Source organism: Komagataeibacter melaceti, from assembly GCF_003403295.1.
GTDB classification, from domain to species: Bacteria; Pseudomonadota; Alphaproteobacteria; order Acetobacterales; family Acetobacteraceae; genus Komagataeibacter; species Komagataeibacter melaceti.
On record NZ_QUWV01000059.1, the window covers coordinates 1 to 42,742 of the forward strand.

The window sequence follows — 42,742 nt, forward strand, 5'->3', positions numbered from 1 at the left end:
CGCCCAATCCTGCCTCCACCCCCGCTGGCGCGCGCCCCGGCGTGCCCGGCGCACAGGCCGCGAAGAAGGAATCCGACCGCCGCACACTGGTGGTGGGCCGTGGCATAAGCGTGCAGGGCACCATCCAGGACGCCGAGCGGCTGGTTGTTGAGGGCACGGTCGAATCCTCCCTCATCAACGCCTCCGAGCTCCAGATCGCGCAGGGCGGCGTGTTCAAAGGTGAAGTCGAGGTTGAGGATGCGGAACTGGCCGGCACCATCGACGGCACGCTGACGGTGCGCGGCAGCCTGACCATCCGCGCGACGGGCCGCCTGCTGGGCAAGGCCAAGTGCCGCCGACTGAAGGTGGAAGATGGCGGCCAGATCACCGGCCAGCTTGAAATGATCACCACCCCGGCCGCGTCGGACGCCCCGGCCGCACAGTCCGCCGCTGAATAAGCGCCGGATCAGGCCATGTGATCCGCCCATCCTGCGGGCGGATACAAAAAACGCCAGTGGCCGCGAGGCCCTGGCGTTTTTTTACATAATGAATGTTCCGCGAACGCGAAAAGGCAGCCTTCAGGCCACGTTGTCGCGCCGGTCACGCAGCTTGACATAGGCAAGCTGGGCATGTTCGGCGCAGTACGGCTTGCCCGGCAGCGGTGTGGCACCACAGAAATGAAAGCCCGGCGTGCCCGGGTCACCCAGCGGCCAGCAGCAGGACTGGCTGCTGCGGCGGCGCGGCTCACTGACGGGACGCAGCGCCGCGCGCGTGGCACGCGGCTGCGCACGGGTGGCGCGCGGGGCGGGTGCAGGCTCCGACTCGGCTGCGGGCGGTGCTGCGGGTTCCGGCTTTGCCTCGGTCACGGCGGTTGCGGGCGCGGGGGGCGCTTCCGGTTCCGGCGTGGCTATGGGGGCGGCTGCAGGCACGGCCTGCGCTACCGGCGGCTCGGCTACGGCGGGAGCCGCTGTTTCCGGGCTGGTGGTGGCTGGTGCGGCCTGCGCTGCCGGTTCGGCCGGGGCCGCAGCCTTGGCGCGACGGATGGGCGACGGACGGGGCTTGAGACCCAGACGATGTGCCTTACCCACCACCGCGTTCTTGGTAACGGATAACTGACGCCCGATTTCTGCGGTCGACAGGCCCTGCTGCCACAGATCACGCAGGCGCGCGATCGTCTCCTCGGTCCATTCCATCGCCATCGTTCTGCACTCCTTACGCGGAATGGAGCGAAACTAGGCGTATCCCGTGTCCGGCTCAACCGCCGGGGCACAGAATCTTGTGGACAGTTCTGCGCATAACCTGTTCGCAACCCCGGTAAAACCATACCGGAACAGTAAACGGCTCAGTCGTGGATCAGTTTTATCTTGCCCCCATCAACGCCCATTATCAGCCTGCCCGCCTTGAGTTCCCGCGCCAGCTTGCCAAACACCGTATTGCGCCAGCCGTGAAAAGCGGGGATGTCCGCCGTGTCATCCAGCGCGAAACGGTCAAGATCCTCGGATGAGGCGACCAGCTTGGGGGCCACGCGATGGGTCTCGCAACAGGCCGCGAGCAGGACCTTGAGCAGTGCAATCAGCGCAGGGGATGGGCGCTGCGCCTCCTTGCTCCGACCTTTGGGCAGGCGGGGCAGGTCCGCTTCCGGCTCGGCCATGGCCGCGGCCACGGTTTCCAGCAGGGACTGGCCGCTGCGCCCTTCGGCAAAACCGCGTGAGACGCCACGCACCCGGGCCAGGGTCTCGGTCGTGGTGGGTGTGGTCGCCGCGATTTCCATCAGGCTCTCATCCTTGAGCAGACGCTGGCGCGGCACGTTCACCCGCTGCGCCTCCCCTTCCCGCCATGCCGTTATGGCCCGCAGGATGCCCAGCATGCGCCGGTTGTTCGTGCGGGGGCGCATCTTCTCCCACAGGGTCAGCGGATCGGGGCGGAAGGTGGCGGGCGTGTTCAGGATGTCCAGCTCGGCCGCCACCCAGTCCAGACGGCCTTCCGCCTCAAGCTGCTGCAACAGCTTCTGATAGACAAGGCGCAGATAGGTGACATCAGCCGCCGCATACCCGATCTGGGCAGGGGAAAGCGGGCGGGCCGACCAGTCGGAAAAACGATGTGACTTGTCGATCTGCACGCCAAGCAGGGATGAGACGAGGTTGTCATACCCGACCTGATCGCCATACCCCGCCACCATGGCCGCAACCTGCGTATCGAACAGGGCCGCGGGCAGGCGGTCGAACAGGTGCAGGAAAATTTCCAGGTCCTGCCGTGCGGCATGGAAGACCTTGACCACGGTGGCGTCATCCAGCAGCGCGCCAAGGGATGACAGGTCGATACCCGGCGCGATCGTGTCAATCACCACGACCTCGTTCTCACCGGCAAGCTGCACCAGGCACAGCTCGGGCCAGTACGTGCGCTCACGCACGAACTCGGTGTCGATTGTCACAAACGGCTCACTGCGCAGTCGCGCGGTTACAGCCTCAAGCTCCGCCGTGGTGGTCACCAGTACGGGCGCAGGGAATTCAGGTCGGGATACACGTGCCATGCCATGCAGTTATCATGCCTGCCCCCGGTTGCGAAAGCAGTGAAAACCGCATGCCGGTTGCCTGCATTTCCATTGACGCTGGCGCGGCGCTTACGGCATCACCACATATCCCATTTCCATTCCTGACGGACCCCGCATGAACACCCGCCCCACATCCGATGACGGCAGCCAGTTCCTGACCCAGCTTGGCCAGCACACCGCCCAGCCCGCCAGCCCGGAGGAAGCCCGGCTGGAACGTGTTCCCGCCCCCGAGCGCGGGCGCAATTATGTCGTGCGCTTTACCGCGCCCGAGTTCACATCGCTCTGCCCCGTGACCGGCCAGCCGGATTTTGCCCATATCGTCATCGACTACATTCCCGATGAATGGATTGTGGAGAGCAAGTCCCTCAAGCTGTTCCTGACCAGCTTCCGCAACCATGGCGCCTTTCACGAAAAATGCTCCGTGCAGATCGCCACCACGCTGGTGGACCTGCTGAAGCCGGTCTGGCTGCGGATCGGGGCCTACTGGTACCCCCGTGGCGGCATGCCGATTGATGTTTTCTGGCAGACCGGCGCACCGCCGGAAGGCGTATGGATACCCGCGCAGGACGTGCCAGGCTATCGCGGCCGTGGCTGAATGGCAGGCAGGAAACCGCCTGAAGAACATTCCATAAGTCAGCAGGAAGTTGCCGGGGAGGCTCTACTCAAAAAGCTGCCCAAAACGCCGCCTGTTTTCAAACAGGCGGCCCCCGGAAACATCTCCTGAACACAAAAAAAGCGCCCCGTTACAGGGCGCTTTTTTTATAAGCCAGCCAGCCCACCCCATTGGCGGGGTGGAACAGAAAGCGTCAGAGCGACATGGCCGGAATGGCCGACTGCGCCGCATCAATCTCGGCACGGGCCGACTGGATCTTGTTCATGAGGATATCAAGCGCGGGCACGTTCATCTTGTCCGCATCCTCATAGGATTTTTCCAGCCCCGCCAGACGTTCTTCCGCCGCATCAACCGACAGCTCGGCCACCGGTGTCGCCCGGTCGGCAAGGATGGTGCAGTGGGTCGGCGCGATATCGGCAAACCCACCCGCCACGAAGAAGCGATGCGTCACCACACCGCCTTCATAGACATCGGCCACGCCACCGCGCAGTGTCAGCATGAGCGGTGCATGGTCCGGCATGGCCGCGATGTCACCTTCCGATCCCGGCATGACCAGCATATCGGCGTCATGCGCGAACAGCACCTTCTCCGGACTGACAATCTTGACCTTAATGGACATGGTCTATCTTCCTTGCGTCAGGGGTCGGATCAGGCCGCTTCCTTCATTTTCTCGGCCTTGGCCACCGCTTCCTCGATCGCACCAACCATGTAGAAGGCACCTTCGGGCAGGTGATCGTATTCGCCAGCCACAATCGCCTTGAACGAACGGACCGTATCTTCCAGCGAGACCAGCTTGCCCGGTGCGCCGGTGAACACTTCGGCCACGTGGAACGGCTGGGACAGGAAGCGCTGGATACGACGCGCGCGGGCCACGACCAGCTTGTCGTCTTCCGACAGTTCGTCCATGCCGAGAATGGCGATGATGTCCTGCAGGGACTTGTAGGTCTGCAGGATGCGCTGCACGTCACGCGCCACCTGGTAGTGCTCTTCACCCACGATCTTCGGATCGAGCGAACGCGACGTGGAATCCAGCGGGTCAACAGCCGGGTAGATGCCCATTTCCGCGATGGAGCGGTTCAGCACCGTGGTGGCGTCCAGATGGGCGAAGGTCGCAGCAGGCGCCGGGTCGGTCAGGTCATCGGCCGGGACGTACACGGCCTGGACGGACGTGATCGAGCCCTTCTTGGTCGAGGTGATGCGTTCCTGCAGGGCACCCATTTCGGTCGCCAGTGTCGGCTGATAGCCCACGGCGGACGGGATGCGGCCCAGCAGGGCGGAGACTTCGGCGCCAGCCTGCGTGAAGCGGAAGATGTTGTCCACGAAGAACAGCACGTCCTGACCTTCGACATCACGGAAGTATTCCGCAACCGTCACACCGGACAGGGCGACACGGGCACGCGCGCCCGGCGGCTCGTTCATCTGGCCATAGACCAGCGCCACCTTCGAGCCTTCGGTCGAGTCACCGTTGATCTTGATGACGCCCGCGTCCTGCATTTCGTAATACAGGTCGTTACCTTCACGGGTACGTTCACCAACACCGGCGAAGACGGACACGCCGCCATGGGCCTTGGCGATGTTGTTGATCAGTTCCTGAATGATGACGGTCTTGCCCACGCCGGCACCACCGAACAGGCCGACCTTACCACCCTTGAGGTACGGGCAGAGCAGATCGACCACCTTGATGCCGGTGGGCAGGATTTCGGTTGCGGCGGCCTGCTCGTCAAAAGCGGGGGCAGCGCGGTGGATGGGCGCGCGGCCAGCGGCCTGCACCGGGCCACGGTCATCAATCGGCTCACCGATCACGTTCAGGATACGGCCCAGCGTGCCCGGGCCGACCGGCACGGTGATCTGGTTGCCCGTGGCGGTCACTTCCGCGCCACGGCTCAGGCCATCGGTCGTATCCATGGCAATGCAGCGGACTTCATGTTCGCCGATTTCCTGCGCCACTTCCAGCACCAGGGTCTGGCCGTTGAGCTCGACATGCAGGGATTCAAGGATATGCGGCAGCACACCCTCGAACTGCACGTCAACAACGGCGCCGCGGATCTGCGTTACGCGACCAACGACATTGCTTTTCTGCGCCTGCGTGGAGACAGGAGCCTCTTGAGTTGTGGTTTCCGACATGGGACAGCTCCTGTGAGCGTGAAGATTGGTCCTCAGACAGCCTGGGCGCCCGAGATGATTTCAATCAGTTCATTGGTAATATTGGTCTGACGCGTCCGGTTGTAAGTCAGCGTCAGGCGATCAATGGCCTTGCCGGCATTGCGGGTCGCGTTGTCCATGGCCGTCATCCGCGCGCCATTCTCGCCCGCCGCCGTTTCCAGCATGGTGGCATAGAGCTGCACCTGCAGGTTGCGCGGCAGGAGGCTGGACAGGAGCGTGCCCTCGTCCGGCTCGAATTCATAGGTGGCAAGATCGGTCGACGCCGTATTGTCATTATCCGGCAGCGCCAGCGGAATAAGCTGCATTTCCGTGGGCGTCTGGGTCATGACGTTGCGGAACTGGTTGTACACCAGCGTGCAGACATCGAACTCGCCCTTGTCCAGCAGGGACGAAATCTGCTCACCCAGTTCAGCCGCGGCGGAAAACGGAATTTCCTTGCTGGCCGCCAGATGGCGATGACCGATGATGAGGTCCGCAAACTCCCGCGACAGGAAATCATGCGTCTTGCGCCCGACCGGCAACAGCTTGACCGTCTTGCCTTCCGCCTGGAGCTTGAGCACCAGGTTACGGGTCGTACGGTTGATGTTGGAGTTGAACGCACCCGCCAGGCCACGGTCACTGGACATGGGGATCAGCAGATGCACCTTGTCCTGACCCGTTCCGGTCAGCAGTGCGGGCTGGCCGCCCTCGTTCGCCACGCTGCGCGCGACCTCAGCCAGCATGCGACGCATCGCATCGGCGTATGGGCGCGCAGCGGCCGCGCGGGCTTCCGCCCGGCGCAGCTTGGCGGCGGCGACCATTTTCATTGCGCTGGTGATCTTGCGCGTCGATTTGACGCTGCCAATCCGCGCGCGTAGTTCCTTCAGGGAAGCCATGGTTGCCCGATCTTCCTCAGTTGACGAACTGACGGCCGAATGTCGTCAGGAAATCATTCAGACGGCTTTCGATATCCTTCGTCAGCTGGCGCTGGGTCCGGATCGATTCAAGGATGTCCTTGCCCGACGTGCGGACATCAGCCAGCAGGCGCTTTTCGTATTCCGTCACCTGATCGACCGACACGGCGTCGATGTAGCCACGGGTGCCGGCGAACAGGACCACCACCTGCTCCTCAACGGAGAGGGGCGAGGTCTCGGGCTGCTTCAGCAGCTCGACCAGACGCGCGCCACGGGCAAGCTGCTTCTGCGTGGCCGGGTCCAGGTCGGACGCGAACTGCGAGAAGGCGGCCATTTCACGATACTGCGCCAGTTCCAGCTTGATCTTGCCGGCAACCTGCTTCATCGCCTTGATCTGCGCGGCGGAGCCAACGCGCGACACGGAACCACCCACGTTCACCGCCGGGCGGATGCCACGGTAGAACAGGTCGGTTTCAAGGAAGACCTGACCGTCGGTGATGGAGATCACGTTGGTCGGGATGTAGGCCGACACGTCACCAGCCTGCGTCTCGATAACCGGCAGGGCGGTCAGCGAACCGGCGCCGAACTTGTCGGACATCTTCGCCGCGCGTTCCAGCAGGCGGGAATGCAGGTAGAACACGTCACCCGGATAGGCTTCACGTCCCGGCGGACGACGCAGCAGCAGCGACATCTGGCGGTAGGCGACGGCCTGCTTGGACAGATCATCATACACGATCAGCGCATGCATGCCGTTATCGCGGAAATACTCGCCCATAGAGCAGGCGGCGTACGGCGCGAGGTACTGCATGGGGGCCGGGTCGGACGCGGTGGCGGCCACGACGATGGAGTATTCCATCGCGCCGGTTTCCTCCAGCGTGCGCACCAGCTGCGCCACGGTCGAGCGCTTCTGCCCGATCGCAACATAGATGCAGTAAAGCGACTTGCTTTCGTCACCCAGCGCGTTGACGCCCTTCTGGTTGACGATGGTGTCGATCAGGATCGCGGTCTTGCCGGTCTGACGGTCACCGATGATCAGCTCACGCTGGCCACGCCCGATGGGCACCAGCGCGTCGATCGCCTTGATGCCGGTCTGCATCGGCTCGCTGACGGACTGGCGCGGCATGATGCCGGGGGCCTTGATTTCAGCGCGCTTGGGAATGACTTCACCCACCAGCGGGCCCTTGCCGTCGATCGGATTGCCCAGACCGTCAACCACGCGGCCCAGCAGGGCCTTGCCGGTCGGCACTTCCACCACCTTGCCGGTGCGGGCGACGGTGTCGCCTTCACGCATGCTGGTGTCATCACCGAAAATGACAACACCGACGTTGTCATTCTCAAGGTTCAGCGCCATGCCCTTCTGGCCACTGGCGGGGAAGTCCAGCATTTCACCGGCTTCGACGTTCTGCAGGCCGTACACGCGGGCAATGCCGTCACCCACGGACAGGACGATCCCTGTCTCGGCAACATCAGTGGCCTTGTCGAACGTAGCGATCTGCTGCTTGAGGATATCCGAAATCTCGGAGGGGCGGATTTCCATCACGCGGCTCCCTTCATGGCATGGTGCAGGCGGGTAAGGCGGGATCTGAGACTGGTATCGTACAGGCGGGCGCCAACGCGCACGACCAGACCGCCCAGCAGGCCCGCGTCAACACGCTCCTGGATATTGACTTTGGAATAGCCGGCCTCGGCAAGGCGGCTGCGAAGCTGGACACGCTGCAGGTCGGTCAGGGGATGGGCGGACACGACATCGGCCACCACTTCCCCGCGCCTTCCGGCAGCGATAGCCGCCAGCGCGGCAAGAATGTCACGCAGGCGCGGGAGGCGGCGGTTGTTCGCCACCACGCCAACAAAATCACGCATAAGGGGACTGAAGCCTTCGGCGGCCAGCACGGCATCCACCGCGCGGCCGCTGGCGCGGATGTCCAGCGTCCGGTCCGTCAGCACGGTCTGCAGGTCAGCACTGCCGTCGATCATCTCGACAAGGCGGGCAGCCTGCTCCAGAACGGGGTCAAGCTCCCGGCGTTCCGCCGCAAGCTCATAAAGCGCCGTCGCATAACGACCGGGAAGGCCATTGGCAATGGAGGCGATCGGTATTGAGGTCGTTCCACCCGAATCCACTGTCCGCTTTTCCAATCCAGAATCTTGATTCAAAACAACAAGCCGCCTGCCCGGAAACCCTGGTTCCGTGCGCTGCTGGCGCGGCTCTAGCACGCGGCGGGAGCGCACGCAACAGACCACGTGCCCGGCCAGCCCCGACCGGCGGGGCCGCACCGCCGGTTTTGATCCACATACAATCCGCCCCCTTGGGGGCCAGCGGCATCATACATGGGCAATGCCAATTCGGAAAAGGGTTAAAGCCCGGTTTTTGCTGCGTGTCGGAATTATAGCCGGACCGGAATGATACAGATTATTGATATGCATTATTCGCATATCGTTTATGCATCAATTCGGATCAAGCAGCGCCGCGACCGCCCTTGCGCTCTGCCGCGCCCGGGCACCGGTTGAAACAAACCCGAGAATCGCAATCGCGATCGCCGCCACGACCATGCTCCACCACACCGCATGGGTCGCCTGTGAAAAACCTGCCCACTGCACCACACCCGTATGGATGCAGGTGGCGGTCAGCGCGCCGCCCAGCGCGATGCCCAGCAGCGCCCCCACCTGCCGGCTGGCCGAGGCAATGGCCGCGGCCACGCCAGCCTGCGCGCGCGGCATGCCCGCAATGGCCGAATTGGTGATGGGCGCGTTGCACAGGCCAAACCCGCAGCCGCACAGCCCATAGGACACCAGCAGCAGGGAAAGCGGCGTGGTGGCGTCCAGCCCGGTCAGCATTACGGCGCTCAACCCGAATCCGACCGCCGAGAGCAAAAGCGGCAGCCGCGCGCCATACCACCCGGTCAGCCGCCCCGAGATGGGGGCGCACAGCATGCTGCCAAAGGCGAAGGGCAGCGTGCACAGCCCGGCCTGCAGGGCAGGCAGGCCACGCACATCCTGCAGATAAAGCGTGTTGAGGAACAGGAAGGCGCTGAAAATGGCAAAGGCCAGAACGGCGGTCACGATCGCGCCGGAAAATGGCCAGGCACGGAAAAACCGCAGGTCGATCAGGGGGGAGGCCGCGCGCTGCTCGACAATGATGAACCCCGCGATGGACAGCAGCCCGAAGCCGAGGAACCCGGAAATGGTGGGGGAGGACCAGCCGTAATTATGCGCCTCGATCAGGCCGGATGTAATCATGGCCAGCGCCACGATGGCCAGTAGCTGCCCCGGCGCATCAATGCTGCGCCCCTGCCCGCCACTGGATTCGGGCACGAAGCGCAGCGTCAGCGCGATGGCGATCATCCCGATGGGCACATTGACCCAGAACACGGCCTGCCAGCCCACCCAGTGCACCAGAATACCGCCGACAACCGGCCCCAGCGCCAGCGCCACGCCGGAGGTCGCACCCCACAGGCCGATCGCCTGGGCGCGGGCACGGGGTTCGACATACACATTGGTCAGGATGGACAGGGCGACCGGGTTGAGCATGGAGCCGCCGATTCCCTGCACCGCACGGGCAAGGACCAGCATGTTCACGCTCCACGCCAGCCCGCACAGCGCAGACCCCGCGCAGAAAAGGGAGATGCCCAGCAGGAACATCCGCCGCCGCCCGAAACGGTCCGCCAGCGAACCGACCAGCAGCATGAGGCTGGCCACCATGAGGGTATAGGCATCCACCACCCACTGCAGGGTGGAGAAACTGCCATGAAGCTGCGCCCGAATGGAGGGGAGGACCACATTGACAACCGTCACGTCCATCATGACCAACAGCAGACTGAGGCAGCACGTGCCCAGCACGATACGCGGATGAACCGATGAAGGAGTGGCTGTTACCATGCGAGATCGCCCCTGACCGTGCCGGACCACCGCACCGATACGGGGAATCCGAAATTCCAGTTACGCCTGGAAAAGTTTTTGATGAAGGGCGATATGGAGCGGGCGAAGGGAATCGAACCCTCCTCAGAAGCTTGGAAGGCTACTGCATTACCACTATGCTACGCCCGCCCATAAGGTAGCCCGACCTATACCGTTTCAGCCCGGCGTGTTGCAAGCCCATAAACCGTGGCCTGCGATCAAACGTGTAAAACTTGCATTTTTATGTCCTGCCCCCTTGACTTTGGACGCGAGTCATACTTTTTTCCGCTTCCTGTGCCGGGTTCGCATGGAGGCCCCGAAACGGCGTGACACTGTTCACGCCATGGGTTTCGGGTATTCGCAGGCGGCTTTGCAGGGGTGTAGCTCAATTGGCTAGAGCGCCGGTCTCCAAAACCGGAGGTTGCGGGTTCGAGACCCTCCACCCCTGCCATTCTCCGGTCGGGCATTCCCCTTCCGGCCTGGCACCCGATGGGTCGGGCCACAATGGTCCGCACCGGTTCTAAGGCCCCGCGCCGGCTGGATTTTCCGGTTGGCGCGCCGCGGCGTTGCAGGAAGGGTATTTCGTGTCGGTCGGTCCCGCGAAATTTGTTGAAGATGTCCGTGCAGAGGCCAGAAAGATTACCTGGCCAACGCGACGCGCCACCCTCATGACAACGGGTGCGGTGCTGGCCATGGCCGGTTTTGCCTCGATTTTCTTCTTCCTCGTCGACGAGGTGATCGGCCTTGGCGTACGGAAACTCTTCGGACTGGGAGGCTGAGTTCAGCCATGGCCAAGCGGTGGTATGTCATCCACGTCTATTCGGGCTTCGAGAAAAAGATAGCCCAGCACATCAAGGAACAGGCGGCCCAGAAGGGGCTGGCCGACCATTTTGGTGAAATCCTCGTCCCTTCGGAAGAAGTGACGGAAGTGCGACGGGGCCAGAAGGTCAATTCCGAGCGCAAGTTCTTCCCCGGCTACGTGCTGGTCAACATGGAACTGACGGACGAAGCCTGGCATCTGGTCAAGGATACGCCCAAGGTCACCGGCTTCCTGGGCACCAAGACCCGTCCTTCCCCCATCCCCAAGGTGGAAGCCGAACGGATCATGAAGCAGGCGCAGGAAGGCGTGGAACGGGTCCGTCCCTCCGTCACCTTCGAGGTCGGCGAGCAGATCCGCGTGGCCGACGGGCCGTTCACATCCTTCAACGGCACGATCGAGGAAGTGGATGAGGAACGTGGCCGCCTGAAGGTCAGCGTCTCCATCTTCGGCCGCTCCACGCCGGTTGATCTGGAATACAATCAGGTCGAGAAGGTCTGAACCTTCCGCCCTGCGGCTACAAAGGCACCTTCGGGTGCCTTTTTTATTGCCTGCTTTTTGCCCCGGCCCACGCCACGGGCAGGCCCCGCCTGCCCGTGCGCCGTTCAGCCGTGATGGGGTTCCGGCGCGGGTGGCAGCATGCCAAGCTGCCGGGCCGCCATGTCCGCCACCTGCCCCGTCAACTGGCTGAGTGCGGCCACCATGGCGCGCGTGCCCGAGCCCGTGGCCGGGGCGGTCAGGTCCAGTGGCGTGGACAGGTCGTGCTCAGGGTCACCGGCCCGGTGGACCGACAGGCTGCCCGCCAGATGCACAAGCCCCGCCCCGTCCCGCGCGAAGCGGGTGATCTCGACCTCCACAAACGCCTGCGCCGGAACGGTTGTGGCGTCGTTCTGGGCAAATACGGTCCGCCCCGGCAGGCGCTGCTGCAGGTCGGTGGACAGGACATGGCCGAGCATGGGGGCCAGCGGTTCGCTCCACGCGGCGGCGGACAGGGTGGACAGGCTGTAATCGTCCTGCACGCCCACGATGTTCTGCCGGTCCAGCGAGGGGGGAACGCCCGGCATCCGTACCTCGATCACGGCAGGCACCTGCGTATCGACCGTGACGGCCTGCGTGGCGGGCACGGGGGCAAGGGAATACAGCGCCGGGTCGGATGACCCGCACCCCCCCAGCGCGAGCAGGCCCGCCGCCACGGCCACAGGCGCGGAGATGGCGCGTGCCGGGTTAAGGGAAGCGGAGCCTGTCAGGCAGTCTCGAAGATACCGTAGGGGGCGGTGCATGGTCTTATCGTCCCGTAATCAGAGCCGAGGGGTGATGGGTCAGGAAGTCCGACAGGAAGCGCAGTGAGCGCGCCGCATCGTTAAGCTGCAGCATCATCTGCTGGAGGTTGCGCTGGAAATCGGTGTCCCCGCCATAGCTGGACAGGACCGAATTCGCGTTCTTCAGCGTCTTGTCCATCCCGGTCAGCAACTGGGGCATCTCGGTGCGGGCATCGCGCGAGATGACCTGCAGGTTCTGGAGCGAACTGCGCAGCGCGGTCAGCGCCTGCTTCGTGTCGGGGCTGTTGATCCGCGCATCGGCATGGGCCAGCAGGCTGTTCAGGTTTTCGCCCACCTGTGTCAGCGGCATGGCGGCGATCTTGTCGCTTATGACAGACAGCGAATCCATGATGCCGGACATGCCCCCGCCCTGCCCCGGCAGCACAAGGGCGTTGTCTTCCATCGTCACCTCGGCCGGTTTCGCGTTCTTGACGAAAAGCAGCGCGATCTCGGATTCGCCGGTCAGCATGCTCGTGCTCTGCACGGCGGCCCGCAGCCCCGACGCCACCTGCTTGTGCAGCAGTTCGGTCAGGGCATCGGGCGGGACCTCGCGGTTGTCCAGCACCCGTTCGGGCTGGAGTTCCATGGCCACGCGCACATGGGCCTTGCCCGTCGCCGGATCGACCTGCAGCCTGACGTCATCAATCATGCCGACCTGGATGCCGAACATGGTCAGCCGCCCGCCGCGCGTCAGCCCGGAGACCGAACTGGTCAGGTAGGTGACAAGCGGGATGCGCTGGCGGTAGCCCGCGCTGTTGGCTTCCTCCGCGCTGTCATACAGGCGGAAGGTCGTCTCCGCCCCGGCATCGGGGGGCAGGATGTTCTTCTCGTTACGGGCATCGGGCGGGTCGAACGCCACGCCACCGGACAGCAGGGCCTGAAGCGACTGGAGCTTCACCTTCAGCCCGCCGGGGCCAAGCCCCACCTGCACGCCCGATACGTTCCAGAACCGCGTATCGGTGCGCAGGTAATGGTCGTAGGGGGCCTGCACGAAAATCTGCACCCGGATCGGGCCGCGCCCTTCGGGCGGCATGGTGTAGCCCAGCACTTCCCCCACCACCACGTCACGGAAGAAGATCGGCGCCCCCTGCCCCAGCGAGCCAAGGGAATCCGTAACCAGCGTATAGGTATGGCCCGGCTGGTCCGAACGCACGCCGGGCGGGGCTTCCAGCCCGGTGAAGTGCGTTGTGTACCGCCCGCCCGGCTCACCCGCATCCATGGCGATGTACGCGCCGGACATGACGGTTTCCAGCCCGGTCACGCTGGCGCCGTTGATGCGCGGGCGCACCACCCAGAAACGGGCATGGTCGGTCAGCATGTGCCCTGATGTGGATGTCATGCGCACGCGCACCTCCACATGGTGCAGGTCGTCGCTCAGCCGGATGGAATCGACCGTGCCCAACGGCACCGCCTTGTTCTTCACCGCGGTCTGGCCACTGACCAGCCCGTCCGCCGTGTCAAAGGTGATAACGATCAGCGGCCCGCGCCCCGTCAGCCCGCGCCAGCCCAGGTAACCCGCGATCAGGATGGCGACGATGGGCACCAGCCACACAACCGAGAAACGGTACCGTCGCGTCCGGGCCAGTGGCGGAACACCCTGCGGGTCGTTGGAAAGAGAATCGTCATTCACGCCTGGTCTGGCTCCATGCTGGCCGGGGAAAGGGAAGACGGGACGGCCGGGTCCGCCCGTGCGCGCAGCACGGCGGGCGGCAGGCCATCGGGAACGGGGCCGTTGCGGCCCGCCGCGTCCCACATGATGCGGGGGTCAAAGCTCCATGCCGCCAGCAGCGTCAGCACCACGACGGCAGCGAACGCCACCATCCCGGCATTGGCCGTGACACTGGCCATGGCGTTGAAGCGTACGACCGCGACAAGAATGGAAATCATGAATACGTCGATCATGGACCACCGCCCCACCATATCGACCACCCGGAATAGCCGCGTGCGCATGACCAGATGCCCGCGCGCGCCCCGCCATGTCTGCAGGATCATCCACGCAAGGCTGAGGATCTTGAGCATCGGCACAGTAATGGAGGCGAAGAACACCAGCAGCGAGAGCGGGATCATGCCATCCATCCACAGTTCGATGGCCCCTTCGACAATGGTGTGCCCACCACCGCCCCCCATGCGCAGGAATGTCATGACCGGGTAGAGATTGGCGGGGATGTAGAACACGATCGCCGCGATCAGGAAGGCGGTGGTGCGTGAGAGTGTCTGCGGCAGGCGTCGCCAGACTTTGTGTTCACAGCGCGGGCATATGCCCACACAGCTCAGGTTCGAGACGGGATGCGACAGCTCGCCTACCAGCCCGCATGCGCTGCACGCCACCAGATGGTCCACCGGCGGCATCTCGATCTCATCAATATGCACATACGCGACGGCGGCGGTCTCACCCCCTTCGCTGCGGGTGAGGGAATCAATCCGCCGGTGCCGCCAGATCATATCGGTATCGAGCGTGGAATCGGTGGCCGCCATGGTCAGCATCAGCGCGCCGATCAGGTACACGGCCGGCCCCACATCCACATGCGCCATGTCCGTCAGCTTGGTGTAGGCGACGAAGATGCCAAGGATATAGACCTCAACCATCGACCACGGCCGCAGCTTGTCATACCAGACCAGGATGCGCGGTCCCCAGTCGGGCAGTTGCGGGCGGGAGCCTGCATACAGGATGGCGAACATGAACCCGATGGCCACCGCCGGGGCCAGCACCGTCACCGCGCCGACAAGTATCCCGGCTTCCCCCCACCCTTCGTGCATGAGTTCCATCGGCCCGGTCAGCAGGTCCACCGTGCGCTGCCTGCCGTACACATCCAGCGTCATGAGCGATGAGGCGAGTGCTGCGAAATAGAACGCCGCCGAACTGATGCAGAACGCCAGCGGCGCGGCCAGCGGGGCCGTACGCCGCCTGCGCGCCATTTTCTGCCCGCAGCGCACGCACAGGGCCTGCTGGCCCGGCTCAAGGTCTGGCAGGCGCTGGTACAGCCCGCAGCCGGGACATTCCGACAGCCCGCCAATAACGCGCACATGCCGCACGGGCCCCAGGCCAAGGTCATCGCAGCGCAGGCGCGCGGGGGGAGAGGACATGCTCATACCCCGCCTAACATATAGACCAAATTAAAATGGGGAATGCCGCATTTGAGATATTGCATCATTTCAGCCCATCGTTTATCAGACGCCATAGGTTTGCCGACATAGCTCAGGGGTAGAGCAACTGATTCGTAATCAGTAGGCCCTCGGTTCAATTCCGAGTGTCGGCACCACCTTTCTCCCCTTATATCCAGTGTTTCACCGGCTGGCGCCTTCAGGCGCCGGGGGCTGAAGAATGCGCGCGCCATTACAGCCCGCACCAGCCCAGCAGCAGGCACATCCCCAGCCCGGTCAGGCCGATCAGCGTCTCGATCACGGACCATGTCCATGCCGTCTGCGGCACGCTCAGCCCCAGCGTGTCGCGCACCTGCCAGAACCCGGAATCGTTCATCGGCCCGAACATGACCGCCCCCGCCCCCGTGGCCAGCACCAGCAGCTCGGGCGAGACACCATGCCCATGCGCCATGATCGGGGCCACGATGCCCGCCGTGGTGCTCATGGCCACAGTGGCCGAGCCCACCGCCACCCGCATGCCCGCGGCCAGCCCCCATGCCAGCAGCAGCAGCGGCACATGCATCTCCACCGCCGCATGCGCGATCGCGTCCGAAATGCCGCTGGCCATCAGTTCCGCGCCAAAGCCGCCACCCGCCCCGATCATGAGCAGCAGGCTGGCCAGCGGGCCAAGACATTCGTTGGAACAGGCCAGTATCTTTTCCTTCGTCAGCCCCCGCCGCAGCCCCAGGGTCCAGAAGGACAGCAGGGCCGCCAGCCCCAGCCCCACATTCGCATCCCCCACAAAACGCAGGGCGGCGGCCCATCCATCCCCGATCGGCCCCATGAACCGCACGGCCGACCCCGCCAGCATCAGCACCATGGGGGCAAGGATGGTGAACAGCGTAATCCCGAAACCTGGCAGCGCGGCAGGGTCGCGCGGCGTATCACGCCCGTGCTGGCTGGCGGCGGCGGCCCCCGCATCCGCCGGCAGGCGCGGCACGATGAAGCGGGTGTAAAGCGGGCCGGAAATGATCGCAGCCGGCACGCTCACCACCGCCCCCATCCAGATCAGGCGCCCGACATCGGCATGATAGGCCGCAAGGGCGAACATCGCGCCCGGATGCGGCGGCATATACCCCTGCACCACCGACAGGGCGGCCGTAACCGGCAGCGCCACGTGCAGCAGGGGCATACGGGTCTGGCGTGCGATGGAAAAGGCCAGCGGCACCAGAATGACAAACCCGACCGTAAAGAAAACCGACAGCCCGACCAGCAGCCCGATCAGCATCATGGCCCAGTCCACCCGCCGCGCGCCCGCCACCGACACCACGGTCATGGCGATGCGGTCCGCCCCGCCGGAAACCTCCAGCATCTTGCCCATCATCGTGCCCAGCGCGATGACGGAGGCGATCTGCCCCAGCACGTCGCCCGCCCCGGTCTCGAACGCGCTCACCACCCTTGTCGCAGGCATGCCAGCGGCAAAGCCCAGCAGCACGGAGGCGATGAACAGCGAAAGGAAGGGGTTGAGCTTGACCCGCTCGATCAGGAAAACAACGACGCCTATGGCCACAACAGCCAGTAACAGGGCCATTCCGACCGACATCCACACGTCTCCCTGATTACGGCCCGGACCCGCGCAGCACCGGTGTCGCCTGTTCCCACCCGCCCCCCAGGGCGCGGGCAAGCTGTATGGTGGCCAGCGTGCGGGCGTCCTGGTTGGCCAGCACATCTGCCTGCGCGTCCAGCACCTGCATGCGGGCGTGCAGCACATCACCCAGATTGCGCTGCCCACCGGCATACAGTCCGGCCATATCCCGCGCAACCTGCCGTGCCTGTTCCATCGCGCGGGTCAGTTCCACATCACGGCTGTCCAGCCCGAGGCGGTTTTCATACCCATCCTCCACCTCCGCCAGCGCGCGCAGTATGCTCTGGTCATATCCGGCCACGGCGGCGTCCAGCCGGGCATCGGCGGCGTGAATACGCGCCTGTATGCGGTTGGCGGTGAAAATGGGCAGGTAGCTGGTCAGCGCGATCAGCCCGCCCGTGCCGGACAGGCCGGGAATCCCGTCAAAGCGCAGCCGCCCGTTGCCACCAAAAAATTCCAGCCCGAAACGCGGCAGCAGGTCGGTCTTGGCGCTTTTCAGCCGGTTCAGCGCCGCATCCACCTGATCGCGCCGGGCGCGGACATCGGGCCTGCGCTCCAGCACCTCATCAGGCATCTCGCCTGCGGGTGCCGGGGGCAGGTAGTAAGCGGGCGGCGGCACGGGGTCCGGCAGCCCCTCGGGCACCTGGCCGGACAGGACCGCCAGCCGCCTGCGCATAAGATCAAGCTGGGCCACAAGCATGGGCCTGCGCGCCCGCAGGCCGGACAGCTTCTGGTCAATGCCGGTGACATCCGCCGCATTCGCCTGCCCCGATGCGAAGCGGGCCTGACCATAGGCATGCAACTGTTCCAGCGTGGCGATGCCCTGATCGGTCAGCGCGATCTGGCGTTGCAGCCCCTGGGCCTGCAGGTAGTCATCCGCCGCATCGGCGGCGATGACCATCTGCACGCCATGGAAATATTCCTCCTCCGCCGCGACACCGGCCTTCGCGGCCTTTACATCGGCATGGCGGCCACCGAACAGGTCCGGCTCCCACGATGCACCGACCCCGGCCAGATGCGCGTCCGTTCCGGGGTCATTGCCGGGCACGAGGCTGGTGGGGTTGCGCCAGTCCATGCCCCCACCCAGCATGCTGCCCGTGGCCCCCACGGTGGGATACAGCGCCGAACGCGCGACCGTGTGCAGCGCACGCGCCTCACGCACGCGGTCGCGCGCCATGCGCAGGTCGGGGCTGGCGGCCAACGCCGTCTCGACCGCATGTGTCAGCCCCGGGTCATGCCAGGCCTCCCACCAGCGGGTCAGGTCCGTCCGTGGCGTATCGGCAGCCGGTACCTGCGTGAACTGCCGCGGCACCACCACGCGGGAGGCCGGGGCGCGTGTGTGAAAGGGCGAACACCCCGCCACCAGCCCCATGGCCACCACCATGCACGCCATCCGTGCCCATCCGTTCCCCATCATTCCTGCCTTGCCAACATGGATCTGAACCGCGCGAGCGCGCACATAAGAAATACGATACCCGTCAGGCTTACGGTCAGCAGCGGCAGCATGATCGCATCCAGCCCCGCGCCCCGGTACAGGATGGCCTGTGACAGGTTGACGAACTGCGTGGTGGGCAGGAACCGCACCACCACCTGCATGGCGGCGGGCATGCTCTCCACCGGGGTTGCAGCACCCGACAGCAGGTACGCCACCGCATAGACCGGCACCACCAGCAGCCCGAACTGCGGCATGGTGGGGGCGACGGTGGCCAGCATGATGCCCAGCGCCGTGGCGGAAAACAGGTACAGCAGCGCGCACGCCGCAAACAGCGTGACCGACCCCGCCAGCGGCACCCCCAGCCACACATGCACCACCAGCCATAGTGACAGCATGGCACCCACGAATATGACCAGCCCGTTGGTCACGATTTTCGCAATCGCGATCTCGCTGGCCGTGACCGGCATGACCAGCAGGTGCTCCAGCGTGCCGTGCTCGCGTTCACGGATCACCGCCGCCCCCACCAGCACGATGGAAAGAATGGTGATGTTGGTCACGATCTGCATGACCGAGGTGAACCACTTCGATTCGTTATTGGGGTTGAAGCGGATGCGGCTCTGCACGCTGAAGGGCACCTGCTGCGCCAGCGCGGGCGTGTGCAGCACGTCACTGACCGCGCCCAGCATGATCTCGTTCAGGTAGGCCGTGCCCAGCCCCGCCTGCGTCATGGCCGTGGCGTCCACACGTATCTGCACCGCGGGCGTGCGGCCCGCCAGTATGTCGGCCTCGAAACGCGGGGGGATATCGACCACGAATATGTAGTCCCCCTCGTCCATGCCACGCAGGGCCTCCGCACGGTCCACCATGACGGGGGGCTTGAAATAGGGCGGCAGCACCGCATCGCGCATGCGGCGCGACAGGGTGGTGTTGTCCTCATCCATAAAGGCGATGGTCGCGTTCGAGACCTCGACCTTCACGCCACTGGCCACCAGCAGCACGCCCGCGCTGAAGGCGAACACGATCAGCCCCAGCAGCACGCGGTCGTGCACAAGGCTGCGCAGCTCCTTGCCACACAGCAGCCCGACATTGACCAGCCAGCGCATCATGCGCTCAGGCTTCCTGTTTTTTCAGCAGCAGCCGCGCGGCCAGCATGTAAACGCTGGCAAAGCCGCCCAGCGCCAGATAGATGCGCCAGAAACTGCCCAGACCCAGCCCCTTGGTAAAACAGCCCAGGCTGATGATCTGGTACCACGCCGCCGGAAAGCCCAGCCCCACGATGCGGCTCAGCCCCGTAAGCGTCGAGGCCGGATAGAGCAGGCCAGAGAAGTTGACCGCCGGGATCAGGCAGATGATGGACGTGCCGAAAATGGCCGCCACCTGCGAGCCGACAAAGGTCGAGATCAGCAGCCCCAGCCCCGTGGCCGACAGCACGAACAGCACGCCGCCGATGCTGAGCGCCAGCAGGGACCCCTTGAGCGGCACCCCCATCACCACCACCGCCACAATGACCAGCATGGCGTAGCTGATGGTGGCCAGCGCCGCATAGGGCGCCTGCTTGCCCATGAGATACTGCCCCACCGACGCGGGCGAGGCATACAGGTTGACGATGGAGCCCACCTCCTTCTCCCGCACCACGCCGAGGGCGGTCAGCATGCTCGGGATCAGGATCAGCGCCAGCATGATCACGCCCGGTGTCATGGCGTAGATGCTGCGGAATTCCTGGTTATAGGCGAAACGTGGCTCCACATTGATCGGAACCGTTACCCCCTGCGGCATCTCGCGCCCCAGCGTGGCCGCGTACCCCGCCAGCACGCCCGTCACGTAGGCCCGGACATTGGCCGCAAGGAACGGCACCGCGCCATCAATGATCACCCCGACCTCCGGCCTGCGCCCGGCTTCCATGTCACGGGCGAAGCCCGCTGGAATATCCAGCGCCATCTGCGCGCGGCCATTGCGTATGGTCCGGTCCAGCGCATCGGCATCGGTTACGGGCGGCAGTTCATGGAAATAGGCGGAGCCACGGAAGCTGTCGATCAGTTCACGGCTGATGGTGGTCCGGTCATGGTCACTGACGGTAAAGCCCACCCCCTCCACATCGAACGAGATGCTTGATGCCGCCACCACCAGCAGGATCAGCGGCCCGACCAGCGCGAACATGAGTCGCAGCCGGTCGCGCAGCAGTTCCACCGCCTCGCGCCGGGCAAAGGCCCATGCGCGCGGCAGCCACGCCCCGCCAAGGCGGCCCAGCCGCATCTCCCACCGTGTCGCCATGTCCTGCCACCACGCGCGGCCACGGCTGGCGGGTTTTGCGGCGGGCGCGGCCTGCGCGGTGTCCATCGCACCTTCCGCATCTTCCAGATAGGCGATGAAGGCGGCCTCAAGATCGGGGGCCGCGCGTCTTTTCACCAGTTCGGCGGGTGTGCCGACCGCCAGCACGTGCCCGCGATGCATGAGCGAGATCCGGTCGCACCGCGCCGCCTCGTTCATGAAATGGGTGGAGACAAAAATGGTGACATGATCCGTGCGGGACAGGCGGATCAGGTGCCGCCAGAACATGTCGCGCGCGGCGGGGTCCACGCCGGAGGTCGGTTCGTCAAGGATCAGGATTTCGGGGTTGTTGATGCACGCTGCCGCAAGCTGCAGGCGCTGGCGTATGCCCAGCGGCAGGGCGGCGGGGCTGACATCGGCGCAGTTACGCAGCTCGAACGAATCAAGCGCCTGCTCCACCCGCTGCGCCGCCTGTGCGGCGGGAATACGGTAAAGCCGCGCCTGCAGCATAAGGTTCTGGCGCACGGTCAGTTCCTCATAAAGCGAGAACGCCTGCGACATGTAGCCAATGCGCATGCGGGTTTTCATGTCACCCGCCGTGATCTGCTCGCCAAACAGCCGGGCCGTGCCGCTGGTCACGTCCAGCAGGCCGGTCAGCATTTTCATGGTGGTGGACTTGCCGCAGCCATTGGAGCCGAGGAAGCCAAAAATCTCGCCACGGCTGATGGTGAAGCTCACGTCACTGACCGCCGTGAAACTGCCAAAGCGGCGGGTCAGGTGTTCGGCCTCGATGGCGGGGGGGCCGCCGGGATTGGCATAGGGCGGGATGACGAAGCCGCTGGCCTGCTGGCGCTTGCCTTCGGGCAGGAGCGAGATATACGCCGCCTCCAGCGATGTGGTGTTGGTGCGCTCCAGCACGCGGTGCGTCCGGTCGCTGATCAGCACCTTGCCGTCATCCATCGCCACCAGCCACGAAAAGCGTTCCGCCTCCTCCATGTAGGCGGTGGAGACGATGACCGTCATGGACGGGCGCTCACGCCGCAACTGGTCCACCAGCGTCCAGAACTGCTGGCGCGAGAGCGGATCGACCCCGGTGGTCGGTTCATCAAGTATCAGCAGGTCGGGATCATGCACCAGCGCACAGCACAGGCTGACCTTCTGCTTCATGCCCCCCGACAGGTGCCCCGCCGCCCGGTCGGGAAAGGGCGCAAGCCCCGTGGCGTCCAGCAGGCGGTGGATGCGCGCGTCACGCGCACGGGCGTCCATGCCGAACAGGCGGGCGAAAAAATCAATGTTCTCCCATACCGACAGGGTCGGGTACAGGTTGCGCCCCAGCCCCTGCGGCATGAAGGCGACCCGGGGCAGGAACGCCTCACGCGCGCGGCGCGATCCCATATCCGCCCCCAGCACCATGACCTTACCGGACTGGAGCCGCCGCACCCCCGCAATCAGCCCCAGCAGGGTGGACTTGCCCACCCCGTCCGGCCCGACAAGGCCGATGGTGGTTCCGGCAGGCAGGCTGAGTGTCACGTCATTGACCGCCGTGACCGCGCCATAGCGGTGCGTCACCCCGGTAATGGTGATGCCGGGCGGGCTATCGTGCGGCGTATCCGCGTTCATTGCGGGGCATCGGCCACGTCAAGGGCCGCGGGCCACGGGGTGGCGGGGTCGGTGCGCACGTAGCCATCGCCCGTCATGCCCGCCTTGAGCACGCTGCCGTAACGCCGCGCCGTTTCGGGTGCGATCCGCAGCTTGACGCGATAGACCAGCTTGTCACGCTCGGTCGTGGTCTCGACATATTTGGGGGTGAACTGGGCCTCGGGCGAGACGAAGGAGATCGTGGCCGGAATGACCTGCTGGTGCAGGGCATCAAGGGCGATGCGCGCCTGATCGCCCACGCGCAGCCTGCCCGCCTGCGGGGAGGGGTAGAATACGGTCAGGTACATATCCGCCGGGTTCAGCAGAGAGGCCACCCGCCCCCCGCCGGGCAGGACCGCCCCCATTTCCACAATGCGGTATTCGATCCGGCCCGCCACAGGCGCGCGGATGATCATGTCATCAACCGCCGACTGCGCTTCGGCCACCTGCGCCTGCGCGCCATCGACCATGGCCCGTGCGCCATCAACCGCGCGGCTGGCGGCCTCGGCGGCGGCGGTGGCCGTGTCCAGGTTCGTCTGGTGCTGCGCGAGTTCCATGTCCGAGACGAGATGCTGGCGGAACATGCCGCGCGCATGCTCCATGTCCAGTTCCGCCAGATGCCGCGCCGCCTGCCGTGCGTCCCGCTCGGCCCCGACGCGCGCACTATCCGCCCGGGCGGCGTCAAGATGGGCGCGTGCGGCGTCAAGGCGGGCGCGCGCCGTCACGTCATCCTCACGCGCCAGCACCTGCCCCGCTGCGACGGTGTCGCCCTCGTTGAAATCAAGTCCGGTAATGCGGCCGGGATATTTCACCGCCACGTCAATACGCGCCAGCTCCAGCCGCCCGTTGGCCCGCGCCAGCCCGCGCGGCAGGTCGCCACGGTGCTGGACCACATACCACCCGGCCCCCACCGCCATGACCACAACGGCCAGACCGGCGCCAATCATACCCTCCCGCCACTTCATACCGGCAGCATCTCCTTGCCATACGCGCGAAGTGGTACCTGCGGGAAAGGGAGCGCCCCCTTCATGCGCGTGCGTACCCGGCCCGCGCGGGAATCCTGTCATAACGTCTCATATCACCCCGTCCCATGCAATCGCACGCGGGCCGTGATTACGCCGCGCCGTCGCTGCAGGGGGTGGCGCCGTCTTCCTTCATCACGTCCTCCGCCCGGTGCAGTACCTGCGCCAGCATGTCCATCATCGCCTGCGTGCCGCCGTGCGGAAGCCCGTCCAGCACGCGCGATTCCATGGCCGCGCAGATATGATGGAGTGCGGCGCATTTCCGCCGGCCACGCGGGGTCAGGACAAGGCACTTGGCCCGCCTGTCATCCTGATCGGGGCGGCGTTCGACCAGCCCTTCATCCTCCAGCAGGTCGAGCACGCGCACCAGCGCGGAACTATCGGTATTCATCGCATCGGCCAGCGTGCGCTGGCTTATGCCGGCGGGCAGCATCATGAGGTAGGCCAGCGGGCGCATCATGGCCAGACTCATGCCCTCCGTGCGCAGGGCGCGGTCAAGCAGCAGGCGCCACGTGTTGGACAGCCGCATGGTGAGGAACGTCATCCTCATGTCCTGAAAACCGGTACCCTCGATATCGGGCAATGGTGAACGACCCGGCATGTGAACCTCCTGCGGGTGAACGACCCGGCGACGGGGCCTTCATGCGCCCGATAGCATGCCGGACGCGGCGGATCATGACCCATTTACGCGATACCAGACCGGCGGCGGAAACGGGTTGGGCCGATATAATTGACATGGCACTAATTGTCATACAATAAATACCCGGCTCCGTATCCTTTATCTTCCCGTGGCATGCGTTATCAGGTGGTCCGCATGTCGCAGCCGGGAGTCCGCCCCAGATGTTGTCCAGCATTACGCGCACCTTTTCCATCGATGCCCGATGGGCCGCCACGTGCACCACGGCGGCCTACAGTGCGCGTGCGCTCCTGTCTGTCGGGATCGCGCTGTTCCTGGCGTTCAGCTTCCAGCTCCAGTCCCCCATGAGTTCGGTCACCACCGTCATGATCGTGGCCAACCCCACGGTGGGGGCGCTGGTGTCCAAAAGCGTGTGGCGTGTGATCGGCACCATCATTGGCGCGTCCATAAGCGTGGGGCTTATGGCGGTGTTCGTGCAGTCGCCGGTACTATATTTTATGGGGCTGTCACTGACGGTGGGGCTGGCCTGCATGGCCGCGACCTTCCTGCGGCTGTTCCGTGCCTATGCCGCCGTGCTGACGGGCTATACGATCGTCATCATCTCCGCCCCCGCGTTTGATGACCCTGACGGGATCTTCCTCAGCGCCATGTCGCGCCTTGCTGCGGTGGTGGTGGGCATCGTGACCACGGCGGCGGTGTTCATGGTCACCTCGCCGCGCCGTTCGGACACGCTGTTCATCCAGATCCATGACCTGTTCCGTGACACGGTCAGCTACATCCTGTCGTTCCATCAGGGCTACAGCAACGTGCCCGCGCCGAACCCGACCGCCACGCCCGCCAGCACCTTCCGCACCCTGCCCCCCACGTTTCATGACAGCCGCGCCGCCATGCTCAGCCGGATCGGGCGGCTGTCGGATGCGGTGGAATACGCCGCGACGGACAATTACGACATAAGCGTGCGCCAGCGTGAAATCCGCGCGGGGCTGGCACGGCTTTCGGGCATTGTCGCCTCATACCATCCCCATACCGTCACCGCCTCCAATACGGAGGAAGACCGCATGGTGCATGGCGAGATCGTGTCCATGCTCCAGTACCTCATGGACATTACCGCCAACCAGACGCTGGAAAGCACATGGACCAGCGGCTGCGCACGCATAAGCCAGACCCGCGCCATCATGATCGCGCATGCGCGTGACAGCCACTCCCCGCAGTCGCTGCTGTTTCTGGACGATATCCAGGACCTGCTGGGCCAGATCGAGACGGCGTTGCAGGATCTGGCCCGCCGTGGCAGCGCGGGGCGGCGGCTGCGGCTGCAACCCTATCTGGAATGGCCCACGGCGCTGCGCAACGGCGCGCGCGGAGCAACGATCACGATGCTGACGGCGCTGGTCTGGTACGTCCTGCACTGGACGGCGGGGCCGACGATGATGCTGTACGTGGTGGCCGCCGCCAGCCTGCTGTCCACCCTGCCCTCCGCCTCACGCGCGTCAGGGCTTATGGCGGCGGGCACGGCGCTGGGAATCCCGGCGGGGCTGTTATGCCATATCTACCTGCTGCCGCAGGTGGATGGGTATCCGCTGCTCTGGCTTTCGCTGTGCATCATGCTGCTGCCGGGGGTGTGGCTGCAGTTCCACCCGCAGGTGGGGGTCGGGGCATTTGGCTACTGCGTGTTTTCCACGGTCATGCTGCAAGTCAACAACCCCATCCATTATTATAATGACATAAGCCTGTTCAACGGCTGGCTGGCGCTGTTTCTGGGCTGCTGCATGCTGGTCCTGTCCTTCCGCGTGATCCTGCCGCCCAACCACCGGGTGGATGCGGCGCGCCTTGTCACGTCGCTTACGCGCAGCCTGCGCAGGCTGGCGCTGTCAGGCCGCAGGCAGGGCAAGGAATGGCTGGTGTGGGAGAACCTGCAACTGCAGAAGGTCCTGCGGCTGGCGATGCGCCTGTCGTTCTTCGCGCGGCCGGGGGTGATCCACCAGTATATTGACGCGGCACTGGCCACGCTCTCGCTGGGGCGGCTGGTGGAACGCATCCGCACCATTGCGGAAAGCCCCGAGATTACCGGTGGCCAGCAGGTGGCCATCTATGATGCGCTCGACGCCTTTGCCGAGCTGGCGCACAACCCGCTGCTGACCGCAAAGGCGCTGCGGCACGCGGCGTACATCCTGTGCCCGCCCGATGCGATCACCCTGCGCCCGGCGGCCCAGGTCGAGGCCATGGCCTGCCTGGAACAGGCCGCGCAGATCATCCAGGATATTCCCGGCTTCCTTGACCGGCGCGGCCCGCTGCAATGGGGCGAGGACTATCCCGCCGCCCACCGGCCGCCGCTTGCCGCCGTCAGGCCGGAAGTCGGCTGAGGACGGAGAACGACACGGCGTCCATGACGGTCGTGTCCACTTCGTCACCGACCTTGAGGGTCTTGAGGAACTCCTGCATCGGCTTCTGGCGCACCAGCACGACGCGGGTGATGTCATCGGGATCGACAAAGGTGACCTGATTGCGGGTCGTATCGAGACCCGTCACCTTGACGCGCTCACGCTTGAAGGAAACCATCATGCCGTGCGGATGCTGGCCGGTGCGGGTGCCGGCGGCGTTCTCGGTCGATTCAGGCATGGGGGAGCCGGGGGCGGCGATCGTGGCGTCAATGGTGCGCACGATGCGCAGGCCGATCTTGTCGCCCGCATGCAGCACCGGCAGCTTGGCGCGGATGTCCGGGTCCACGCGCACGGTGTCCAGATTGCCCGCCCTGTCACGCAGCAGGATCATGCCCGCATCGTGGTCCACGCTCTCGACGGTCGCGACACCCAGCTGATTGCCCACGATGACCGGGGCCTGCGCCATCGCGGAAGTCCCGCACAGTCCCGCAACACCCTCGATGGTTGCCGCCAGCGCCCATGCGACCGGGCGGGATGCAAACAGTTTTTTGTTCATATATGTGTCTTCCCTGAGTGGTTTTTTATGAATGCTGGTCCCTGCTGGCGGCCCTACACATGGGCCACCAGTTTCCTCCATAACCCTAACAGGGGATCATGTATGCCAAAGATGTAGATGTGATGAATATGTCAGGCGTAATCCGGCACGCCGGGCATGACCGCAAAACCGGGCAGCGCGCGCATCCTGCGCGCCCAGCGCCGCAGGGCGGGGCAGGTATCACGTTCCACCCCCACATCGGCCGACAGCGCGAACACCACGAACAGCACCACATCGGCAATGCTGGCGGCAGGGGCCGCGAACCAGTCATGGCCTTCAAGCGCGCGGGCGCTCATGTGGTCTTCCATCCGCCGCAGCATCACTTCCAGCGCGCCGGTGGCGGGCACGACCGGCATGGTGGTGCCAAGTGCTCCCCCACGGCTGGCCGCCAGCGCATCGAGCGCACCGCCCCCGAAATCCAGCCAGTCCAGAATGACCCATTCACAGGCGGGGTCGAGCCATGCCCGCGCCACATCGGGCCTGCGGGCGATGAAATGCAGGATGTTGGCAGGCCGTGACAGCCGCAGGCCACCATGCTCCAGCACCGGCGGACACCGCCCCGTGGCGAATACCGGCAGGCGCCGGGTGCCGGGCAGGTCCATGTCCACCGCTTCCGTGCGGTACTCCACGCCCATGAGCGACAGGCCAAGACGCACGGCGTAGCAGCGCACATCCGGCGTCCAGTCATACAGGATCATATCCATCGTCACGCCAGTTCCTCCATGACCGCGGCGGTATCGCCACCACATTCCACCGCATCGCGCAGCCGCGCGGCCCAGTGCGACAGGAAGGGTGCGGACGGTGCGCCATCCCCTTCCGCCCGGACCACATGCAGCATGGCCTGCCCCGCGACCGGCTCATGCACCGCAAGGCCTACACGACCAGTCCACAGCACGGGCGTATCATCATCCATCCCGATCGCCTGGCGCAGCGGTGCGATTCCTGCATGGACATGCACGCTGCGCACGGGCTGGACCCCATCCACGCCCTGTGCCGCCTGCGGGGCGAAATCCGCCGCCGCATCCAGGCTGACCCACGCAAGCCCGGCCCATTCACGCACGCCATAGGCGCCCACATGAATCGAGGCGGGCGCACGCACCTGCGGGTGGGCCGGGATCAGTTTGCACCGCGCGCCCGCACCGAACTGCCAGCCATGATACAGGCAGCCCAGGCCATCACCGCGCACGAACCCGAAACTGAGCCGCATGCCGCGATGCGGGCAGCGGTCCTCCCACGCATGGAGGGTGGATGTGGCGCTGTCCTCGCGCCATAGCACGATCTCATGCCCGCCAATCCGCACGCCCGCGACCTCGCCACGGTGTATGTCGGACAGGACACTGACCGGATGCCATCTGTGCATATGCTCTTCCGCTCCCTTCCGCCGGCACGGACAGGGCCTGCCTGTCCGTCCGGCCATTCCTTCACGCCATGGGATGGCGTGCCGTCCTGAATGGAGCTAACATTGCAAAACCGTTACGGCAATCCATGCGCGTGATGGATGACATACTGAAAACACAGGACCGGGCCATGACACTGACCACCCCAGCCGCTGAAACCGTTCTGTCCGAATGGCATGTGATCAGCCCCCTGTCACACCTGCGCACCACGCCAACCGACACCATGCTGCTCGACCGGCACATCACCTTTGGCCACGATGCCGATGGCGCGCCCTTTGCGTGTGACGTGGCGGAGCGGCGCAGCCTGCCCGTGCAGGCGCGCCATGGCTGCCTGTGGACATGCCTCGGCACGCCCAGAGGTGACATTCCCGCCATTACCGAAACCATGGAACCCGACCGCAGGGTCGTGGATTGCGGCGTGATCACGGTGCGCACATCCGCCCCGCGCATTGTCGAGAACTTCCTCGACATGGCGCATTTCCCCTTCGTGCACACCAACATCCTCGGCGCCGAACCGGATACGGAAGTGGCGCGCTACAACATAGAACTGCGTGAGGACGGCAACGAGGTCTGGGCCACGGACTGCCATTTCTACCAGCCGCAGGCCGCCCTTTCGGCCGCCGGTGGAATCGAGACGGAATACCTGTACCGCGTGGCCAGCCCGTTCGTGACGCTGCTGTACAAGACCTGCCCCACCCAGCCCGAACGCTTTGACATCATCACCCTGTTCGTCCAGCCGATGACACAGGAAACCAGCCGCGCGCACCCGGTCATGTTCCTGATTGACGATGTCTCGCCCCAGGCCGACCTGATCCAGTTCCAGCAGACCATCTTCCTGCAGGACCGGATCATACTGGAAAACCAGCGCCCGCGCCGCCTGCCGCTGTCCAGCGGGGCGGAAATACCCACCATGGCCGACCGCATGTCGGTGGCGTACCGCCGCTGGCTGCGTGACCGTGGGGTGCAGTACGGCACCACGGCCTGACCGCCACACCTGCGCGCGCTGCATTACCCCCCTTCACCCCATGGGGCTGCGCGGGGGGTGGGCATGGTGTACGTTCGCGCCATTGCAGACGGATCAAGCCGGAAAGAGCATTGCATGACCGAACAGAACACACAGGACGCCTTCGCGCAGGGCAAGGCCGCCGCCACGAAGGGTGAGCCGCTGATCGAAAACCCGTTTGACGAAACCCTGCCCGCCTATGAGGAATGGAATAAGGGCTGGTGGAGCGTGCGCGAAAACGACGGGGATTTCGACCCGTTTGCCGAAAAATGATCCGTGCCTCCACGATAGCGTGAGGTCATGGAAACGTGAGCGCACGCATATTGTGCGCGGATCATATCCTGTGAAATGAATGCGGAGGCGGCGCGCCCGAAACGTGAAATACGGCGCCTGTCCTCAGAAAACAGGGCGGTACCGGCAACGGTGCCGCCTTTTTTCATCAGGTGCCGCGGATCACGACCGGGCCGACATGCTGCCCGGCGCATGCGGCTGCGACTGGACGACCCGCACCCTGTCCGCACGCGCGCAGATGCGAAAGGCCATGAGCGCCCCGGCGGAAGTCAGGAAAATGGGCACCCACATGTCGTGCCCCACATGCGTGAACTCGATGCCCAGCGCGATGGCCGTAAGCGGCATGGCCATGAACGTGCCCAGAAAGGCGATCCCGCCCAGCAGCGCGGTCGTGCCCACATCCACACCGGGCAGCGGCAGCCACAGGTTCCACGCCGTGGCCAGCACGGTCGCCAGCAGTCCGCCCATGGTCAGGCTGGGGGTCAGCAGCCCGCCCGCCGCACCGGCGCGCAACGCCCCCATGATGACGATGATCTTGAGCACCAGCAGGGTCGCCGCCAGCTCCATGCCCAGTTGCGCCGAAAGCGCAAGCTGCATGGGGCCGCGCCCGTTACCCGGCAGTTGCGGGTAGAAGCATGTCAGCACCCCCATGAGGGGAAACACCACAAGGCACCACCCGATGCGCCCCACGCCGCGTGCCGCGCGGTTCTGCGCCAGCCCCGCCAACCGCTTGGCCCCATGCGCGCCAATGCCGATGACCGGCCCCGCGCACAGCGCCCACACCATGACGGCGGGTGTGACCACCATCGGCCCGATTTCGTACTGGTGCACATTGCCCAGCACAGCCCAGGGCACGAACGCCCCAATGGCCGATGCGCCCACGGCGCACAGCACGGCACGCTGCCCGACCTGGGCCAGCAGCACCTCCAGTATGAACAGCGCGCCACCCAGCGGCACGTTATAGACGGCGGCAAGCCCCGCCCCCGCGCCACAGGCGATGATGATGCGCCGGTCATCCGCCGCAAGCCGCAGCACGCGCCCCGTGGCGGTGGCCAGCACGGCGCCCAGTTCCCGTGGCGCGACCTCACGCCCCAGCGGTGAGCCGAGCGCCACCGTCACGATCTGGAGCAGTACATGCACCAGCGTGGAAAAAGGTGGCATGGGCTTGCCCGGCCCGGTCTTGCCCACGCTTGCGGCAATGCTGATGAGCGGCCTGCCAAAGCGCCCCAGCGCCCACCAGCCCACGCCCGCGACCACACCGGCCGCGCACAGCGCCGCAAACCGCCGCCATGCGGGCGCGGCGCTGACGCCCTGCAGGAAATTATGCGGCCCCCCCGGCTGCCCGTAGCCATAGGCCAGATGCTGGATCATGTGCAGCAGCAGCGACAGCGCCGTGCCCCCCAGCCCGGACAGGACACCCGTGCCCAAGACCGCGATGGCCATGACCGGCCATGCGGAGGTTGTGCTGGAGGAAGGCGGGGGGGAAACGGGTGCGTTCATGGGGCAATGAGGTATGCCGGATCAGGGTCCGTGCGCAAGGCGGGTTTCGGCAATAAAGGGCAGTTCTCCACCACATGCAGGCCCCGTGCCCGATTCGGCGCGCGCGGGGCATGGAACCCCTCCGGCATGCCGCCCCGGTTCGTGTTTCCGCGCGCGGCCGGGAGTGCTCTCGACTTCGTTACTTCTGGCCATTGCCGCGTTTTTACTTCCGCAGTTCATGCGCGTGGCCGCCATGACCGGACAGGAGAAGTAAGGAAGCGGCCTTTTTCATGCGGTCTGTCGCATCTTCACTTCCGCCGCCACCGGCGGGCCTGCGCCGTATGGCGGGGTGAAACGGACGTTTCCATTGCGGAACTTTTGGCCCGTACACCGGCTCATATGGGGGGTATGAACGGGGCTGGCGGGTGTGCATAACGGCAACACATCGGCACCGTAATGACCGCTTGGAAATCCGATAGCAAGTTCATATTGCTTCTAGATATAGTTGCCTGTACGGAACTAGAGGCAGCAGAATGAAATTGCAGGGGCAAGGCAGGAAGGGAACAAGATGAAATTCGTTATTGCCATCATCAAGCCGTTCAAGCTCGATGAGGTACGCGAAGGGTTGCACTCCATCGGTGTCGATGCACTGACCGCAACCGAAGTGAAAGGATATGGCCGCCAGAAAGGCCAGACCGAGATCTATCGCGGTGCCGAATACAACATTCAGTTTCTGCCCAAGATCAAGCTTGAGATCGCGGTGCCTGATGCCCTGTGCGAAAAGGTGGTGGACGTGATCCAGACCGCCGCATGCACCGGCAAGATTGGCGATGGAAAGATTTTTGTTCTCGATCTTGAACAGGCAATACGGATCAGAACACAGGAAACCGGAGAAAACGCACTGTGATCACGAAGATTGGCAAGAAAGCAGCGCTGGCGGGGGTAATGGGCGCGGCGGCCATGACCAGCCTGCCCGCCATGGCGGCTGACGCGGCCCCCCCGGCCATCGACACCGGCGATACCGCATGGATGCTGGTCAGCACCGCGCTCGTGCTGATGATGACCATCCCCGGCCTGGGCCTGTTCTATGCCGGCATGGTCCGCAAGAAGAACGTGCTCGCCACCCTCATGCAGTCGTTCGCGATCTGCTGCATCATGACCGTGGTGTGGATGGTGCTGGGCTACAGCCTTGCCTTCACTTCGGGCAACGCATTCATCGGTGGCCTGTCGCGGGTCATGCTTAACGGCCTGGGGGCCGGCATCTCCAAGGGTTCCGACGTGGCGTTCACCATGGCGGCGGGCACGCCCGCGGCCACGGCCATGACCATCCCCGAGAGCGTGTTCATGACGTTCCAGATGACGTTCGCCATCATCACCCCGGCCCTGATTACCGGTGCGTTTGCCGAGCGGATGAAATTCAGCGCCCTGTGCGTGTTCACCATTGTATGGTCCCTGCTGGTTTACGTGCCCATCGCCCACTGGGTGTGGGGTCCGGACGGATGGGTCGCGGGCAGGATCGGGGCCATTGACTTCGCCGGTGGCACGGTCGTGCACATCAATGCCGGTATTGCCGGTCTTGTCGCCGCACTGGTGATCGGGCGCCGCAAGGGTTTTGGTGTTGATGACCTGTCTCCCTACAACCTGACCTATGCCGTGATCGGTGCATCCCTGCTGTGGGTTGGCTGGTTCGGCTTCAACGCCGGTTCCGCCGCTGGCGCGAACGGCCGTGCGGGCATGGCCATGGCGACGACCCAGATCGCAACCGCCGCCGCCGGTGTGGCGTGGATGTGCGCCGAGTGGATGAAGACCGGCAAGCCCACGGTGCTTGGCATCATTTCCGGCGCGGTGGCGGGCCTTGTGGCCATTACGCCCGCGGCGGGCTTCGTGCTGCCCGGTGGCGCGCTGATGATCGGTCTCGTGGCCGGTGTGGTCTGCTTCTGGGGTGCGACAACGCTGAAGCACCTGATGGGCTATGATGACAGCCTCGACGCCTTTGGCGTGCATGGCATTGGCGGTATCGTTGGCGCGCTGCTGACGGGCATCTTCGCCTATGGCCCGCTTTCCGCCACCGATGCCAGCCCCGATGGCGTCAGCGGGTCGTTCGCGCAGTTCCTGGCGCAGGCGGAATCCGTGGGCATCACCATCGTATGGTGCGGCGTGCTGACCTTCGTGATCCTGAAGATCATAGACCTGACGATTGGCCTGCGTGTCTCGCCGGATGAGGAAATGGAAGGCCTTGACATGGCCCTGCATGGCGAACGGATCAATTCCTGATCCCTTCCCTGCCGGAAAAAAACGAGGGCGGTCCCATGGGGCCGCCCTTTTTTCATGCTCGACCCGAACGGTAAGGGGATGAAACCCTGATAGAAGTTTTTGGGTGCCGCCTTTTTTCAAAAAGGCGGCGTTCTTCGAAGCTTTTTGAAAAAAGCTTCACCAAAAACTTCTATCCGTTCAGAAGTCCTGCGATATCCCCGTCAGGATCGTGCGGCGCAGGCCGTATTGCGGCGCACCCACCCCGATGCCGGTACCACTACGCAGCATGTAAGGGTGATCGAACAGGTTGGTCACATCCAGCCGCAACTGCGTGGTGCGCAGGAACCGGGAATGGAACAGGTCGCGGAAGGACTGCACCAGCGACATGTTGAAGGTGGCGTATTGCGGGATCACGCCGCCATTGGGCACATCGCTGTCCTGCCGCAGGCCGCTGCCATACACCATGGTGGCTGACAGGCGGGTGGGATGCCCGGTGTGGTGGAAGAACGTGTAGGCCCCGCCAACGGACGCGGTCCAGCGCTGGTCATGGTCCAGATGCACCCAGTGGTGGCTGATATAGGCCAGGTCATCAGACGCGAAATTGAACTGCGCGCTGGTAATGTCCTTCCCGATCGCACGGGACCACGCCATGTTGCCGTAAAGCGAGAGCGGCCCGTGGTCGTAGGACGTGGCGAACTCGTACCCGTTGACCTGCCCGCGCCGGTAATTGAAGCCGGACAGGATGATGGGCGCGCCGAACTGCCCTTCATCAATCAGGTTATGGGCCAGCTTGTAATAGGCATCGAACGACACATGCCAGCCGGGCAGGATGCTCTGGTCAATCCCGGCATCGAAATAATGGTCCCGCTCGGCCCTGACCGTACTATTGCCCGTCGAGGCCGCGGCCCCCGATGTGCCCACGAAGCGTTGCAGGTCGGCCCCGCCCACCACCTCGAAGGGCGGCGGCGTGAAGTAGCGCGAATAGCCCGCATGCAGCGCGGCCCCCCGCCATGCACGCCAGACCACGTTGACGCGCGGGCTGAGCTGGTGCTGGTCCGTATATTCCCCCACGCCATCAAACCGCAGGCCGTAATTGACCGTGACATTGCGCAGGGGCCGCCATTCATCCTGCACGTACAGGCCATAGATGTCGCCCGTGCGGCCATTGCCCGTATGGATGTTGACGAACTGGCCGGTTGCCGTGTCCTGAACCAGCGCATCGGCCTTGGTGATGTTGCGCTCGGCAAAGACCTGGAAGCCAAAGCGGATGGTATGGTCAGGCCGCACGCGCCATGTCACATCGCTCTGGGCGCCGGTGGACATGACCGAACGCTGGGCACGCTGGCTTACCCCCATATAGGCAAGGTCGCCAAGGTTGGGGTCAGGGCTGTAGCCAAGGCTGCTGTAGCGCGAGAAAACCGATGTCTGGAGCGAGAAGGCCCCGATTTCCTTCTGCAGTGACAGGATGCCGAAATCGGTAATCTGCCTCTGGCGTTCGTTCAGGTTGGACGCATTCGGCGCACCGGGCACCGCCACGCAGGCCGCGTCATCCCCCGCGCAGGGAAAGGTCTGCCCGCCGATATTGGGAAGCTGGTACTCGGCGTTCGATACCCCCGCAATCAGGCTCAGCCGCGTGTTCTCATCCACCGTGTACCGCAGGTGACCCAGAAAATGGTACTGGTTGCTCAAGTCATGCGGCGCGTTGAAGGAGGGGGTCGTATTCTCGATCCCGACCCGGTCATGCACGTAATCGGCAGTCAGGAAGTAATCCCATTTGCCGTACTGCCCCCCATACTGCGCGGAGGGAAAGAAGTAATCCCGCGCACCGCCGTAAATCGACACATTGCCGCCCTTGTTGGTCGCGCCATTCTTGGTGGTGATGTCCACCACGCCCGCCTGCAGGAAGCCGTATTCAACCGGCAGCGCCCCGGTGGTGAGGGAGAGGTTGTCGGCAAAACGGGTCATGAGCGTCTGGCCGAACACGTTCATGCCCTCGGGCAACTGCACGCCGTCCAGCCGGAACTGCACCTCGTTATGGTCGCCACGCACATGGATCTGCCCGTAGCTGTCCTGCGCCACACCGGGGGCCTGCAGGAGCACGCTGTTCAGGCCTGCGTTATCGCCACCGGGAATGGTCTCGATCGCCTTGCGGCTGAAGGCATGGACCGTGGCCCCCGTCGAGGGCTGCAACTGCACGCGCGCCCGGTCCAGCCGGGCCGTGACGGTTATGGTCTCGGGCGCGGATGATGCCCGCGTCACTGTCTGTCCCGTTGCCTGCGTGGTGGTGGACGCGGCGGGCGGGGCATCGGTCGCCACGCTCTGGGCCATGGCCACCGTAAGCGGGGTCAGGCACGTCACCGCCGCCAGCGCGGCGGGCGAGAGGGGATGGGGGAAAAACCTTGAACGCAGCATGGCGCAGCAGCCTCACATCCGGTCTGGAGATTTCGGGAGGCGCAGCTTTATTTGGTACAATATAACATAACAACATGAAAAAACGGCGCGGCCACTCCGGGCCGGAATATGTTGTATATATGCAACATATTTCAGGCGTGCCGCCACGCCCCGCCCTGCCATCAGGGCACGGGAAACATGACCGCGCGGGAACGTGCGGAACGGATTGGAATGGTTGGCGGAATCAGGAGATGGCGCGCGCCATCAGCCCCTGTCGCGTTCAGGGTCCATGACCAGCGGCGGCAGGTGAGCCCCATCGCGCTGGTAGTTGTTGAGGAACATGCGCACGGCGGAGCGTGCAATGAACTCGATATGCGCCTGATCCGTATTGACCGGCAGTTGCAGCCGCACCCGCGCGGCAATGCGGGTCTGGCACAGGGCGTAGAACTGTTCGGCCGCGAAAACGGGGTCGGGAATGTTCAGCACGCCCGCATCGTTATGCTGCGTAAGCCATGCGGCAAAGATGTCGATGGACTTCTGCGGGCCATGGACCCAGAACGTCTCGGCCAGTGTCGGGAACTTGGCGGCCTCGGAAATGATGATCCGGTTGAGCATGAGCGACAGCGGTGATGTCAGCAGTCCGATCATGGCCATGGCCAGATGCTCGAGCGATTCCGTAAGGTTCGCCCCCTCGTCTATCCGCCGGAACAGCAGGGGCAGTTTCTCGCACGCGCACTGCTCGACAAAGGCGGCGAACAGCGTGGCCTTGCTGTCGAAATAATTATACAGCGTTCCCTTGGACACCCCGGCATCACGCGCGATGCTGGACATGGAAGCGCCCTCGTACCCCTTTTCAGCAAAAACACGCGCGGCCCCGGCCAGTATCTGCTGGCGCTTGGCAGCGGAGGCACCGGAAAGCGGACAGCCTTCCGCCTGTGTCCTGCCTGAATGGTCTGCCATGGTGCCCATTGAAATCATCCTGCTCCCGCGGTCGGTGCGTACTTTCGATTGACCCCGTGTGGAAAGCCGATAGGCTAGGGGACTGACCGAACTGATCGGTCATTTATGCCATGGTAGCGAAACCATGCCATGGAAGACAGATTTATATTAACTGTTTCAGGGACAACAGGGGGCCGGGTTGGTAGGCAGGGGAATTTCATGGCGAACGGCAGTGGTCGGGTTGTCGGTCGTGACCGCCGGATGTGCGGTTGGCCCGAATTTCCACAAACCCACCCCGTGGACGCCCAAGCAGTACGGCGGCCCGGACCGGATTCAGGCCGCAACCGGCACCACCGCCAGCCCTGCGCAGGTTGCAAGCCAGACCACCCCCGATGACCCCGACACCGCATGGTGGAACGTGTTCCATGATGCGGAGCTGACAAAGCTCGAGCAGCGCGTCGCAACCGATAACCTTGATGTCCGGCGCTATGCCTACCGCATGGCCCAGAGCCGCGCGGAACTGCGCATAGCGGGCGCTGAACGCTACCCCGCCATGTCGGCCTCCGGCTCCTATGCCCGCCAGCAGTACAGCACCAAGATGCTCCAGCGCATCGTGACCGATGTGGAGAGCGACCCGCAACTGAGCACCAACCCCGTATTTTCCCAGTACGCCCCCTCTCCGGGCCAGGCCAAGATCCCGCTGTTCAACCAGTGGCGCGACAGCATTGACGCGACATGGGAAATCGACCTGTGGGGCCGCGTACGCCGCCAGTATGAAGCTGCCGCCGCCGATACGCAGGCCGTGAACGAAGCCCGCCGGGGCATCCTGATCTCGCGCCAGTCGGAAGTGGCGCGGGATTACATGGAACTGCGCAACACGCAGGAACAGATTCGCATCGTCATGGAAAACCGTGACGTGGCAAAAACCATGCTGGACCTGAACCAGCAGCGTTACGCCAAGGGCCTGTCCAGCAACCTGGAGGTGGAACAGGCCCGCGCGCAGTATGAAAACACGCTGGCGCAACTGCCCCAGCTTGAGCAGCGGCTGGTCGCGCAGGTCAATGCGCTCAGCCTGCTCATGGGCGAGCCGCCGCGCGCACTGTCCGATGAGCTGCTGAATGCATCCGCCATTCCCCCCGTGCCGCCGCGCGTGCCGGTGGGCGTGCCATCGGAACTGGCCCGCCGCCGCCCCGACATCCGCCGCGCGGAAGCCAACCTGCACGCGGCGACGGCACAGGTGGGCGAGGCCGTGGCCGAGTTCTACCCGCGTGTCACGATCAATGCGGGCTTCGGGTTTGAATCCCTGTCGTTCCGTGACCTTGGTTTCTGGAACGCCAAGGCGTGGAATGTCGGGCCGTCCATCACCCTGCCCATCTTCCAGGGCGGGCGGCTGCGCGGGCAGCTTGAACTACGCAAGGCCGCGCAGAAGGAAGCCGCCATTTCCTACCAGCAGACCGTGCTGGGCGCATGGCATGACGTGGATAACGCCCTGACCGCCTATACCGATGAACAGATACGCCATGATGAGCTGAGCGCGCGCGCCGACGCCAGCCACCACGCGCTGCAACTGGCGCAGGACCAGTACCGCCAGGGCATGGTCACCTACCTGACCGTGCTGGATGCGCAGCGCCAGTACCTGGGCGCGCAATCCGACCTGACCACAAGCACCGCCACGATATCGGGCAACCTGGTGCGCCTGTACAACGCGCTGGGCGGTGGATGGGAGACGACCTACCCCGAACCACAGCCGCGCCATGCGAAGCAGGCCGCAGCCCAGCCCGCCCCGGCAGCCATCACACCGGGCGGAACTGCCACGCCCGCAGCAGGCAAACCCGCCTGAAACTGCGTTAAAGGCTTGGCGCAGGCGCGCCTTGCTAGTATAAGCCGCCCCGTTCCCGACTGGCTGGTCCATAGCCGCCATACGGAACCACGGCGCAGGGATATGTCATAATGATTACATTGCCCCCCGATTATCGCCCTTCGGAGGATGAGGAATTCATGAATCCGCAGCAGGTGGAATATTTCCGCCTCAAGCTGCTGAAATGGCGAACGGATCTGCTCAAGGAAGCGGATGAAACTCTTGCCAGCCTGTCCGAGGGCGGCATCCACGAAGCTGATATTACCGACCGGGCCAGCGTCGAGACCGACCGCGCGCTGGAACTGCGCACACGTGACCGCGCGCGCAAGCTGATTTCAAAAATCAATCAGGCCCTTCAGCGCATCGAAGCCGGAACCTACGGTTATTGCGAGGAAACGGGCGAGCCCATCGGCCTGAAGCGGCTGGAAGCCCGCCCCATCGCCACCCTGTCGATCGAGGCGCAGGAACGTCACGAGCGCATGGAACGCATCCACCGCGACGACTGATGCCGCTTTCTCCCCCTGGTTACCCCCGATTTGTCGAAACACGGTAAATTAAGGGGTTGCCAGCCGGGGCAGGAAAAGTTAGGAAGCGCGCATACAGTGCTGCTGTAGCTCAGTGGTAGAGCACTCCCTTGGTAAGGGAGAGGTCGACAGTTCAATCCTGTCCAGCAGCACCATGATTTACCTAGACTTTGTTGTTTCGCATTTCTGTGTTGTCTGGTCCACGTGGACCAGAGAATACCGATAGAGCATCGGTGGCCTTTTTCAGCCAGTCCGGGCTGTGGTGCCCGTAGACCCGCTCGATCATCTCGACACTGTTTCCCAAGAACTTGGCGACCATCTCAAATGGTACACCCGCCATCACCATCCATGTGGCACAGGTATGCCGCAGGGTATGAGGGGTCACGTCATCCAAGCCCGCTTTTGCGGCACGCTTGTTGAACGCCGTCTTGATCTTGTGAATCCGCTGCCCTCGATACTCGATCACCCAATCCGTGGTGCGACCTTCTGCTGCCTGTATCAGGGCCTCGTATAGCTGGGGCACCATTGGCACGATCGAACGCCCCTTGTTTCCTGTGCCCTGTCCAAAGCTGATGATACGCTGCTCCAGATTGACCTGGTCCCACTGGAGTTCGAATATCGCACCGGATCTGGCACCCGTGTAGAGAGCCAGCAGGATGAACAGGCGGACGTGCGGAGTCGTGGTGACGGCGATCAGGCGATTCGCCTCCTGATGCGTCAGCCACCTTTCTCGCGATTTTGGTGCACGTGGCACCTCGATTGCAGGGGCACTGTCGATCCATTTTTCCCTGACTGCCCAGCGCAGGGCAGTTCGTAGCGTTACCAGTTCCTTGATGATCGTACCATCGCTCAAGGGTCGCCACTGTCCTGGTGGAAGGCCCCGCCTTCCCTGTTCATGGCGTGTCTTGGCATAGGCGCGACAGACCTGCGTGGTCAGGTTATCAGGCTGTAAATAGCCCAGGTGCTCACATATGGCTGACGATGCATGCTCAAGGCTGGCGAAGCTGGCGACTCGGGGGCGACGGTCCTCCAGATATCCCTGCATAATCCTATCGATCGACGGCCGAGCTGGAGGCTCAGGCGATGCCAGCCCGGCCATCAGCTGACCTAGGGCGCGCTTTGCTGTTGCCCGATCCTTTGTCCCAAGCGAAACGCGTCTCTTGCCCTTCTGGGGGTCCCACCACTGCGCGTAGAAATAACCGTTCCGGACTGCGAGGCTGTAGGTGCGGGGGGAGCTTTCTGACATTCTTCTCTGTTTTCATAGGCTTCGACATCATCCGGACGAATCCGGAATAGTGATCCGATGCGGATGGCTGGTAGCTCGCCGCGCTTGATCAGGTTACGCACGTGCTGATGGGAACAGCCCCATGCGGAAGCTACATCGGCAATCCGCAGGCGCTTGGAAGGCAATTCAGCCATGAGCTGTGTTTCCTTTCATTTCTTCACCCGCCTTTGTCCACGCCTGCACACCACGCGCGCGGATCAGCTTCACATTCCCTTCCCTGACCAGCGGCCCACGGAAAACGATCCGGCAGGGGCTGCCGCTTTCGACCACCTGGCCAAGGTACTGACCGGTCCCATCGCCATAGATCTCCACGTCATAGATCTCCTGACCGAACTGGAGGCCGCGCAGGCACGGATGCGCCTGATCGTTCAGGGCGTAAGGTTTCAGTCCTTTGGATGCGTACGCGGCCGCGATCAGGACATTGGCGGCAGCCCGGCGATAGTTCTGCCAGTTGGGCACCAATGCGCCGCCACGGATGGTCTCGACCATGGCGTCGGGACCATGCGGGTCATTGTATGATTCGCACAGCGCACGCGCGCCGGCTTCCACTACCGCGCTGGGAATAGTGCTCATGCGATCTCTCCCGCGATTGCCAGCCGCTGTGCGCCGGTCATGGGGGCATGCAGTCGGGCGTTACGCCCTTCCCTGTGACCAGCAACGAATGACTGATCGGATCTGCGCGATGATGGCGCAGCGCGTCCCTTCATCTCATGCAGATCCTCATATGCTTTGCCTTTGTAGCGGAGCAGCAGTTGTTCTTCCTCTGGTGAGATCGCAAGGCGCTGTGCCTTGCTGCGCACGGCAAGGATCCAGCCCTCGGCAAAATTGTCTGCCCGACTGATCTTGGTAGTGCGCTTGATGCGTTTGTTCTGCGAACGCAGGAAATCGGCGCGCGCCTGGCGCAGCTGGCGACTAAGAACCTCGCATGTGTAGGCAGCCATTTCGGCGCGGTCTGAAAGACCGTAGAACCGGATCTGGCCAGTGCCTTCCACAAAGACCGACTTTACCCCGAAGACGCCATTGATCATTGACCAGAGACGGGTCTGGTATCTGGTCGGCCGGGTCTTCGCGCCCCACGTAAAGCGGCACGCAAATTCCCCCACATTCGACAGGACCAAATCATCCTCGGTGATCTGGTGTTCGTGCATGAGCTGCTGCGCGCGTGCCAGTGCGGCAGCGGCTTCGTGCGCGTTGCTTGACCTGGACAGCGCCATCAGCTTCTTGAGGCGTTCCATGACTGATTTCTGGCTCATGGCACCTGCACCGTCATATCGACCAGACCGGCCTCAATGATCTTGCGGCAGGCGAACTGGATGGCCTCGAACTGGTATTTCTGTGCATATGTCCAGCTGTAGACGTGCTCTACGCTGCCGTTGAAAAGGCAGTCGAGACCCCTGCTGCTAGTTTTATCCAGGCGACGTTCCAGTTCATCCTTGATCCGCCAGCGCCCATCATGCGTGGCGACTATTGCAGGCGTGTTGACCGAGCCACGGGGATCCCAGTCAGATCCAAGGGTATCCCGCCAAAGGTTCAGCCAATTCTCCCAGCATGGGTCGAAATCATAGAAGTCGGTGAATACAGGACAGGCCATATCCAGATATTCGGTGCCGGTTTCGCGGCGCGTGATTGGACGCGGATCCATGTCTTCCACGTCACCCCAGAAATCATCCTGCATGCCTCTGGCTACAGCCCTACGGTATTCCTGACATATCTGGCGATAACCGCCTGCCCGCTCTAAGTGCACAACACGGTATCGCCGTTGGCCGTCCACTTCGTAAGGGGTGATTCTTTCACCGACTGTGCCATTCAGGGCCTCGATCACCGGGGCGTTTGCCCACTGGATGATGGCCTGCAAGGTGGCATCTGCGTCATACTCTTCCCGCTGATCCGCCTTGCGCAGCAGGTAATCCATCTCCGATTCTGATGCCCACTTGATGGCCGCATCGAAAGATGAACACGCCTGGTAGTGGGTGAATGTCATGTCGCAGCCGTCGCCAGTCAGGATCAGCTTTCCCCGGATCCACATCAGGTTGAACCAGTAGGCCGAGCTGTTGGGCCGGCTGAAATGGAAGGACCGGCACGGTGCTTCCTTCATGACGTGATCGGTCAGGCGGGATGCGTGGCCGTAGCTCATCTCGCCACCTTCCTGCTCATAGCGGCATCAATGGCAGCACGTGCCGTCGGCTGACCATTCGACCTGCAGACCTGATCAGTCGCCATGGTGAATCCATCATCCGTTTTCGTCAGCCATGGGAACGATTGTGCCTCAAGCCAATCCAGCCGTGTGGAATCCTGCTGGCTTTCGTGCAAGGTGTTGATTTTCACTGAGAACTGACCCGGGTAGGGCGGAAATTTTCATCGAGATTTGACCCATGCCTCCACACTCCCCGGCATCAT

The 42,742-nt window shown here is 64.1% G+C and carries 39 protein-coding genes and 4 tRNA genes; 14 read left to right on the forward strand and 29 right to left on the reverse strand.

Annotated features, from left to right (window positions below; translation table 11 throughout):
- A partial coding sequence (locus DY926_RS07735) for a bactofilin family protein (protein WP_408886040.1) occupies window positions 1-437 on the forward strand: 437 nt, incomplete at its 5' end.
- 120 nt (window positions 438-557) lie between these two features.
- Here the strand turns inward: DY926_RS07735 and DY926_RS07740 are convergent.
- Complete coding sequence (locus DY926_RS07740; protein WP_116702839.1) at window positions 558-1,178, reverse strand: GcrA family cell cycle regulator; 621 nt, start codon at window positions 1,176-1,178, stop codon at window positions 558-560.
- A 143-nt stretch (window positions 1,179-1,321) separates the two neighbouring features.
- A complete protein-coding gene (rnd, locus tag DY926_RS07745) occupies window positions 1,322-2,509 on the reverse strand; it encodes a ribonuclease D (protein WP_116702840.1) in 1,188 nt (395 codons plus the stop codon).
- 136 nt (window positions 2,510-2,645) lie between these two features.
- On the opposite strand from rnd, the gene queF reads away from it, so the two are divergent.
- Window positions 2,646-3,125 carry a preQ(1) synthase gene (gene queF, locus DY926_RS07750; RefSeq protein ID WP_116702841.1) on the forward strand — a complete coding sequence of 160 codons (480 nt, stop codon included), beginning with the start codon at window positions 2,646-2,648 and terminating at the stop codon, window positions 3,123-3,125.
- A 211-nt stretch (window positions 3,126-3,336) separates the two neighbouring features.
- Here queF and atpC read toward each other — a convergent pair whose 3' ends face one another.
- The 7 genes from atpC to DY926_RS07785 all read right to left on the reverse strand — a co-directional run bounded on the left by atpC (window position 3,337) and on the right by DY926_RS07785 (window position 10,240).
- On the reverse strand, window positions 3,337-3,762 hold the full coding sequence (gene atpC / locus DY926_RS07755; protein ID WP_116702842.1) for an ATP synthase F1 subunit epsilon: 426 nt from the start codon (window positions 3,760-3,762) through the stop codon (window positions 3,337-3,339).
- A 29-nt stretch (window positions 3,763-3,791) separates the two neighbouring features.
- Complete coding sequence (atpD, locus tag DY926_RS07760; RefSeq protein ID WP_116702843.1) at window positions 3,792-5,267, reverse strand: F0F1 ATP synthase subunit beta; 1,476 nt, start codon at window positions 5,265-5,267, stop codon at window positions 3,792-3,794.
- A 32-nt stretch (window positions 5,268-5,299) separates the two neighbouring features.
- Window positions 5,300-6,181 (reverse strand): F0F1 ATP synthase subunit gamma, encoded by an 882-nt coding sequence (locus tag DY926_RS07765; RefSeq protein WP_116702844.1) that lies wholly within the window; start codon window positions 6,179-6,181, stop codon window positions 5,300-5,302.
- 16 nt (window positions 6,182-6,197) lie between these two features.
- The gene (atpA, locus tag DY926_RS07770; protein WP_116702845.1) at window positions 6,198-7,736 is read right to left on the reverse strand and encodes a F0F1 ATP synthase subunit alpha; all 1,539 of its coding nucleotides are present in this window, start codon (window positions 7,734-7,736) and stop codon (window positions 6,198-6,200) included.
- Window positions 7,736-8,332, reverse strand: a complete 597-nt coding sequence (gene atpH / locus DY926_RS07775; protein ID WP_116702846.1) for an ATP synthase F1 subunit delta — start codon at window positions 8,330-8,332, stop codon at window positions 7,736-7,738. Before atpH ends, atpA begins: the two co-directional genes overlap by 1 nt.
- A 309-nt stretch (window positions 8,333-8,641) precedes the next feature.
- Window positions 8,642-10,072 (reverse strand): MFS transporter, encoded by a 1,431-nt coding sequence (locus DY926_RS07780; RefSeq protein WP_116702847.1) that lies wholly within the window; start codon window positions 10,070-10,072, stop codon window positions 8,642-8,644.
- Window positions 10,073-10,166: 94 nt separating this feature from the next.
- A tRNA-Gly gene (locus DY926_RS07785) sits at window positions 10,167-10,240 on the reverse strand.
- Window positions 10,241-10,464: 224 nt separating this feature from the next.
- On the opposite strand from DY926_RS07785, the gene DY926_RS07790 reads away from it, so the two are divergent.
- The 3 genes from DY926_RS07790 to nusG all read left to right on the forward strand — a co-directional run bounded on the left by DY926_RS07790 (window position 10,465) and on the right by nusG (window position 11,408).
- Window positions 10,465-10,541: transfer RNA gene (locus tag DY926_RS07790), tRNA-Trp, on the forward strand.
- Window positions 10,542-10,674: 133 nt separating this feature from the next.
- Window positions 10,675-10,869 carry a preprotein translocase subunit SecE gene (gene secE / locus DY926_RS07795; RefSeq protein WP_025813082.1) on the forward strand — a complete coding sequence of 65 codons (195 nt, stop codon included), beginning with the start codon at window positions 10,675-10,677 and terminating at the stop codon, window positions 10,867-10,869.
- Window positions 10,870-10,877: 8 nt separating this feature from the next.
- A complete protein-coding gene (nusG, locus tag DY926_RS07800) occupies window positions 10,878-11,408 on the forward strand; it encodes a transcription termination/antitermination protein NusG (protein WP_025813081.1) in 531 nt (176 codons plus the stop codon).
- Between the two features lie 104 nt (window positions 11,409-11,512).
- Here nusG and DY926_RS07805 read toward each other — a convergent pair whose 3' ends face one another.
- Genes DY926_RS07805 through DY926_RS07815 form a run of 3 tightly spaced genes read right to left on the reverse strand, consistent with a single transcriptional unit; the run spans window position 11,513 to window position 15,316 of the window.
- Window positions 11,513-12,187: a PqiC family protein gene (locus tag DY926_RS07805; protein WP_116702848.1), complete on the reverse strand. Its 675-nt coding sequence runs from the start codon at window positions 12,185-12,187 to the stop codon at window positions 11,513-11,515.
- A 4-nt stretch (window positions 12,188-12,191) separates the two neighbouring features.
- Entirely contained in the window at window positions 12,192-13,856 is a 1,665-nt protein-coding gene (locus DY926_RS07810; RefSeq protein ID WP_116702849.1) for a PqiB family protein, read from the reverse strand.
- Window positions 13,853-15,316: a paraquat-inducible protein A gene (locus DY926_RS07815; RefSeq protein ID WP_116702850.1), complete on the reverse strand. Its 1,464-nt coding sequence runs from the start codon at window positions 15,314-15,316 to the stop codon at window positions 13,853-13,855. Before DY926_RS07815 ends, DY926_RS07810 begins: the two co-directional genes overlap by 4 nt.
- Window positions 15,317-15,411: 95 nt before the next feature.
- Here DY926_RS07815 and DY926_RS07820 point away from each other — a divergent pair.
- A tRNA-Thr gene (locus DY926_RS07820) sits at window positions 15,412-15,486 on the forward strand.
- A 74-nt stretch (window positions 15,487-15,560) separates the two neighbouring features.
- Here the strand turns inward: DY926_RS07820 and DY926_RS07825 are convergent.
- The 6 genes from DY926_RS07825 to DY926_RS07850 all read right to left on the reverse strand — a co-directional run bounded on the left by DY926_RS07825 (window position 15,561) and on the right by DY926_RS07850 (window position 23,916).
- Entirely contained in the window at window positions 15,561-16,910 is a 1,350-nt protein-coding gene (locus tag DY926_RS07825) for a GntT/GntP/DsdX family permease (protein ID WP_116702851.1), read from the reverse strand.
- A gap of 16 nt (window positions 16,911-16,926) precedes the next feature.
- Entirely contained in the window at window positions 16,927-18,345 is a 1,419-nt protein-coding gene (locus DY926_RS07830; RefSeq protein WP_241503119.1) for a TolC family protein, read from the reverse strand.
- A 20-nt stretch (window positions 18,346-18,365) separates the two neighbouring features.
- Complete coding sequence (locus DY926_RS07835) at window positions 18,366-19,493, reverse strand: ABC transporter permease (protein ID WP_116702852.1); 1,128 nt, start codon at window positions 19,491-19,493, stop codon at window positions 18,366-18,368.
- A gap of 4 nt (window positions 19,494-19,497) precedes the next feature.
- On the reverse strand, window positions 19,498-22,275 hold the full coding sequence (rbbA, locus tag DY926_RS07840) for a ribosome-associated ATPase/putative transporter RbbA (protein WP_116702853.1): 2,778 nt from the start codon (window positions 22,273-22,275) through the stop codon (window positions 19,498-19,500).
- A complete protein-coding gene (locus DY926_RS07845; RefSeq protein ID WP_116702854.1) occupies window positions 22,272-23,258 on the reverse strand; it encodes an HlyD family secretion protein in 987 nt (328 codons plus the stop codon). Before DY926_RS07845 ends, rbbA begins: the two co-directional genes overlap by 4 nt.
- Before the next feature lie 148 nt (window positions 23,259-23,406).
- On the reverse strand, window positions 23,407-23,916 hold the full coding sequence (locus DY926_RS07850; protein ID WP_241503120.1) for a MarR family winged helix-turn-helix transcriptional regulator: 510 nt from the start codon (window positions 23,914-23,916) through the stop codon (window positions 23,407-23,409).
- 239 nt (window positions 23,917-24,155) lie between these two features.
- Between DY926_RS07850 and DY926_RS07860 the strand changes: the two genes are divergently transcribed.
- Complete coding sequence (locus DY926_RS07860) at window positions 24,156-26,312, forward strand: FUSC family protein (protein ID WP_116702857.1); 2,157 nt, start codon at window positions 24,156-24,158, stop codon at window positions 26,310-26,312.
- Here DY926_RS07860 and DY926_RS07865 read toward each other — a convergent pair.
- From DY926_RS07865 to DY926_RS07875, 3 genes are all read right to left on the reverse strand, one after another.
- A complete protein-coding gene (locus DY926_RS07865; protein WP_116702858.1) occupies window positions 26,293-26,886 on the reverse strand; it encodes a preprotein translocase subunit YajC in 594 nt (197 codons plus the stop codon). The genes DY926_RS07860 and DY926_RS07865 overlap by 20 nt on opposite strands.
- Window positions 26,887-27,017: 131 nt before the next feature.
- Window positions 27,018-27,629, reverse strand: a complete 612-nt coding sequence (locus DY926_RS07870; RefSeq protein WP_241503123.1) for a glutathione S-transferase family protein — start codon at window positions 27,627-27,629, stop codon at window positions 27,018-27,020.
- A gap of 2 nt (window positions 27,630-27,631) precedes the next feature.
- A complete protein-coding gene (locus DY926_RS07875) occupies window positions 27,632-28,285 on the reverse strand; it encodes a Rieske (2Fe-2S) protein (protein ID WP_116702860.1) in 654 nt (217 codons plus the stop codon).
- Between the two features lie 167 nt (window positions 28,286-28,452).
- Here DY926_RS07875 and DY926_RS07880 point away from each other — a divergent pair, with 167 nt between their 5' ends.
- Both DY926_RS07880 and DY926_RS17515 read left to right on the forward strand, forming a co-directional pair.
- Window positions 28,453-29,307 (forward strand): aromatic ring-hydroxylating oxygenase subunit alpha, encoded by an 855-nt coding sequence (locus tag DY926_RS07880; RefSeq protein WP_116702873.1) that lies wholly within the window; start codon window positions 28,453-28,455, stop codon window positions 29,305-29,307.
- A gap of 114 nt (window positions 29,308-29,421) precedes the next feature.
- Window positions 29,422-29,598, forward strand: coding sequence for a hypothetical protein (locus DY926_RS17515; RefSeq protein WP_186336110.1), 177 nt, complete (start codon window positions 29,422-29,424; stop codon window positions 29,596-29,598).
- 180 nt (window positions 29,599-29,778) lie between these two features.
- On the opposite strand, the gene DY926_RS07885 is transcribed toward DY926_RS17515, so the two are convergent.
- Complete coding sequence (locus tag DY926_RS07885; protein ID WP_116702861.1) at window positions 29,779-31,059, reverse strand: chloride channel protein; 1,281 nt, start codon at window positions 31,057-31,059, stop codon at window positions 29,779-29,781.
- 604 nt (window positions 31,060-31,663) lie between these two features.
- Between DY926_RS07885 and DY926_RS07890 the strand changes: the two genes are divergently transcribed.
- Together DY926_RS07890 and DY926_RS07895 are read left to right on the forward strand one after the other, a co-directional pair.
- The gene (locus DY926_RS07890) at window positions 31,664-32,002 is read left to right on the forward strand and encodes a P-II family nitrogen regulator (protein WP_025813273.1); all 339 of its coding nucleotides are present in this window, start codon (window positions 31,664-31,666) and stop codon (window positions 32,000-32,002) included.
- Between the two features lie 38 nt (window positions 32,003-32,040).
- On the forward strand, window positions 32,041-33,369 hold the full coding sequence (locus tag DY926_RS07895; RefSeq protein WP_116702874.1) for an ammonium transporter: 1,329 nt from the start codon (window positions 32,041-32,043) through the stop codon (window positions 33,367-33,369).
- Window positions 33,370-33,546: 177 nt separating this feature from the next.
- On the opposite strand, the gene DY926_RS07900 is transcribed toward DY926_RS07895, so the two are convergent.
- Both DY926_RS07900 and DY926_RS07905 read right to left on the reverse strand, forming a co-directional pair.
- Window positions 33,547-35,760, reverse strand: coding sequence for a TonB-dependent receptor (locus DY926_RS07900; RefSeq protein ID WP_116702862.1), 2,214 nt, complete (start codon window positions 35,758-35,760; stop codon window positions 33,547-33,549).
- A gap of 243 nt (window positions 35,761-36,003) precedes the next feature.
- Complete coding sequence (locus tag DY926_RS07905) at window positions 36,004-36,708, reverse strand: TetR/AcrR family transcriptional regulator (protein WP_116702863.1); 705 nt, start codon at window positions 36,706-36,708, stop codon at window positions 36,004-36,006.
- Between the two features lie 211 nt (window positions 36,709-36,919).
- Between DY926_RS07905 and DY926_RS07910 the strand changes: the two genes are divergently transcribed.
- The 3 genes from DY926_RS07910 to DY926_RS07920 all read left to right on the forward strand — a co-directional run bounded on the left by DY926_RS07910 (window position 36,920) and on the right by DY926_RS07920 (window position 39,215).
- On the forward strand, window positions 36,920-38,518 hold the full coding sequence (locus DY926_RS07910; RefSeq protein WP_408886041.1) for an efflux transporter outer membrane subunit: 1,599 nt from the start codon (window positions 36,920-36,922) through the stop codon (window positions 38,516-38,518).
- Window positions 38,519-38,628: 110 nt separating this feature from the next.
- Complete coding sequence (dksA, locus tag DY926_RS07915; RefSeq protein WP_116702865.1) at window positions 38,629-39,042, forward strand: RNA polymerase-binding protein DksA; 414 nt, start codon at window positions 38,629-38,631, stop codon at window positions 39,040-39,042.
- 98 nt (window positions 39,043-39,140) lie between these two features.
- A tRNA-Thr gene (locus DY926_RS07920) sits at window positions 39,141-39,215 on the forward strand.
- Window positions 39,216-39,223: 8 nt separating this feature from the next.
- On the opposite strand, the gene DY926_RS17260 is transcribed toward DY926_RS07920, so the two are convergent.
- The 5 genes from DY926_RS17260 to DY926_RS07945 all read right to left on the reverse strand — a co-directional run bounded on the left by DY926_RS17260 (window position 39,224) and on the right by DY926_RS07945 (window position 42,479).
- Window positions 39,224-39,913 (reverse strand): tyrosine-type recombinase/integrase, encoded by a 690-nt coding sequence (locus DY926_RS17260; RefSeq protein WP_158551943.1) that lies wholly within the window; start codon window positions 39,911-39,913, stop codon window positions 39,224-39,226.
- A 254-nt stretch (window positions 39,914-40,167) separates the two neighbouring features.
- A complete protein-coding gene (locus DY926_RS18100; RefSeq protein WP_116702867.1) occupies window positions 40,168-40,479 on the reverse strand; it encodes a helix-turn-helix domain-containing protein in 312 nt (103 codons plus the stop codon).
- Window positions 40,472-40,918, reverse strand: a complete 447-nt coding sequence (locus DY926_RS07935) for a hypothetical protein (protein ID WP_116702868.1) — start codon at window positions 40,916-40,918, stop codon at window positions 40,472-40,474. Before DY926_RS07935 ends, DY926_RS18100 begins: the two co-directional genes overlap by 8 nt.
- Window positions 40,915-41,598: a DUF7168 domain-containing protein gene (locus DY926_RS07940; protein WP_116702869.1), complete on the reverse strand. Its 684-nt coding sequence runs from the start codon at window positions 41,596-41,598 to the stop codon at window positions 40,915-40,917. Before DY926_RS07940 ends, DY926_RS07935 begins: the two co-directional genes overlap by 4 nt.
- Entirely contained in the window at window positions 41,595-42,479 is an 885-nt protein-coding gene (locus tag DY926_RS07945; protein WP_116702870.1) for a hypothetical protein, read from the reverse strand. The genes DY926_RS07940 and DY926_RS07945 overlap by 4 nt, the downstream gene beginning before the upstream one ends.
- Between the last annotated feature and the right edge of the window lie 263 nt (window positions 42,480-42,742).

Bases quoted from the DNA above. Each gene is read 5' to 3' on its own strand.
- DY926_RS07740 (WP_116702839.1), bottom strand. From the start codon at position 1,178: ATGGCGATGGAATGGACCGAGGAGACGATCGCGCGCCTGCGTGATCTG.
- rnd (WP_116702840.1), bottom strand. From the start codon at position 2,509: ATGGCACGTGTATCCCGACCTGAATTCCCTGCGCCCGTACTGGTGACC.
- queF (WP_116702841.1), top strand. From the start codon at position 2,646: ATGAACACCCGCCCCACATCCGATGACGGCAGCCAGTTCCTGACCCAG.
- atpC (WP_116702842.1), bottom strand. From the start codon at position 3,762: ATGTCCATTAAGGTCAAGATTGTCAGTCCGGAGAAGGTGCTGTTCGCG.
- atpD (WP_116702843.1), bottom strand. From the start codon at position 5,267: ATGTCGGAAACCACAACTCAAGAGGCTCCTGTCTCCACGCAGGCGCAG.
- DY926_RS07765 (WP_116702844.1), bottom strand. From the start codon at position 6,181: ATGGCTTCCCTGAAGGAACTACGCGCGCGGATTGGCAGCGTCAAATCG.
- atpA (WP_116702845.1), bottom strand. From the start codon at position 7,736: ATGGAAATCCGCCCCTCCGAGATTTCGGATATCCTCAAGCAGCAGATC.
- DY926_RS07780 (WP_116702847.1), bottom strand. From the start codon at position 10,072: ATGGTAACAGCCACTCCTTCATCGGTTCATCCGCGTATCGTGCTGGGC.
- nusG (WP_025813081.1), top strand. From the start codon at position 10,878: ATGGCCAAGCGGTGGTATGTCATCCACGTCTATTCGGGCTTCGAGAAA.
- DY926_RS07805 (WP_116702848.1), bottom strand. From the start codon at position 12,187: ATGCACCGCCCCCTACGGTATCTTCGAGACTGCCTGACAGGCTCCGCT.
- DY926_RS07815 (WP_116702850.1), bottom strand. From the start codon at position 15,316: ATGAGCATGTCCTCTCCCCCCGCGCGCCTGCGCTGCGATGACCTTGGC.
- DY926_RS07825 (WP_116702851.1), bottom strand. From the start codon at position 16,910: ATGTCGGTCGGAATGGCCCTGTTACTGGCTGTTGTGGCCATAGGCGTC.
- DY926_RS07830 (WP_241503119.1), bottom strand. From the start codon at position 18,345: ATGGCGTGCATGGTGGTGGCCATGGGGCTGGTGGCGGGGTGTTCGCCC.
- DY926_RS07835 (WP_116702852.1), bottom strand. From the start codon at position 19,493: ATGATGCGCTGGCTGGTCAATGTCGGGCTGCTGTGTGGCAAGGAGCTG.
- rbbA (WP_116702853.1), bottom strand. From the start codon at position 22,275: ATGAACGCGGATACGCCGCACGATAGCCCGCCCGGCATCACCATTACC.
- DY926_RS07845 (WP_116702854.1), bottom strand. From the start codon at position 23,258: ATGAAGTGGCGGGAGGGTATGATTGGCGCCGGTCTGGCCGTTGTGGTC.
- DY926_RS07850 (WP_241503120.1), bottom strand. From the start codon at position 23,916: ATGCCGGGTCGTTCACCATTGCCCGATATCGAGGGTACCGGTTTTCAG.
- DY926_RS07860 (WP_116702857.1), top strand. From the start codon at position 24,156: ATGTTGTCCAGCATTACGCGCACCTTTTCCATCGATGCCCGATGGGCC.
- DY926_RS07865 (WP_116702858.1), bottom strand. From the start codon at position 26,886: ATGAACAAAAAACTGTTTGCATCCCGCCCGGTCGCATGGGCGCTGGCG.
- DY926_RS07870 (WP_241503123.1), bottom strand. From the start codon at position 27,629: ATGGATATGATCCTGTATGACTGGACGCCGGATGTGCGCTGCTACGCC.
- DY926_RS07875 (WP_116702860.1), bottom strand. From the start codon at position 28,285: ATGCACAGATGGCATCCGGTCAGTGTCCTGTCCGACATACACCGTGGC.
- DY926_RS07880 (WP_116702873.1), top strand. From the start codon at position 28,453: ATGACACTGACCACCCCAGCCGCTGAAACCGTTCTGTCCGAATGGCAT.
- DY926_RS17515 (WP_186336110.1), top strand. From the start codon at position 29,422: ATGACCGAACAGAACACACAGGACGCCTTCGCGCAGGGCAAGGCCGCC.
- DY926_RS07885 (WP_116702861.1), bottom strand. From the start codon at position 31,059: ATGGCCATCGCGGTCTTGGGCACGGGTGTCCTGTCCGGGCTGGGGGGC.
- DY926_RS07890 (WP_025813273.1), top strand. From the start codon at position 31,664: ATGAAATTCGTTATTGCCATCATCAAGCCGTTCAAGCTCGATGAGGTA.
- DY926_RS07895 (WP_116702874.1), top strand. From the start codon at position 32,041: ATGGGCGCGGCGGCCATGACCAGCCTGCCCGCCATGGCGGCTGACGCG.
- DY926_RS07900 (WP_116702862.1), bottom strand. From the start codon at position 35,760: ATGCTGCGTTCAAGGTTTTTCCCCCATCCCCTCTCGCCCGCCGCGCTG.
- DY926_RS07905 (WP_116702863.1), bottom strand. From the start codon at position 36,708: ATGGGCACCATGGCAGACCATTCAGGCAGGACACAGGCGGAAGGCTGT.
- dksA (WP_116702865.1), top strand. From the start codon at position 38,629: ATGATTACATTGCCCCCCGATTATCGCCCTTCGGAGGATGAGGAATTC.
- DY926_RS18100 (WP_116702867.1), bottom strand. From the start codon at position 40,479: ATGGCTGAATTGCCTTCCAAGCGCCTGCGGATTGCCGATGTAGCTTCC.
- DY926_RS07935 (WP_116702868.1), bottom strand. From the start codon at position 40,918: ATGAGCACTATTCCCAGCGCGGTAGTGGAAGCCGGCGCGCGTGCGCTG.
- DY926_RS07940 (WP_116702869.1), bottom strand. From the start codon at position 41,598: ATGAGCCAGAAATCAGTCATGGAACGCCTCAAGAAGCTGATGGCGCTG.
- DY926_RS07945 (WP_116702870.1), bottom strand. From the start codon at position 42,479: ATGAGCTACGGCCACGCATCCCGCCTGACCGATCACGTCATGAAGGAA.